Raw genomic sequence first — 53,485 nt, forward strand, 5'->3', positions numbered from 1 at the left:
GTTCAGATCCGCATCGCACTCATGAACCGCTTCACATCACTCGGAACGCCCGAGACCGTCCGCATGCGCTGAAGATAACCGGGAAAGGGGTATCTGCGCCCCCAAGCCGAATAGCGCAACAAAGCCTGGTGGATGGTAAAAGGATTGAGTTGAGAAGCATTCATGACGGAATGGTGAATGGGCGTCATTGGGGCGTCGCGCGAGAAATAAAAAATGGTTTCCACATAATAGCAGCTGACAACGTAAACTACGTCTTTGATCCGAACGAAAATGCGTTCGTTTCTGATCGAGGGTTTGTCTTTCAATAGTGGCCCCGCTCTCGTCGTTTCTTCTCGGAGTCGTGGCAATGCTTGCAGAGCGACTGAAGATTGTTCCAGTTCATCACCAGCGCCACGTTACCGTGGTGGCGCTGGATATGGTCCACAACCTCGGCACCAGCACCGCAGAAGGCACAAGTCGGGTGCTGGCGCAGGAACTCAGCCCGCAGGGCTTCCCATTGGCGCGTGTAACCGCGCTGGCGACTGTTCGGGCGGGTCGCATCATACCGGCGCTTGCGGGCGCGGATGGTGTCACGCTGGCAAGCGCATAGATCACCAGCCGGAACAATGGCACCACAAGAACAAAGGCGGGGTGGCGCTGGCACTACTTCCCGCCGATCTGCTTGAACAAGCCGCCTGCATCGGTGCTGGTCTTGCTGCCCTTCTGGTTGATACTCAGCGCCTCGTTAATCAGGGTGCCACTCGTCCAGACGCGGCCATAAGCAATAGGGATGATGCCGCCCTCGCGGGTGGTGTTTTGCGGGCCGGTCATGGTGAAGGACTTTTCAGTTTCCTCAGCTTTCAGTTCGGGGGCCAGCATAGTGGCCACGCCGGTAAGCATGAGGCTAGTTCCCATCGCACCAGCAATGGAACCCATGCTCATGCTGCCGCCCGCGAACAGCGGGGCAGCAAGGGCCGCGCCATCGAAGGCGGCAAGCCCGATCAGCGCAACGCCTGCAATGATCTTGCCAACGCCACCGCCCTTTGAACCTTTGATAACCGGGGTAACGAACAGCTCCTGATTGCCAAGTTTGAAGCCCGGCAACATGGCTTCATCCAATTCCATGCCGTTCTTTTGGGTCTTTCCGACGATCACCCGGAAGTGGCCGTTGCGGATATGGTTGAAGAACTTGGGGAAGTTCGCTTGCAGGGCCTGAATGGCCTCTTCCACGGTATCAACCGCCAGCCTGATTTTGTGGCCGAACTCAGCGCCCAAGCTGCCGTGAAGGTGAATCGTTCTCATTGGTGCCTCGCTTTCAATGCCTGAAGCGCGGCGCGATCAACGGCGGGGTCTATTCCATCGGCTTCAATCTCGCGCAGGCGCTCAGGCGTATATACCTCTGGCCCCTTGCCGTTGTCGGATGGGATGCCAGCAAGGCGCAGTTCGCGCTCTGCCTGCGCTTCCAGCGCCGTGACGATCTCGGCCACCGATGTGTTCCAGACCTCGGACGGGGGCCAGTGCAGCCAGCTTGTGGCGCGGCTGAACAGTTCGGTGAAAAACCGGGAAAGCGGCATGGGGTCGGATGAACTCGACAGCCCGCGCATCCTGAATATCAGCTTCGGTCGGCTGGCTGGCGCGTTCCTTGTCGTCGTGGTCAAGGGCATCTGTGTAATGATCCCACACCGCATGGTCACGGTCAGCAGGAACCAGCGCACGGCGGGCGCGAAGGTCGTCAAAGCCGCGCTGCCATCAGGCGTTCACGGGATAGAGGCGGCGCTTCGCTGCGGTCGGATCGGTCGTGCCAATAGTCTGCACCAGTTCGCGCTTGCCCAGGATCTCCACCAGATCAAGCGGAACCCGCATCCTTGCGGAATAGGCGGCACCGCGCCGGAACAGGTGACTTGGAAGGGCCAGAACTGCAGCATGTGGAACTGCCGTGTGTTACAGTCATATGCTACAGTGTGGTCAAGAATAGTCGCTAAAATACAGATACTTGTTTGAAATTAAGGTCTTGGAAAAAGCGTGATTTTGTTCTCTCCGCCCCGACCAGCACTTGGCAGATATGCTGGTGCAGATTTTACACCAGATTTTACAGTTTTGTTCCTGCTCTGCTCCGCAGCAGAGCGAGTTTATCGCCGATTCCGTCTGCCATTTGGGGCGATAGGGCGACGTAGTTTTCGATCACTTCAGCCGCATGTTTGATCGACCACCCCATAGCGACTGCGATCTCTTTGAGCTCAGCGCCGGCCGCAAGCAGCCGGGTGGCTGCGGTGCCTCTGGCATCGTAGAGGCGAAGTTCTTTCCGCATTCCCAATTTGTCACGCCATTCGCTGACCGCATCTCCGAGATAGTTTTCGTGGCTGTAAGGCGCGCCGGCCTTATTGATGATCAGGTGGGTTTGCCCCTGGGGCATGGCGTCGATCAAACCGCCCAGTCGCGGCGTCACCGGGATTGAGGCCAGTCTGCCGCGCTTCCGGGTGAACGTCTGCCAGCCATCATCCGACCATCCCGCGATTCCACCTATCCTCATCGCGGTTGCTTGCTGGTTGACGCCGCAAAAGGCAGTAATCGCCGGGTGTTTGTGGGCCATACCAGCCTTCGGGATCCTCATAGACTGGTTCGCCGCCAGCCCACACTCGGATCTCGGCAAGGCTTTGGGGCAGGCGGTCACCCACCATAAGCTCTTGGCACACGCCTCCATGCGTGCAGTTTTTCGCCCTGCATCACGCCGGAACGGTGGCGCAGGCGGGCCTCGGTGCCTTCCTCATATTCCCAGAGGTCATCATCGGAAGAGTGGATATTGGCCGAGATGCTGGTGATGTGGCCTGAGCGTCGGGCGAAGTCGATCAGGCCCTTGTAGCCCACAACGACCTGAAACTCTGTCACGCCCTTCTTACGGTTGTCGAAGGGGATCATATAGGCGTGGCCGAGGATGGTGTTCGGTTCCAGCCCAGGGCTTGCGCGTTGCATCGGTGCACCGAGGAACCTCATGGGCTCGCATTGCTGCATGTCAACGGCGGCGCAAAAGTCGACATGGGTCTTGCCGGTGTCGGACGGGTCGAGGGCAATGACATTCTCCGGACGTTCGATCCATTCGCACCGGGCCCGTTCATGCAGCTGCCCTTCGCGAGCTCTCTCTGACCGTTGGCGTTCACCCGCTCGATGTTGAGCTTCGGGATGGCCGCAAAGTCGAAGCTGTCCAGGCTTTTGACGGCCGGGAAGTTAGCCACCTTGATGCGGCGCTCAACCATCCGCCGTTCCCGGTCGATCCGTTCCGGTTCGACAAGCCGCGGCCCAGGTATCGGAGGCCCAGGTATCGGACATGGTCCAGCCCTTCCGTCGCGCCCCTTGCGCGGATGCGCAAAGAGTTTGGCGGCCTGCGCCGCCGGGGCGGAACAGCTTCAGCGCTTTCCCGGTCAGCGAGGTCTGCCGGACCGGCGAATGGATGCGCTGTTGTTTTGAGCTGTTCTCAACCTGCAGCCCGAGGCTTGCAAGGCGGGCGATTGGTGATGAGGCTGCAATGACGTCCCGAAAGGGAACGGGAAGATGCGGCAGCGGGATTCGGGCTTAGCGGATGACGATCTCGTTTGAGCGCATATAGCCCAGCACATCGCGGGCGCGTTCGTCGAGCAGATCCATATCCAGATAGTCATCCGACAGCCGATGCGTCAGGTTTTCCATCCGGGCCAGCTGCAGTGCCAGCCTGTCACGCTCAACCGTCAGGCCAGCAGCCTCGGCACGGATTTCGACCCGGCGAAACACGCCGTAATCGCCCTGCACCGCTGCAAAGGTGAAGTAAGCGCCCAGCGTGAACATCAGGGCGAAATAAATCAGCCCGCCCATATTGCTGCGCCGTTGTTGCCTGGTCATCTGCTGCCCGTCTCGCCTGTCGCCCTCTTTATGGGGGCGTTTGACAGAAATATGGCACAGCTCGAATCAAAAGGGAATCCCCCAAATGGCGGGATTCCCTTTGTTTTCAGGCCTGAGGCATATCAGCCGCGACGGGCCCGACCTGCGGCCGATCAGCCTGCCACCGATCAGCCCGCGACAGAGGCCGCATGGATCGAATCGACCGCCGCCTTCAGCGTCGCGTCAAACTCGGCCTCGGATTGCTGGGCCTTCAGCCCCTCGGACAGGGCCCGCGAGAAAGAGGCGATCATGCCGCGGTTTTTGGCCAGAAGCGCATTGGCCTCATCGCGCGAATAGCCGCCCGACAGCGCCACCAGTTTCAGCACCGCCGGATGATCGACGAGGGGCGCGTAGAAATTCGCCTCAGTCGGGATGGTCAGCTTCAGCATGACCTGCGTGCCCTGGGGCAGGGCGTCGAGATGGGCGAGGATCTCACGGCGCAGGATCGTCTCGGCGGCGGCCTTATCGGTGATCGAGATGGTCACCTCGGGCTCGACGATCGGCATCAGGCCATGGCTGATCACCTGTTTGGCGATGGCGAACTGCTGATCGACCACCGCCTTGATGCCATCCTCATTCGCCGCAGAGATGACCGAGCGTTCCTTGGTGCCATAGATCCCGGCCCGCACCGCCTTTTGCAAAAGCGCGTCGAGATCGGGCATCGGCTTCATGACCTGGCAGCCGTTCACCTCGGCATCGAGACCCTTGTCGATCTTCAGGAAGGGCACCACGCCGCGCTTTTCCCACAGATAGGTGGCGGTCGGGATGCCGTCGATTTCGCGGTCCATGGTTTGCTCGAAGAGGATCGCGCCGATGACTTTCTCGCCCGAGAACGCCGGGGATTTGATGATCCGGGCGCGCATCGCATGAACCAGGTCGAACATGCCGGCCTCATCAGACCAGGCATCGGCCTCGACGCCGTAAAGTTTCAGCGCCTTGGGCGTCGAGCCGCCCGACTGGTCAAGGGCTGCGATAAAGCCCTGGCCCTTGCCGATCTGCGCCGTCATCTTTTCAGTGGTCATGTCCAATCCTTCCCGGATCAAGATAGGGTTTGCACGCGCCATAGCCTTTCCGCCCCGGCGCGTGCAATCCTGTTAGCGCCAGCAGTCAGGGATCAGCTTTGCAGCGCGGCAACCCCTGGCAATTCCTTGCCTTCCATCCACTCAAGGAAGGCACCGCCCGCCGTCGAGATGAAGGTGAAATCGCCCGCAGCCCCCGCCTGGTTCAGCGCGGCCACGGTATCGCCGCCGCCCGCGACAGAGATCAGGCGTCCGGCCTCGGTCAGCCGTGCCGCCTCTTTCGCCGCAGCAACCGTCGCACCGTCAAAGGGCGGGATCTCGAAAGCGCCCAGCGGGCCGTTCCAGATCAGCGTGGCGCATTGGCCCATCACCGCTTTCAGCCGGGCAACCGTCTCGGGGCCCGCGTCGAGAATCATCGCATCCGCCGGGCAGCCTGATGCATTGGTGATCTGGCTGGCGGCCCCTGCTTTGAACTCGCGGGCGACCACCACATCGACCGGCAGATGGATCTGACAGCCTGCCTCTTCGGCCTTTTTCAGGATGGCGCGGGCGGTATCGGCCATATCACGCTCAGCCAGCGATTTGCCGACCTCGATCCCCTGCGCCACGAGGAAGGTATTGGCCATGCCGCCACCAATGGCCAGGTGATCCACCTTGCCGACCAGATTGCCCAGAAGATCGAGTTTGGTCGAAACCTTCGCGCCGCCCACGACTGCAATCACCGGGCGGGCGGGCTGGCCAAGGGCTGCGTCGAGCGCCTTCAGCTCTGCCTCCATCAGCCGGCCTGCGGCATGGGGCAGCGCGCGGGCCAGCGCTTCGGTAGAGGCATGTGCCCGGTGCGCGGCCGAAAACGCGTCATTCACATAGACATCGCCAAGCGCCGCAAATTCGGCCGCAAGTGCCGGATCATTCTTTTCCTCGCCCGCGTGAAAGCGGGTGTTTTCCAGCAAAACAACGTCATTTTGCCCGGCTGAGGCAATGGCGGCACGGGCCGCCTCACCGATGCTTTCGGGCGAGAAGATCACCTTGCGGCCAAGGCTGGCCTCAAGCGCTTTTGCGATACGGCCCAGGCTCATTTCCGGCACGACCTTGCCTTTGGGGCGGTCGAAATGCGCCAGCAGCACGACCTTGCCGCCACGGGCGATGATATCCTCGACGGTGGGGCGGATCTTGTCGATGCGGGTGGTGTCAGAGACGCGATCCCCCTCCATCGGCACGTTGATATCGACCCGCGTCAGCACGGTCTTTCCGGCGAGTGCGATATCGTCCAGCGTTTTCCAGCCCATGTGGTTCTCTCCGTTTCGGCAGCCGTCCCTATTGGTCAGCCGTCGGGTTTGCAGTTGGGTATAGGGTTCGGTTAGCGCTAACAGGGGCGGCGGCCCCAGCGTTTTCCCGGCGTTTCCCCCGTTTCTTTCGGCCCATTTTTCCGGCCCGTCAACCGATCACGCCCATTTGCCCTTCCCCCCAGGACGATCAGCGGTTAATTTCCCGCCCGACCAGAAGCCTGCAAGGGAAGCACAATGGCCGAGATCAAGGACCCCGAGAACACCATCATCCTGACGCTGAAAGACGGCGAAGTGGTGATCGAGCTTCTCCCGGATGTCGCACCGAAACATGTCGAGCGTATGAAGCAGCTCGCCCGCGACAAAGCCTATGACAATGTGGCTTTCCACCGCGTGATCGAGGGCTTTATGGCCCAGACCGGCGATGTCGAGCACGCCAATATGGAAAAAGACTACAATCCGCGCCGCTCGGGCACGGGTGGGTCGCAATATGACGATCTGCCGGCAGAATTTTCCAAACTGCCGCATGAGCGTGGCACCATCGGCGCTGCACGTTCGCAAAACCCGAACTCGGCCAATAGCCAGTTCTTCATCAATTTCACCAATAATTCCTTCCTGAACGGGCAATATACCGTTTATGGCCGGGTGATCTCGGGGATGGAATTCGTCGATAAAATCACCCGTGGTGAACCGCCGGTCACCCCGGATCGCATGATCACGGTAAGGGTTGCGGCTGATGTTGCGTAAGGTTCTTGCAGCCTCGCTGCTGATGGCGGCCCCTGCCTTCGCGCAGGATGTGCCGGATCTGCCGGGCCCGAATCTGGTGCTGGAAATCTCGGGCGAGGCCAATGGCCGCGTCGTGATCGACCTGCTCTCGGACAAAGCGCCAAAGCATGTCGAACAGATCGTCACGCTGGCCAAAGAGGGCGCCTATGACGGTGTCTCGTTCCACCGCGTGATCGAGGGCTTCATGGCCCAGACCGGCGATGTGGCCTTCGGGAACCCGGCCAAACGCGAGGCGGCGATTGCCGCTTTGCCCAAAGGCCAGACCCCGGGCAGCGTGATGCTGGATGGGATGGAGATCCCGGCGGAATATGTCGGCCCCGGCATCGGTGGCTCGCATCTGCCTGATCTGCCTGCGGAATTTTCCGATATCTCGTTTGATCGCGGGATCGTCGGCATGGCCCGCAGCCAGGATCCGAACTCGGCCAACAGCCAGTTCTTCATCATGCTGGCCCCGAATACCGGCCTCGACGGGCAATATACCGTCGTCGGCCGGGTGATTGAGGGCATGGATGTGGTCGATAAGATCAAGCGTGGCCCGAGCGAGCTGAATGGCGCGGTCGCTGAGCCCGCCGATCTGATCGTTCGGGCGAGCGTTGAGGCAGAAGCGGCCCCCGCGGCAGAGCCCGCAGGTGATGCGGGTGCGGTTGCGCCGAAAGCCGAAGAGCAACCCGCTGAGACTGCGCCTGCTGAGACCGCTCCGGCGGAATAAGGCCAGAGGCCAACAGATCAGAAGGGCGGGGTTCCAGAGGGGCCCCGCCCTTTTTCTTTGTGTTTGCCCCGGAAGGCACCCCGCTGCTTTACCTTGCGCAGCGCCCGCGCTATGCGCGGGGGAACTGGCTATTTTCACATGCGCGGAGGCGGGCGATGGCTCTGTTCCTTTCCACAAAGGCTGCAGATTTCGAGGCGGAGTTCACCGCGTTTCTGGGCATGAAGCGCGAGGACAGCCCCGAGGTCGATGATGCCGTCGCCGCGATCATCGCCGATGTGCGGGCAAGGGGCGATGCGGCGGTGACCGAGCTGACCGCCCGCTTTGACCGTCTGAGCCTGACGCCCGATCAGCTGGCTTTCTCCCCCGCAGAGATCGAGGCGGAATGCGCCAAAGTCTCGCCCGAGGATGCGGCGGCGCTGACGCTGGCGGCGGAACGCATCCGCGCCTATCACGTGCGCCAGATGCCCCAGGATCAGCTGTGGACCGACCCAGAGGGCGCGACTCTTGGCTGGCGCTGGACGGCTGTTTCGGCGGCGGGGCTTTATGTGCCGGGGGGGCTGGCCTCTTATCCGTCCTCGGTTCTGATGAATGCGATCCCGGCGCGGGTGGCGGGGGTGGGGCGGCTGGTGATCACCTGCCCGACGCCCGGCGGCGAGGTCAATCCGCTGGTGATCTATGCGGCAAAGCTGGCAGGGGTCGATACGATTTACCGGATCGGCGGTGCCCAGGCCGTGGCGGCCCTGGCCTATGGGACCGAAACCATCCGCCCGGTCGACAAGATCACCGGGCCCGGAAATGCCTTTGTGGCGGCGGCGAAGCGGCGGGTCTTTGGCAAGGTCGGCATCGATATGATCGCGGGGCCGTCAGAGATCCTGGTGATTGCTGACAGCAGCGCGGATCCGGATTTCGTGGCGCTGGATATGCTGAGCCAGGCCGAGCATGACGCCTCGGCCCAGGCGATTCTGGTCACGCCCGATGAGGATTTCGCCCGCGCCTGTGTGGCGGCGCTGGAGAAGCGGCTGGAGACACTGGAGCGGCGCGATATCGCATCGGCCAGCTGGCGCGACAATGGGGCGGTGATCCTGGTGCGTGATCTGGCCGAGGCGGCAGAGCTGTCGAACCGGGTGGCGCCTGAGCATCTGGAGATCTGCACCGAAGATCCCGAGGCGGTTTCCGCGCAGATCACCCATGCCGGGGCGATCTTCCTTGGTCAATGGACGCCCGAGGCGATTGGCGATTACATCGGCGGCCCGAACCATGTGCTGCCGACGGCACGTTCGGCGCGGTTTTCATCCGGGTTGTCGGTGCTGGAGTTTCTGAAGCGCACGACGATTGCGAAGATGACGCCCGGGGCGCTGGCGGCAATCGGGCCTGCGGCCGAGCGGCTGGCGAAGTCGGAAAGCCTTGAGGCGCATGGGCTGAGTGTGAGGGCCCGGCTGGACCGGCTGAACGGGGGCTGACTGTTCGGGCCGGGCATGGGGGGCTGTCTGCCCCCCAGCGGCCTGCGGCCTTCCCCCCGAGGATATTTTCAGACAGATGAAGGAAGGCTGCGGAGTGCTTGCGTGACGGCGCGGCCTCGGGCATCAAGGGGTGACGCATTGTTCGGAAATCGCCCTATGACCAACTGCATTTGCCATATCGAGATTGATGAGCAGGGCCTGATGCGCCCGACGCCTGAGATCGAGCAGGAACGCAAGGTCGCCATTTTCGATCTGCTGGAAGAGAACAGCTTTGGCCTGCCGGTGCGTGAGGGGCGCGAGGTGCCCGCAGGGCCATACCGGCTGGCGCTGGCGATCCGCGAGGGGCGGCTGGTATTCGGTGTTGCCTGCGAGGATGAGAGCCCGGTCGGTGAGTTTCACCTGAGCCTTGGGCCGTTTCGCCAGGTGGTGAAGGATTATTTCCAGATCTGCGAAAGCTATTTTGAGGCTGTTAAACGCCTGCCGCCAAGCCAGATCGAGGCGATCGATATGGCACGGCGCGGCATCCACAATGAGGGCGCGGCGATCCTGCAGGAGCGGCTGGAGGGCAAGGCCGAGGTCGATAAAGACACTGCGCGCCGTCTTTTCACCCTGATCTGCGTTTTGCACTGGGGGTAAATGGTGGTCGATTTCCCGCAGTCCGTTCTGTTCTGCTGCGACCATAACGCCGTGCGCTCGCCGATGGCCGAGGGCATGATGAAGAAGTTTTACGGCCAGCGGGCCTATGTGCAATCGGCCGGCGTGAAGAACGATATGGAGATCGACGGCTTCTCGGTCGCGGTCTGCCAGGAGATCGGCATCGAGCTGTCGCGGCATCGGGCGCGGTCCTTCGAGGAAATGCAGGAATGGGGCGATGATCTGGGGCAGTTTGACCTGATCGTGGCGCTTTCCCCCGCCAGCCAGCGCCAGGCGCTGGAGCTGACGCGCTGGCATCACCTGGAGGTTGAGTACTGGCCGATCCTGGACCCGACCGGGCTTGGCGAAAGCCGCGAGGCGAAGCTGTCCGCCTATCGTCAGGCCCGCGATCAGATCCGCGATCGCATCACCGCGCGTTTCGGGCCGCCAGAGCTGTGATTCCGGGGGCAGGCCTGCCTGAATACAGGTGATTATGCCCAGGATTGGCCGCAAAGCCCCGCCTTTTGCCGTGATTGTTGCCGAATAAGGCGGGGTGATCTGAAACGCCCGTGAATTTCCGGCATTGCGCCGAATGACTGACACATTGCGCCCCCAGGACTGAAGGCGGCGTAAACTGTTCAGGCAAAAGGCAGATTGCAGATGTCACGGATCCCGGGTTCTTCATATTCGCTGCTGGCTTTCTATCTTTTCCTTACAGCTTTGGGGTGCCTGCTGATTGGCGGCATCGTGCCGATGATGGTGATGCTGGCGGGGCTGGCAATGACGATCCGGCGCAGCGATTGGCGCTATATGCAGAATGCGGGCCGCTTTATCGCGTGGTTTTACGGGGTGGCGGCGGTGATTTGTCTGCTGGTGGCGGGTGGTCATCTCGCGGCGCTTTCCTCGGCGCGCTTCCTGTCTTTAAGCACGGTCGAGCATCAGTATTACCTGTGGTTCTTCGGCATGGCCTGCTTGCTGAACGCCTTTGGCTGGGCGCTGACCAAACATGCGCTGCTGCCTGCGTTTCAGCCCTGGCGCCGCAGCATTGCCGCGCATGGGTTCTGGGGCAATCTGAACCGTGAGGGGGGGGCGCGAAACCGGCTTGCCATCGAGCTGATGAAATGGAGCGATCTGCGTGAGGCGCCTGCGCATGGTGTGACGCGCATTATGTCTGCCGCGCCTTTGCCCGGTATCGCGGCCTGAACGACCGGGTCTGATCGGGGGAGGCCCCTTGCAGGATAGGCGCAAGGGCCTCTCAGTCTGCGCCGATTCTGTCCTTTTCTGTCTGGGGCAGGCCAGGTGTCGGATTCCCGTCAGGGCCCGCCTGAGGGGCCGCCTGAGGGCCCGCCTGTCGCCCGGTCTGAGGACCCGCCGCCAGGATCGTCGCCAGCTCTGCCTCGATCCAGCCCACAAGTTCGATCAGCCGCGCGGCGGCTGCCTCGCCCAGCGGCGTCAGCTGGTAATCGACATGCGGTGGCATCACCGGATGCGCGGTGCGCAGCACGAAACCATCGGCCTCAAGATCCTTCAGCACCTGCGACAGCATCCGCTCGCTGACGCCTTTCACCTGGCGCTTCAGGCCTGAAAAGCGCTGCGGCCCGGTTGCCAGCACCACCATCACCAAAGTGCCCCAGCGGCTGGTCAGATGCTGCAGGATCCGCCGCGAGGGGCAGGCCTCGGCCAGGACATCGCCCCGGCTCCAGGCCCCGATCAGCGCCTGTGCGCGGCTTTCAGATATGCTGTGCGTCATTCGCCTATACTTACAAAATCATCAGTACTTACGAATTGTAAGTATTCCTGTATCAGGTCAGGGTCAAATCCGAATCCAATCCCTGTTGCAGGAGTTCACGATGACCATTGCCATTACCGGGGCCACCGGCCAGCTGGGCCGCCTTGCCATTGCCGCCACCAAAGCCCGTGGCGCAGCCCCCATCGCTTTGGTGCGCAGCCCTGAAAAGGCCACCGATCTGGGCGTCGAGGCGCGTGCTTTCGACTATGACAAAGCGGATCCGGCCGCGCTGAAAGGGGTTGAGACCCTGGTGCTGATCTCGGCCAATGAGGTCGGCAAGCGCTTTCCGCAGCATAAGGCGGTGATTGAGGCGGCCAAAGCGGCGGGCGTGCAGCGTATCATCTATACCTCGCTGCTGAAGGGCGATGCCTCGACGATGAAGCTGGCGGCCGAACATATTGAGACCGAAGCCGCGCTGAAGGCCTCGGGGCTGGCCTATACGATCCTCAGAAATGGCTGGTATACCGAGAACCTGACCGGGACGCTGGCCCCCGCGATCGAACACGGCGCGATCATCGGCGCGGCAGGTGAGGGGCGCTATTCCGCCGCCGCCCGCCAGGACTACGCCGAGGCGATTGCCGTCACCGCGACCGGCGCGGGTCATGAGAACAAGGTCTATGAGCTGGCAGGCGACACCGCTTTCACCGGCGCGGATCTGGCGGCCGAGGTCGCAAAGCAGGCCGGAAAGCCCGTGGCCTATGTGAACCTGCCCGAGGCTGACTATGCAAAGGCGCTGGAAGGTTTCGGCCTGCATCCGGGCTTTGCCGCGATCCTGGCTGACAGCGACGCGCAGACCGCGAAGGGGGCGCTTTTTGACGACAGCAAGACCCTGTCCGGCCTGATTGGCCGCCCGACCACGCCGCTGGCCGTGACGGTCAAAGCCGCCCTGGCCTGAACGCCGCGCGCATCACTAACATGCCTGGCCCCGCGCTTTGGGGCCGGCATTTTGCGGGCGGTGCAATCCCCAGGCCGCCCGCAGAGCTGAACAGGACGTTTTCAGACTTTCCTCTGCTGTCGCAGCCGCTATCCTTGGAAAAAAATGAAAGGGAGAGCCATGTCTGCCTCTGACAGCCGCAAGTTGATCGAAACCTATTATCAGGCCTTTAACGCCCTGAACCCGGCCGGGATGACGGCGCTGGTCAGCGACGATATCGAGCACCGCGTCAATGAGGGCGGTATCCGCCGCGGGCGCGAGAAATTCGCGGAATTCGGCTCGCATATGGGCGTCTCATATCACGAGGAGCTGAAGGATATCGTGATTTTCGTCAATGAGGACGGCAGTCGCGCGGCAGCGGAATTTACCGTGCACGGCAAATATCTGCAGACCGATCCGGGCCTGCCAGAGGCCAAAGGCCAGACCTATATCCTGCCGGCGGGGTCTTTCTTTGACATCAAAGGCGGCCAGATCACCCGGGTGACCACCTTCTACAACCTGAATGACTGGATCGCGCAGGTCTCGAAATGAGCCTGAGCGTCCGTGCCCTGACCGGCGCGGAACTGGAGGCCGCGCTGGATGACATGGCGCGGCTTCGCATCACGGTGTTCCGCGACTGGCCCTATCTTTACGATGGCACGCTGGACTATGAGCGCGGCTATCTGCAGGCCTACCGCGACAGCCCCGGGGCGCTTTTGGTGGCGGCGCTGGATGGGGATCGGATCGTCGGCGCCTCGACCTCGGCCCCGATGGAGGATCACGCCAGCGAGTTCGCCGCGCCGGTGCGCCAAAGCGGGCTTGCGCTGGAAAACATCCTTTACGGCGCCGAGTCGGTTCTTTTGCCCGAATATCGGGGCAGGGGCATCGGGCACCGCTTTTTCGATCTGCGAGAGGTGCATGCCCGCGCCCTTGGCCGCAGCCATGTGGCCTTTTGCTCGGTGATACGGCCTGAGGATCATCCGCTGCGGCCAGAGGCCTATCGCGGCAATGACGCATTCTGGCAAAAGCGCGGCTATGCGCCCTTGCCCGGGGCGATTGCGCATTTCACCTGGCGCGATATCGACCAGCCCACGGACAGCGAAAAGCCACTGCAATTCTGGATGCGTGAGGTCTGAGCGGCCTCAGCCCAGGTCGCGGAACATCTGATCCAGGCGGGCGGTTTCCGCGTCAATCCCAAAGGGCGGGTTCACGATGAACATGCCCGTCCCGATCATCCGATGCCCTTCGCGGGCGGGGGGGAAGCGCAGCTCATGGCGCAGCGCCCCGGGATGCTGGCTTTCCAGCAAAGACAGCATCACCCGATGCGGCGCGTCGCGCAGGATCGGATACCACAGCATCAGCACGCCCACATTCCATTTGCGCGCCACCTGGGCGAAGAACTTCGGGATCAGGTCGTAATCGGATTTCACCTCATAGGGCGGATCGACCAGCATCAGCCCGCGCCGCGGCGTCGGCGGGGTCAGCGACTGGGCGAAATCAAAGCCATCCTCGCGGCGGATATGCGCCCCCCAGGAGCCAAGCGCCTCATTCAGCGCGGCATTCTCCTGCGGGTGCAGTTCGGCCAGATGCAGGCGGTCGCTTTCGCGCAGCCCAAGTGCGGCAATCATCGGCGAGCCGGGATAGGCATCCGCGCCGAACATGCCTTTTGTTTCCTCAAGCCGTTCGCGGTAGGGATGGGTCTCGGGGAAGGCATCCCAGAGACGGCTGATGCCCTGCTCGGCCTCGCCGGTTTTCAGCGCCTCGGCGCTTTGCAGGCGGTAGAGGCCGCGCCCGGCATGGGTCTCGATGTAAGAGACCGGCTTATCCTTTTGCACCATATAGGCCAGCGTCCAGGCCAGCAGCGCATGCTTTTGCACATCGGCCATATTCCCGGCATGAAAGGCATGTTGATAAGACAGCATCTGAGACCCCGCGACTTTGCGCCCGTATTCTGTGCGCCCGTATTCTGTGCGCCCTTATTTTGTGCGCCCGTATTCTGTGCGCGTGCATCGCCGCGCCTTACACCGCCCCGCCTTACACCGCGCGGTCGATCCGGGTCGAGAGATGGATCAGACTTTCCGAGCTTTTCACCCCGGTCATCGCGCCGATCTGGTCCAGAACCTGGTCCAGGATCTGCGTATTCGGGCAGGAGATCTGCAGCAAAAGGTCAAAGCGCCCCGAGGTGGTATAGACCTTCTCGACCTCATGAATGGATTTCAGCCGGGTCAGAATCGCCGCCTGGCCGCGCGGCTCGATGGTCAGAAGCACGCTGGCCCGCAGACGCCCCTCACGCGCGGCCTCGCCCAGTTTCAGCGTATAGCCTGCGATGATGCCAGAGGTCTCCAGCCGCTCCAGCCGGGCCTGGATGGTCGAACGCGCCACCTTCAGCCGCCTGGCCAGCGTTGCCACAGAGATGCGCGCATCGGCGCTGAGCAGGCCAATCAGACTGCGGTCGAGTTCATCCATGCACTTTGTCCCCTGATGCTGTCATAATAACGATGATTTCAGTCATTTCTATAGTTTTGTTCGGTGAGATTGTCACACATATGCAGCATCCTTCTTGCAGGAAAAGGGCGGCTCATACGCACCTGGCCTGGTTTCTTCAAACCACGCAGGTGCCCGACCCGAATGCATGGGAAGGGCGAAGCGTCTTCATTGGCCGAAAGGGAAACGCCGATGGGACTTTCACGGACGATCTTTAACAATCCGGCCGAATTCATCCGGCTGCATCAGCCTGAAAATCCGGTGCTTTTCTTTGCGCCCTCGGTGGCCCAGGCGGCTGCGCGCCGCTTTATCCAGGGCTTTCCGGGGCTGGTCACCTATGCGGTGAAATCGAACCCCGGCGAAGAGATGATCGAGAACCTGGCGGCTGCGGGCATCCGTGGTTTCGACTGTGCCTCGCCCTTTGAGATCGACCTGATCCGCGAGCTGGTTCCCGATGCGGCGATCCATTACCACAATCCGGTGCGCTCGCCTGCTGAGATCCGCCATGCGGTGGCGAAAAACGTCAAAAGCTACAGCGTCGATTCGCGCTCGGAACTGAAGAAGCTGACCGATCTGGTGCCGGTCGAGGGCGTTGAGATCTCGGTCCGGTTCAAGCTGCCGGTGGGGGGCGCTGCCTATAATTTCGGTGCGAAATTCGGCGCCACTGCTGAACTCGCGGTCGAGCTTTTGCAGATCGTCGCCGAGGCGGGCTATACCCCCTCGCTGACCTTCCACCCGGGCACCCAATGCACCGACCCCGAGGCCTGGGCCGCCTATATCCGCAAAGCCGCCGAGATCTGCGAAGAGGCGGGCGTGCGCATTGCGCGGCTGAATGTCGGTGGCGGTTTCCCGAACCACCGTCTGGCCGCCGTGCAGCCCGATTACGACGCGATCTTCGCCGCCATCGGCCGCACCGCTGATGAGGCCTTTGGCGAGGCCCGCCCGGCGCTGGTCTGCGAGCCTGGCCGCGCCCTTTGCGGTGATGCCTTCACCCTGGTTGCCCGGATCAAGGCGATCCGCGACGACGCGCATGTCTTTCTTAACGACGGCGTCTATGGCTCGCTGAATGAGATGCCGATGATCGGTATGATCGACCGGCTGCAGGTGATGTCGCCCGAGGGCGTGCTGCGCCATGGCGATCTGGTCCCGCGCATCGCCTTTGGTCCGACCTGCGATTCGGTTGACCGCCTGCCGGGTGAGCTGATGATGCCCGCCGACGCCGAAGAGGGCGATTACGTCATCCTGCACGGGATGGGGTCTTATTCGGTGGTGACCAACAGCCGTTTCAACGGCTTTGGCGAATTGCAGATGGCAACGGTTCTGACCCTGGCCATCTGAGGCGGCTTTCGCCTTATCGCCCCGCCGCATGGTTTGTCCTGCGGCGGGGCTTTTTCGTCAGCTCAGCCGCGCCAGCGCCCAGGTAAGCGCCGCCAGCAGCCCAATCAGCAGCGGCTGGTGGATCAGATAGATCGCCAGCGAATGCCGCCCGGGCCAGGCCAGCGCCCTGAGAAACCGGGTGCTGCGCGGCTCGATCCGCGCCCAGACCTGATGGCGTGCGAATAACTGCGCCAGCGACATCCCGGCCAGGAAGGGCGCGAACCAGGGGAAAAGCGGCTCATAATCCACCGTCACCGGAATGCGCCCCGACAGGCCCAGCCAGACCAGCGGCCCATCCAGCGCCGGATGCGACCAAAGCCAGGGCAGCGCAAAGATCCCGCCCGCCAGCACCAGCCGCAGGATGGGCGGCCAGCGCAAAAAGGCCAGCCCCAGAAGCGACGAGACCGCGATGGAATGCAGGATGCCATAGAACACCCAGGCCTCGGGCATGGCGATGCGGGTGCCAAGCGTCACCAGCGCCGCCGCCAGCGCGATCTTTGCCAGCCTGCGCCAGAAGCCGGGCCAGCGGATCCCCGCGCCATGCGCCATCCAAAGCCCCATGCCGGCAAGGAAGATGAAACTTCCCGCCGTTATCCGCGCGAAATACCAGAAAAAGCCGGAAAATGCGGTCTCGGGCGCGATCAGCCCAAACATCGCCAGATCCCAGGTGAAGTGAAACACCACCATCGCCACCAGGGCGAGGCTGCGCGCCAGATCCGGCAGCAAAAGCCTGTTTTCCGTCATCACCATTTCCCCATGCAACCGAATGGCTGTCTGCGCATGTTTTCACCCCGCCAGTCCTGACGCGTTTCACACGCCCCGGCAAGCGGTGGCGGGGGCTGATCCGGGGCAGGGCGGCTGCGGCGGGTTTTGAAAATTTCGTGATCCTGTTACCCGCTTCGGCTGGCGCAGCCGGGGCAGATGCGGTCTGATAGCGCCGTTCAAGCTGCGAGGTGCGCCATCATGACATCCGATTCCCGTCCCGCCCATCAGAGCGCGGTGCTGACAGCCGGATCGGGGCTTGCCGCAACGCTGCCGCCCTCTGAGGTTGCGTCGCTGATCCGCACCGCCCATCTGCTGGCCGATGCCGCGCGGGTGGCAACGCTGGAGTATTTCCGCCGCCCCGATCTTGCGGCCGACAACAAAGAGACCAATCGCTTTGATCCGGTGACCATGGGCGACCGCCTCTCGGAGCAGCGCATGCGCGAGATCCTCGCCCGCGAGCGCCCCCAGGACGCCATCCTCGGTGAGGAATACGGCAGCCAGCCCGGCAGCTCTGGCCTGACCTGGGTGCTTGACCCGATTGACGGCACCCGTGGCTTTCTGACCGGCAGCCCGACCTGGGGCGTGCTGATCTCGCTGCGCGATGACAGCGGCCCGGTCTATGGGCTGATCGACCAGCCCCATATCGGCGAGCGTTTTGAGGGCGGCTTTGGCCGCTCACGCGTGCAGGGGCCGCATGGAGAAAAGCCGCTGGCCACCCGCCGTGCCCGCCCGCTGAGCGAAAGCTTCCTTTATACCACCTTCCCCGAAATCGGCTCGGCTGAGGAATATACAGCCTTCCGCCAGGTGGCAGAGCAGGTCAGGCTGCTGCGCTATGGGATGGATTGCTACGCCTATGCGCTGCTGGCGGCGGGGCAGATTGATCTGGTGATCGAGGCAGGGCTGCAGGCCTATGACATCCAGGCACCAATGGCGGTGATCCGCGCGGCGGGCGGGGTGGTGACAGCCTGGGATGGCAGCGATTGCAGCAATGGCGGGCGCGTGCTGGCGGCTGCCAACCCGGAAATCCATGCCGCTGCCATGGCCCTGCTGAACGCCTGAAAAGCAGACGATCCGCTGGCCCGTCTGCCAATGCAGCGGGCGCCGCCGGGGTTCAGATGTCCAGTTCCCAGCCGTCGGGATAGAAATCAAAGCTGACCGCGATCTGTGTCGCGGCCTCTTCCCATTTCCAGATCTCTTCGGCGGTAATGGCGATGGGGCCGATGGCGGCGATCAGCATCTCATCCTCATCGGGGCGGCTGATGCGATACCCTTTGGCTTCCAGAGCGCGGGTGATCCCGGCCCAGTTGGCCTCCTGTTCCTCAGGGAAAAAGGCATATTCGACCACCGCCTTTGCAGGCAGCTTCACCCCCTTGGATTCGCGGAAGGTGTCAAAGGTCTCGCGGCGCTGAAAGGCATAATCATGGCTCATGACATGATGTTAGCCCGAGTTGGCCGCAGGCTCAATCACTCCCGCGCGTGGCCCTGGTATATTTGCAGAACCGGCGGGAAAATGGCCGGAACCGCAGCCCCGATCCTGTCCATAAATCGCCCTATCCCCGCCCGCAGATCGACATGCGCGGGAATTAAGCTTGACCGATAACGCGGTGGGATATCACAGTATTCACAACGCGGTGACCTCAGCGACAGCCGGAAATGGCTGCATCATCAATATCGGAGCCTCTCCTTGCGTGCGCTAGCCATTCTTGCCTCGATTTCAATGATCGTCAGCCTGTTTCTTTCCTGGACAGGGCCGGCACTGGCGGGGATTTCAATCTCTCCCTGGAATCTGTTCCGCTCATTGCAGCCCGATGTCGAGACGTTCCGCAGTTTTGTGACCGCCTCACCGATCGAGCTGGTGGTGTTCCTGGCCACATTCATCCTGGCAGCGCTGTTCCTGTTGCTGGTGCTGTTCAATATCCCGGCGCGCCTGATTGGCCTGATCGGGGGCGGGGCCGGGGTTGGCCTGATGGGCTGGATCCTGTGGAACCTGAACAAAGGTGATCAGCCGCTGCCGGTGCCGGTCAATATCGATCTTGGGAAGGCCGCAGATCTGAACCATGCGATCACCCAGCTGGCAGGCTATGGGGCCTGGGCCTGGGCCGGTGGTGCCGCGCTCCTGCTTCTGGCCTCGCTTGTGGGCTGGGACCGCCGCTAAGCCCATTATCTGAAAACAATAAGGTGGGGCCGCAAACGCGGGCCCCACCTTATTTCGTTTTGCAGTGCTGACGACCTGCCAGGCTTTGGATCAGAAATCCCAGTCGTCATCCTCGGTTGCGACCGCCTTGCCGATCACATAGCTCGACCCGGAACCTGAGAAGAAGTCATGGTTTTCACTGTCGGGCGAAAGCGCGGCCAGAATGGCGGGGTTGACCTCACAGACCGAAGGCGGGAACAAAGCCTCATAGCCAAGGTTTTGCAGCGCCTTATTGGCGTTATAATGCAGGAAGGCTTTGACATCCTCGGTCAACCCGATGCCGTCATAAAGCTCTTCGGTATAGCGCTGCTCGATCTCATAAAGATCAAACATCAGGGCAAAGGCGAAATCCTTCAGCTCCTGGCGTTTCGCCTCATCCAGCTTTTCCACACCGCGCTGGAATTTATAGCCGATGTAATAGCCATGCACCGCTTCGTCGCGGATGATCAGACGGATCAGATCGGCGGTATTGGTCAGCTTTGCGCGGCTTGACCAATACATCGGCAAATAGAAGCCGGAATAGAACAGGAAGCTTTCCAGGAAAACACTGGCGATCTTTCGCTTCAGCGGATCCTCACCGGCCTTGTATTTATCAAGGATAATCCGGGCCTTGGCCTGCAGATGCGGGTTTTCCTCTGACCAGCGGAAAGCATCGTCAATCTCTTTGGTCGAGCAAAGCGTCGAAAAGATCGAAGAATAGCTGCGCGCATGCACAGATTCCATAAACGCGATATTGGTCAGACAGGCCTCTTCATGCTGCGTGACCACATCGGGCATCAAAGAGATCGCGCCAACCGATGACTGCACCGTATCCAAAAGCGTCAATCCGGTGAAAACCCGGATCGTCAATTCCCGCTCTTCCGGGCGCAAAGTCGACCAGGACTGCACATCATTTGACAGCGGCACTTTTTCCGGCAGCCAGAAATTCACCGTCAGCCGGTTCCAGACCTCCAGGTCTTTCTCATCCTGCAAACGGTTCCAGTTGATCGCTTTCAAAATCGTCTTCGGCATCACATGATCCTTCATCCTGGAAGAACCTTTCATCTGTCTGAAAATATCCCGGGGGTCCGGGGGCAGAGCCCCCGGGCAACTCAACCAGACCTTACAGCGTACAGGAAACGCAGCCCTGCACTTCGGTCCCCTCCAGCGCGGTCTGGCGCAGCCGGATGTAATAGATTGTTTTGATGCCCTTTTTCCAGGCATAGATCTGCGCTTTGTTGATATCGCGCGTGGTGGCCTCAGCCGGGAAGAACAGCGTCAGCGACAGGCCCTGATCGACATGCTCGGTCGCCGCTGCATAGGTGTCGATGATCGCCTCGGGGCCAATCTCATAGGCGTCGCGGTAATATTCCAGGTTCTCATTCGACATAAAGGCCGCCGGATAATAAACCCGTCCGATCTTGCCTTCTTTACGGATCTCGATCTTGGCCACAATCGGGTGGATCGAGCTGGTCGAATTGTTGATATAGGAAATCGACCCCGTCGGCGGCACCGCCTGCAGATTGCGGTTGTAAAGACCGAATTCCATCACATCGGATTTCAGCGCTTCCCAATCGGCGCGGGTTGGCAGGTTTATACCCTCAAACAGCCCCGTGACTTTCTCGGAAACCGGCAGCCAGTCTTTTTCCGTGTATTTGTCAAAGAACGAGCCATCGGCATATTTCGATTTGTCGAAATCCTTGAAGCTCTGACCATGCTCGCGCGCCAAAAGATTCGAGGTGCGGATTGCGTGATAGGCCACAGCAGCGAAATAGACGCTGGTGAATTCCACACCCTCGGGCGAGCCGTAATGCACATGCTCACGCGCCAGATAGCCATGCAGGTTCATCTGGCCAAGGCCGATTGCATGGCTTTCGTCATTGCCGCGCCGGATCGAGGGCACCGCATCAATCGCCGACATTTCCGACACAGCCGTCAGCGCCCGCACAGCGGCCTCGACCGTTGCGCCAATATCCGGGCCATCCATCGTTGCTGCGATATTCAGCGAACCGAGGTTGCAGGAAATATCGGTGCCAAGGTGATCATAGCTCAGATCTTCATGGAAGGTCGAAGCCTCATTCACCTGCAGGATTTCCGAACACAGGTTCGACATGGTGATGCGCCCGTGGATCGGGTTGGCCTTATTCACCGTGTCTTCGAACATGATATAGGGATAGCCGGATTCAAACTGGATCTCGGCAATCGTCTGGAAAAACTCGCGGGCGTTGATTTTCTTTTTCTTGATGCGCTTGTCATCAACCATCTCGTCATATTTCTCGGTGACCGAGATTTCCGAGAAGGGCACGCCGTAGACCTTTTGAATGTCATGCGGCGAGAAGAGGTACATATCCTCGTTTTTCTTCGCCAGTTCAAAAGTCACATCCGGGATCACCACGCCCAGAGACAGCGTTTTGATGCGGATTTTTTCGTCAGCATTTTCGCGCTTGGTATCAAGGAAACGCAGAATATCGGGATGGTGGGCGTTCAGATAAACCGCACCAGCACCCTGACGCGCGCCCAGCTGGTTTGCGTAAGAGAAGGAATCCTCCAGCAGTTTCATCACCGGGATGACGCCCGAGGACTGGTTCTCGATCCCCTTGATCGGCGCACCGGCCTCACGCAGGTTGGTCAGCATCAGCGCCACACCACCACCGCGCTTTGACAGCTGCAGCGCCGAGTTAATGGAACGGCCAATCGATTCCATATTGTCTTCAAGCCGCAGCAGGAAGCATGAGATCAGCTCGCCGCGCGACATCTTGCCGGCATTCAGGAAGGTCGGCGTCGCGGGCTGGAAGCGGCCCGAGAGGATCTCTTCCATGAAGGACATTGCCAGCGCCTCATCGCCGCGCGCCAGCGCCAGCGCGACCATGACCACGCGGTCCTCATAGCGCTCAAGGAAGCGCTGACCGTCGCGGGTCTTCAGCGTGTAGCTGGTGTAATATTTGAACGCGCCAAGGAAGGTCGGGAAGCGGAATTTCTTTTCAAACGCCGCATCCCAGATCTGGCGCTGGAAGTTGCGCGAATACTGATCCAGGACGGCGGGCTCATAATAGCCCTCATCGACCAGATAGCGCAGCTTCTCATCCAGGTTGTGGAAGAAGACGGTGTTTTGATTGACGTGCTGCAGGAAATACTGCTTCGCCGCCATACGATCGGCGTCAAAGCGGATTTTGCCCTCGCCGTCGTAGAGGTTCAGCATCGCATTCAGCGCGTGGTAGTCCAGCGCTGGCTTCACGCCATTGTCGAGCATTCCGTCCCCCAGAATAAATCGAGCCCGCGCCGGACGCGGGCGATATCGGTTTCCGTCCCCGCCAGCTCAAACGAATAGAGCAGGGGGACATTGCATTTAGTGGCGATCACCTTGCCTGCAAGGGCGAAGGTGGCACCGAAATTACGATTGCCGCCCGCGATCACGCCCCTGATCCCGGCCCGCAGGCCAGGGTCATTGAGAAAGCGGATCACCTGTTTCGGCACGGCGCCCCGGCCCTCGCCATCAGCGAAGGTCGGACAGATCAGCACATACCCGCCCGCAGCCGTCAGGGCCGACGGATCCGGCCCTGGCTCTTTTGGCGAAATGGGTATGCGGTAAAGCCCACGCTCAGGGGCTGAGGCACTGGCAGCCTGGGGCCCAGGCCCTGGGCCCCCGAAAAGACGCGTCACAAAACGCAGCGTATTGCCCGATGCAGAAGAGAAAAAGACAAGCCCGGGCATGGCACGACCCTCAGCTTGCGAGACGGCCGATCATATCGGGGCGAAAGCCCGCCCAATGCGCGTCACCGGCGATCACGACCGGGGCCTGACGATAGCCAAGGGCCACGACGCGGCTCATCGCATCGGCGTCCTCGGTCAGATCAACAACGGAATAGGACAAGCCTTTGGCATCCAGCGCACGGGTGGTTGCGGTGCATTGAACGCATGCAGGTTTCGAGTAAACGGTGATGGTCATTGCCTGATCCTTCTACTGTCCCGGATGGCGACGGTTCAAAGAAGATCGGACCGCCAGAATCGCTTCCGCCGCTGCCTGCCCTCCATGCCTGTCGCACGGTTTTGTTGCCTTCATTATGCTCTGGCTTTTCGCCTGATCTGCGGGTGCTGCATGACAGACCGTGAAGGGCTTTTTCCCCCTGGTTTGTCATAGCCTGGCTTGCCGCTGACACTTATAAAAACGCCCGGCACAAGGCCGGATTTCACAACTGTCACCGGCCGCAAATCGGATCACCAGAACGACTTCATATTGATCCCGGACTGAGGGGGATGTCAACATATTGTGTCGCTGCTTTGATTGGCGGATGTGGTTCTGGTCAGGGTTGAAAAGGCAGGAAAATCACTGAAATCCCGGGGTTCCGGCCCGTTCTTGCGGGGAAATTACCTCTGAAATGGGATGAATGTGTGCCCCGAAAGCCATAGGGCGGCAGCGGGGTTTTTTCCCGCTTGCACAATATCTGGGGGCAGAGCTGTGGGTAAATCAAAGCCCTTAGCCCGGATCGGGGGACAGAATTGTGTATATCTCTGGAGATAAGTCGCAGAACCGGGCGCGGCCCGGCTTTTCGCGGAAAACCAGGGCGGGTCTGGGCAGGGGCCGGGTTGCGAATGATGCGAATCGGATTCGCCGGGGCCGCTGGCCCGCTCAGGATATGGCGGGTGGGGCGGCGGGCGGAATCGAATAGGTCATATTGGCCCTGGCCACCGGTTGGCTTTCGCCCTCAGAGAAGATCAGCGCATCGGCCACCGCCAGCACCCGCCCCAGCTTCAGGATCCGCACATCGCAGTAAAGGTCGCGCCCGGCGGCGGGCTTGCGCATGAAATCCATCGCGCAGCCGGTGGTCACGGCCAGCGCAACCGGGCCGATACGCGACAGGATCGCCAGATAGACCGCCACATCGGCCAGGGCGAACATGGTCGGGCCAGAGACGGTGCCGCCGGGGCGCAGATGCCGCTCTGCCACCTGCAGGCGCAGCCGGATGCCCTGATCGGTGACCTGATCGACGGTGAAATCAGCCGCAACCTGGCCGAATTCCTGCGTCACAAAGGCGTTCAGCGCCTTTGCATCCATTATAATGGCGGCGGTCATTGCGATGCTCTCCTCTCTTTGCGGACAAAGAGAGGGTAACAGGGGCTGGACCTGCGGCAAGTGCCCAGCGGTCTCAGCCCCCGATTTTCAGCCCCAGATTTTCGGCCTCTGAGTTTCATAAGGCCCGGACGTCAGACCTCGACCGTGATCTTGCCCATCGGGTTCGAGCAGCAGGCCAGGATCCAGCCCTCGGCGATCTCATCATCCGAAATGCCGCCATTATGGACCATATGCACATCGCCATCGGTCTTTTTGATCTTACAGGTGCCGCAAAGACCAAAGGTGCAGCCCGAGGGGATGTTCAGCCCGGCGCGTTTGGCCACCGCCAGCACCGTATCCGTCTCAGCGCAGGGCGCGGTAACACCCGAGGCCGCAAAGGTGATCTGGGCGCGGGCATCCTCATCGGGAATCACATCCTCGATCACCGGGGCCTCGGCTTCCGAGCTGACAGGGGCGCCAAAGCTTTCCTGGTGGTAATGCTCCATGTCAAAGCCCAGCGAGACCAGCATCTCGCGCACCGCCTGCATGAAGGGCTCTGGCCCGCAGCAAAAGACCTCGCGCTCCAGATAATCCGGGGCCATCAGACCCAGCATGATCTGCGAAAGCCGCCCCTCATAGCCCGACCAGGTCTGGAAGGGATCACATTCCTCAACGGTAAAGCGCAGCTTCAGCCCCGGCACCCGGTCGGCAAACCCCTCAAGCCGCTTTTTCAGCAGGATCTCGGATGGGCGTTTCGCGGCATGGACAAAGACGATGTCGGGCATCTGCCCCGAATCCCAGGCCCAGGTGGTCATCGACATCATCGGCGTGATGCCTGAACCCGCCGAGATAAAGAGATACTTCTTCGCCGGATGCCGATGCGAGCTGAAGATTCCCGCCGGGCCGTAAGCCTTGATCTTCATCCCCGGCTTCAGATGATCCAGCATCCAGCGCGTGCCGATGGATGTCGCCTGGGCCTTTACCGTGACCGAGATCGACAGCGGCCGCGAGGGCGAGGAAGAGATCGTATAGGTGCGCTGCACATTGCCCTTTGCGCCCTTTTTCGGATCGACCGGCAGATCCAGCGTCACGAACTGGCCCGGCTGATAGTCGAACCAGGCCCCCGAGGGCGCGCGAAAGGTAAAGGTGGCGGTGTCGGCGGTTTCTGGCACCACCATCGCGCATTCCAGCAGCTCGGAATCATCCCAGGGCTTTGCCGACCAGTTCAGCTGTTGCTTTGCCATGATTTACTCCGCCGCCAGCGCCGGGCCATTGCCGGAAAGCGGGCTAAGGCGGTCGGCCATCATCCCGGCATACCAGTCGACAAATTGCAAAACGCCCTCTTCCTGGATCGGCGAATAGGGGCCGGGCTCATAGGCGGGGGAAAGGATGCCCTTCTGGTTTTCCTCGACCACCTGACGATCCTCGTCATTGGTGTTCAGCCAGACGCGGGTCAGGGTTTCGATATCGTAATCGACGCCCTCGACGGCATCCTTATGCACCAGCCAGTTGGTGGTGACCTGGGTTTCAGTCGGGCTGATCGGCAGGATGCGGAAGACGATGGCATGATCGCCGAGGAAGTGGTTCCAGGTGTTCGGGTAATGGAAAAACAACAGGCTGCCCGCGTCATTGAAGGGCATAGTGCCCATCCGCTTCGCCACAGCCGCCTTGGTCGACATCGTATAGCTTTCGGCCCCGTTCAAAAGCGGGATCCGCGCCAGCCGCCATTGCATCTTCGGATGGTTGGTGAAGCGTGAGGGCAGGCCGGCCGCCTCGCAGCGCTTCCAGTGCTCGATGATATCGGGCGAGGCCGAATCGGGCCCCTCCATCGCCGTCATACGCGGGTTGTCGGAATAGGTGCGGCACAAAGACGGGTGCGAGCCGCCGCAGTGATAGCACTCACGGTTGTTCTCGATCACCAGTTTCCAGTTGCCGTTCTCAATGATGGTAGAGCTGAAAGCGACCTTCGCATCCGCCAGACCCGAGGGCGCAAGATAAGACATCAGCTTCGGCGCCAGGTCGGAAATGGGCGGCGGGATTTCAGCCAGACAGATGAAGACCATCCCGCCCAGATCGACGCAATGAACCTTCTTCAGGCCGAACTTCGCGGGATCAAATTCCTCACCCATATCGCGGGCGAAGATCAGCTTGCCCTCAAGGTCATAGGTCCATTGGTGATAGGGGCAGACAAGGTTGGTGGTCGAGCCATTTGTTTTCGCGCAAAGCCGCTGGCCACGGTGGCGGCAGATATTGTGGAAGGCGCGGATACGGCTGTCTTTGCCCTTGATGATAACGACCGGATAGGCCCCCACCTGCAGCGTGGCGAAAGCGCCGGGCTTTTCCAGCTCGCAGGCGGGAATGGCAAAGAGCCATTCCTTATACCAGATGTGTTGAAGATCGGCCTCTAACACGCCGGGATCGCAATATAAATCGCGCTCAAGCGCATAGCCGGGCTGGCGCGACAGAATGCGGTTCAGGGTTTCGGACTGGCTCAGCATTTGCTGTCCTTCGCAAGAGCCTGTTTCCCGCATTCCGGGTCTGAACAGGCAGGTTTGACTGACGATGGAGCGCAGACGACAACCGGCCCGCGCGGGGATGGACCCGCGAGCCTGTTGTCGCTGTGCCGCCCACCGCGGCTCGACATCTCGTGCGAAGGCTGGTTTCCGGGCTTGGCGAGCGGTCTTTCAACCCCGGCTGCGACACCTTCCCGGGCTCCTCCACCCAGTGGCCTTGTCGCAGCCTCTCTTCCTTACCGTTGCGGGGGCAGCGCCGGATTTAGACCCTTTCAGACCCGCACCGGCTTCCCAATTCTCCGCTGTTGTCAGCGGCACCTTGCAAGCCTGAATTGAGCAGAGATCCGGGGGTAAACTTGTCTGTTTGCGACATGTCGCAAAGCGGAAAAGACAGCCGCCACTTTGCGGCCTGTTTCCCCGCCAAAAGCGTGATTTTGCCGGTTGCCAAACGAATTTCGGCCGCTTAACGATTAGGCAACTTACTCGTTGGGGTGTCCCGGGCAACCGGGGCTGAGAGGCTGAAACGCCAACCCATCGAACCTGATCCGGTTCATACCGGCGGAGGGAACGGGTAGTCTGATCACGCCTCTGGCGCCCAATTCGGGCGGCCATGGCGTCAGCCCCCATATCCTTTGCCGGTCATTTGGGGGCGCTATGACAGCGATTGCTTTGACCATTGCAGGGTCCGATTCCGGCGGCGGGGCCGGGATCCAGGCCGATCTGAAAAGCTTCGCCGCTTTCGGCGTCTACGGCGCCAGTGTGCTGAGCGCGATCACCGCGCAAAACACCCGGGCGGTGACGGCGGTGATGATGCTGCCGCCCGCGCTGGTCGAGGCGCAGCTGGCGGCGGTATTCGATGATCTGCGGGTCGGGGCGGTGAAAATCGGCATGCTCGGCACGCCAGAGCTGGTCGAAACCGTGGCCCGCCACCTGCAGGGCCAGGACCTGCGGGCGCGGGGTATCGCGCTGGTGGTCGATCCGGTGATGGTGGCGAAATCGGGCGACAGGCTGCTGGCGGCTGAGGCCGTGGCGGCGCTGCGCGAGCATCTTCTGCCGCTGGCGGATCTTTTGACGCCGAACCTGCCAGAGGCCGCTGATCTGCTGGGGCTTGCCCAGGCTGACGGCCCCGTGGCCCAGGCTGAACAGGGCCAGCGCCTGCGGGGGCTGGGGCCAGCCTGGGTGCTGATGAAGGGCGGGCATGGCGAGGGCGTCGATTGCACCGACCTGCTGATCGGGCCGCAAACCCATGTTTTCACAGCCAAACGACAGCATACCCGCAATACCCATGGCACCGGATGCAGCTATGCGGCGGGGGTTGCGGCGGGGCTTGCGCAGGGGCTGGCGATGCCTGAGGCGGTGGCCCGGGCGCATCACTGGCTGCAGGGCGCGATTGCGGCGGCAGACCGGCTGCAGGTCGGCTCGGGTCACGGCCCGGTGCATCATTTCCACGCATTCGGGGGCTGAGATGGGGCAGATCCATATCCTCGGCGCGGGCGTCATGGGGCTGGTGATGGCGACCGAGCTGGCGGCGCGGGGCCATCAGATCAGCATCAGCGACCCGGCGGGCGGCCCGGGGCCGGGGGCCTGTTCCTGGTGGGCGGGCGGCATGCTTGCCCCTGAATGTGAGGCCGAATCCGCCGAAGAACCCGTGGCCCGGCTGGGGGCCGAGGCCGCTGCCTGGTGGCAAAAGCACAGCGGCTGCGTCTCTTACCAGGGCACGCTGGTGCTGGCCGATCCGCGCGACCGCGCCGATCTTTCGCGCTTTGCGCGGCTGACAAAGGGGCATCAAACGCTTGATGAGGCGGGGATTTCCGCGCTGGAACCCGATCTTGCAGGCCGCTTTCGCCAGGGGCTTTTCTTCGCGGATGAGGCGCATCTGGCACCAAGGGCCGCGCTGAAAGCACTGGTCGCAGGGCTTGCGGCGCGGGGCATCACCATCACCGCCGCGCCGCCCGCAAAGCCCGCGCTGACCACCGCGCTGACCCCCACGCTGACCATCGACTGCCGGGGGCTCGCCGCCCGTGATCAGCTGACCGATCTGCGCGGCGTGCGCGGCGAGATGCTGCTGATCCGCTGCGAGGGCGTGACCCTGTCGCGCCCGGTGCGCCTTTTGCATCCGCGCATCCCGCTTTACATCGTGCCGCGCGGCGATGGCGTTTTCATGCTGGGCGCGACGATGATCGAAAGCGATCTGCGCGGCGCCATCACCCTGCGCTCGATGATGGAGCTGATGGCGGCCGCCTGGGCGATCCATCCCGGTTTTGGCGAGGCCGCGCTGATCGCCACCGGGGCCGATGCCCGCCCCGCTTTCCCCGACAATCTGCCGCGCCTGATCCGCCGGGGCGATGTGCTTTTCGCCAATGGCCTTTACCGCCACGGTTTTTTGCTGTCGCCCGCCACGGCGCGGATGGCGGCCGAGCATATCGAGACCGGCGCGCAGCCTGAATTCTTGCATGAGGTAAGCCCATGAAAATATTCGTAAACGGCGAGGCGCGTCAGACGCAGGCGCAGACCCTGGCCGAGCTTTTGGCCGAGCAGGGCTTTGGCCCGGCGGTGGCGACCGCGCTGAATGAGGGTTTTGTCCCGAAAGACAGCCGCGCCGATACTGCCCTCTCTGAGGGCGACCGGGTCGAGGTTCTTGCCGCGATGCAGGGGGGCTGAGATGCCGGTTTTCTACGGAACCCATATAGAGAGCCCACTGATGCTGGGCACGGCGCAATACCCCTCGCCAAAGATCATGGCTGAGGCTTTTCGCACCTCAAAAGCCGGGATCGCCACGGTCTCGCTCAGGCGCGAGCAGCGCAGCGGCCAGGATTTCCGCGCCCTTATCGCGGCGCTTTCGGTGCATATCCTGCCCAATACCGCCGGGTGCCACAGTGTCAAAGAGGCTGTGACCACCGCGCATATGGCGCGAGAGCTGTTCCAGACCGACTGGATCAAGCTTGAGGTGATCGGCAACAGCGACACCCTGCAGCCCGATGTTTTCGCCCTGGTCGAGGCGGCGCAGATCCTTTGCGCCGAGGGCTTCAGGGTGTTCCCCTATACGACCGAGGATCTGGGCGTTTGCGAACGTCTGGTGCAGGCGGGATGCGAGGTTCTGATGCCCTGGGGGGCGCCGATAGGCTCTGGCCGGGGGCTGATGAACCCCTATGGGCTGCGCATGCTGCGGGCGCATTTCCCCGATCAGGTGCTGGTCGTCGATGCGGGGATCGGGCTGCCCTCACATGCGGCGGCCGCGATGGAGCTGGGCTATGACGCGGTGCTTCTGAACACGGCGGTGGCGAAGGCGGGTGATCCGGTTGCGATGGCGGGCGCGATGGCGCTGGCGGTGCAGGCGGGGCAGCTGGCGGCCCGCGCAATCCCGATGGAGCCGCGCGATATGGCCGCCCCCTCGACCCCGGTGCTGGGCCAGGGGCTGCTGGCATGAGCGCGGTCACCGATCAGACAGGGCAGGGGCCGCTGCCGCGCTTTTACCCGATTTTTGACCACCCCGACTGGCTGCAGCGGATGCTGCCTTTGGGCGTGCGTTTTGTGCAGCTGCGGCTGAAAGATCGCCCCGTGTCTGAGCTGCGGGCGATGATCCGCGCAGGCCAGGACCTGGCCCGGGCGCATGGGGCCACGCTGATCATCAACGATCACTGGCAGCTGGCGATTGAAGAGGGCTGCGACTGGGTTCATCTGGGACAGGAGGATCTGGACCAGGCCGATCCGGCGGCGATCCGCGCGGCGGGGCTGCGTCTTGGCGTCTCGACCCATGACCGGGCCGAGCTGGCGCGGGCGCTGACGCTTTCGCCGGATTACATCGCGCTTGGTCCGGTCTGGCCGACGATCCTGAAGCAGATGAAATGGCACGCCCAGGGCGTGGAAAAGCTGACACGGTGGAAGGCGCAGATCGGCGCGGTGCCGCTGGTGGCGATTGGCGGGCTGACGCCTCAACGCGCGGATCTGGCGCTGGCGGCGGGGGCCGATCTGGTCTCGGTGGTGACAGATATCACGCTGAACCCCGACCCCGAGGCGCGGGTCCGCGAATGGCTGGGGCATCTGGCATGAACCGCTATCAGCGTCAGATCCAGCTGCCAGAGATTGGCCTGGCGGGGCAGGCGGCTTTCAGCCGCGCCCGGGTTCTGGTTGTGGGGGCGGGCGGCCTGGGCGTTCCCGTGCTGCAATATCTGGCCGGGGCCGGGATTGGCGAGATCACCCTGATCGACCCTGATCTGGTGTCGGAAAGCAATCTGCACCGGCAGGTGATTTACGGCGAATCCATCGGCCAGCCCAAGGCTGAGGCTGCGGCCGGGGTGTTGCATGGCCTGAACCCCAGCATGCGCGTCACTGCGCATAAGGCCTGTCTTGATCCGCTGAATGCGCCGGATTTTGTGGCGGCGGCGGATTTGGTTCTTGACTGCGCGGACAGTTTCGCGGCCAGCTATATATTGTCAGATCAATGCCTTGTGCTGGGAAAGCCGCTGATCTCGGCCTCGGTCCTGGGGCTGTCGGGCTATGTCGGCGGGTTTTGCGGCGGTGCGCCCTCGCTCAGGGCGGTGTTTCCGCAGCTGCCCGAAAGCCTCGCTAGCTGTGAAAGCGCGGGCGTGCTGGGCCCGGTCGTGGGCATGTTCGGTACGATGATGGCGCAGATGGCGCTGGCGCAGCTGGCGGGGATCGGGGCCTCGCCTCTGGGGCAGCTGACCCGCTTTGACATGCAAAACTGGCGCTTTTCGGCGTTTCGTTTCACAGGGGCACCCGAGCCCGCGACCCATCACCCCTTTATCGCCGCCGCGACGACCGGCCCCGCTGATTGCGTGATCGAGCTGCGCCCCGAAACGGAGGCCCCGCGCCCGGTGACGCCGCAGGCGCATCGCATCCCGCCAAACCAGCTGACGGCGACGCTTTTGCGAAAGATCGCGCCTGATCCTGGGCAGCGGCTGGTGCTGGCCTGCCGCTCGGGCCTCAGGGCCTGGCGTGCGGCGGATCTGCTGCGACCGCTTATTCCAAACCAGATCGCGCTGATCGCCGATCCGCAAACCGGAGACCAATCATGACCCGCATCGCATTTGCGTTTTGCGCAGCCCTGGCCGCGCCCGCCCTCGCGCCCGCCCTCGTGCCCGGCCTTGCCCTGGCCGAAACTCCAGCGACTGAGCCTGACCTGCAGCCGCTGACCCTGATCCTGGACTGGTATGTAAACCCCGATCACGCGCCGATCATCCTGGCGCAGGAACTGGGCTATTTCCGCGACGCGGGCCTGCAGGTTGAGATCATTCCCCCCGCCGATCCCAGCGAGCCGCCAAAGCTGGTGGCGGCGGGCCAGGCGGATCTGGCGGTTTCATATCAGCCGCAGCTGCATCTGCAGGTGCATGAGGGGCTGCCGCTGATCCGGGTCGGCACGCTGGTTGCGACGCCGCTGAATTGCCTGATGGTGGATGCGGGCGGCCCGGTGCAAAGCCTTGGGGATCTGAAGGGCAAGAAGATCGGCTATTCGGTCTCGGGTGTCGAATCGGCGGTGATGGTGGCGATGCTGGGCTCGGTGGGGTTGGCGGCGGCTGATGTTGAAATGGTGAACGTCAACTGGTCGCTGACGCCCGCGCTGATGACGGGGCAGGTCGATGCGGTGATCGGGGCCTTTCGCAATTTTGAGCTGACGCAGATGCGGCTGGCGGGCGGAAATGGGCGCTGTTTCTACCCCGAAGAGGCCGGGCTTCCCGCCTATGACGAGCTGATCTATGTCGCGCGGCCTGATTTCGACCCTGGCCCGATCAACCGCTTTCTGGCCGCGACCGAACGGGCGACCAGCTATATGATCAACCATCCCGAAGAGGCCTATGCGCGTTTCGCGGCCACCGCGCCGGATCTGTCAGACCCGCTGAACGCCCAGGCTTTCCTTGATACGCTGCCGCGCTTTGCCCATTCCCCGGCTGCGCTGGATCATGGCCGCTATGCCCGGTTTGAGGCTTTCTTGCATGAGGCCGGGCTGATCGGCACCCCCCTTCCGGTGGCCGATCTGGCCCGCGATCCGGGTGCCGCACCATGAACGCAGGCCCCCCCGATTATGGCCAGGGATTCCAAGCCCTCAGATCCTCTTGCCCCGGTGAATGGCAGGCCTATACGCAGCATGAGTTTGTGCAGGGCCTCGCAGATGGCAGCCTGCCGCAAAGCGGGTTCCTGACCTATCTGCGCCAGGATTATATCTTCCTGATCCATTTTTCCCGCGCCTGGTCGCTGGCGGTGGTCAAGGCGGGCAACCTTGCTGAGATGCAGGCCGCCAGCGCCACCGTTCATGGGCTTTTGCATCACGAAATGGCGCTGCATCGGCGGATCTGTGCGGGTCATGGCATTGATGCCGCCAGTCTTGAGGCCACCGAAGAGGCGCCCGAGAACCTGGCCTATACGCGCTATGTGCTGGATGCGGGCCTCAGCGGCGATTTCCTTGATCTTCTGGCCGCGCTTTTGCCCTGCGTGCTTGGCTATGGTGAGATCGGGGCGCGGCTTTTGCCCGGGGCTTCGGGCTCGCGTTACGGTGACTGGATCACGACCTATGGCGGGGCCGGGTATCAGGCGATCTGCCATGAGGCGGGGGCGCTTTTCGACCGGGCGGTCAGGGCGCGACTGGGCGACAGCCCCCGCAGCCTGCCGCGCTGGCAGGGGCTTGAGCGACACTTTCGCATGGCCACCCGGCTTGAGGCTGCATTCTGGGGGATCGGGTTGGGATGAACGGCCCGCTGATCCTGGAGGGCGAGGCCTGTCTCGCTGGCGCGCGGCTGTTCCCGCCGCTGCGGCTGACGCTGCAGCCGGGGAAATGGCTGACGCTGCTGGGGCCCTCGGGGGTGGGGAAAACCACGCTTTTGCGGTTGATCGCAGGCCTTCCGGTGGCGGCAGAGTTTCGCGGCCAGATCACAGGTGCCCGGCCTGCGGCGCTGATGGCGCAGGATCCGGGGCTTTTGCCCTGGGCGACGGTTGCGCAAAACATCACCCTGGGGCCGAGGCTGCGCGGAACACGGCCTGATCAGGCGCGATTGCAGGCAATCCTGGACCAGACGGGCCTGGCAGATCACGCGCAAAAGCGGCCTGCCCAGCTTTCGGGCGGGCAGCGCCAGCGGGCCGCACTGGCCCGCGCCCTGATGGAGGATCGCCCGCTTTTCCTGCTGGATGAGCCATTCTCGGCGCTGGATATCGCGCTGCGCCACCGCATGCAGGATCTGACCGCCAGCCTTTTGCGCGACCATATGGTGCTGATGATCAGCCATGACCCGGCCGAGGCAGCCCGGCTTTCCGACCATATATATGTGCTGACCCGGGCCGGGCTGCAGCAGGTCAGCCCGCCCGCTGATGATGGCCGGCTGCGCCCGCGCCCATTGGACGGGCCGGATACCCGCCGCTGCGAGGCAGAGCTGATCGCGCTTTTGATGGCGGCCACATGAGGGGCGCGGGATTGAGGGGCGCGACATGATCCGGGCGGCACTGATCTTTTGCACGCTGATCGGGATATGGCAGGGTGTGATCTGGCTGACCGCCCTGCCGCCCTTTTTGCTGCCCGCCCCCCGCGCGGTGGCAGGGGCGCTTTGGTCCCATCGGGCCGAGCTTGGCGCGGCATCCCTGCGCACCGGGGCCGAGACGATCTTAGGTTTTGCCCTTGGCGCGGTGATCGGCATTGGCCTTGCGCTGCTGATGGCGGCCTCAGCTTTTGTGGCCCGCTGGATCCGGCCCGTGGTGGTGATCTCGCAAACGATCCCGATCTTTGCGCTGGCCCCGATCCTGACGCTCTGGCTGGGATATGGCATGGCGCCAAAGCTGGCGGTGGTGGCGCTGATCAGCTTTTTCCCAATCGCAGGCGCGCTTTATGACGGGCTGCAGCGGGTGCCTGCGGCGCGGCTGGATCTGGCCCAGGTGATGGGGGCTGGCGGGGGCGTGACGCTTTTCAGGATCCGGCTGCCCTCGGCGCTGCCGGATCTGGCCAGCGGGCTGCGGCTGGCGGCGGTGCTGGCGCCCGTGGGCGCGGTGATCGGCGAATGGGTCGGAGGCTCGCAGGGGCTGGGGGCGGTGATGCTGCATGCGAATGGCCGGATGCGCATTGATCTGGTCTTTGCCAGCCTTGCGCTGGTGGTGGCGCTGTCGCTTGCCTTCCAGGCGCTGGTCAGCAGGGGCCTCGCCGCCCGGCTGGAACGGTTCGCCGGATGAGAGCGGGGGCTGAAAGCGGGGGGCCTGGAAATCCGCCCCCCGCTTTATCAGGTCACTCGACCGTCACCGATTTCGCCAGATTGCGCGGCTGATCGACATCGGTGCCTTTGGCAATCGCGGTGTGATAGGCCAGCAGCTGCACGGGCACCGCATAAAGGATCGGGGCCCAGACCGGATCGACCTCGGGCAGGGTCAGCTGCGCCCAGGTGCCTTCGCCAGCCTCATGCACGCCCCTGGCGTCCGAGACCAACAGCACCTTGCCATGACGCGCCATCACCTCTTGCATATTCGACACCGTCTTGTCGAAAAGCGGGTCCGAGGGGGCCAGAACGATCACCGGCACCTTTTCATCGATCAGCGCGATGGGGCCGTGTTTCAACTCACCCGATGCATAACCTTCGGCGTGGATGTAGCTGATTTCTTTCAGTTTCAGCGCGCCCTCCAGCGCCATCGGGAACATCGGTCCGCGCCCGAGGAACAGGATGTCGGTGGCCTTCGCCAGCTCATTGGCGATATCGGCGATCTGCTCGGAATGGGACAGCGCCGCATTCATCAGCCCCGGCAGATTGCGCAGCCCGGCGATATGGGCGGCCAGATCTGCGGCGCTGATCCGGCCGCGATCCGCTGCCGCCTTCAGCGCCATCAGCGCCAACACCAGAAGCTGACAGCTGAAGGCCTTGGTCGAGGCGACGCCGATCTCGGCCCCGGCCAGAATGGGCAGCGCCAGATCGCTTTCGCGGGCAATCGAAGAGGTCGGCACATTGACCACCGAGACGACTTTCGCCACCCGCTCTTTCACATGGCGCAGCGCGGCCAGGGTGTCGGCCGTCTCGCCCGACTGGCTGACGAAAAGCGCCATCGAGCGATCAGAAAGCACCGGCTCACGATAGCGGAACTCGGATGCGACATCGATTTCAGCCGGGATTCCCGCGATCTGCTCGAACCAGTATTTCGCCACATGGGTCGCATAGCTTGCGGTGCCACAGGCCACCATGACCACCCGGTCAATCTGTGAGAAATCAAGACCTTCGGGCAGGTTCAGGGCCGGATTTGCGCCCGATCCGGTGTAATGGCGCAGCGCATCGGCCAGAACGACAGGCTGTTCGGCGATTTCCTTGGCCATGAAATGCTTATAGCCGCCCTTTTCCACCCGGGTCGCACCGACCTGGATCACCGTCTCGGCGCGGTTGGCGCGGCGGTCTTCGGCGTCAAAAATCTCTGCGCCCTTGCGGGTGATCACCGCCCAGTCACCCTCTTCGAGATAGGTGATGCGGTCGGTCATCGGCGCCAGCGCAATCGCGTCAGAGCCGACGAACATCTCACCGTCACCACGGCCAATCGCCAGCGGGCTGCCCTTGCGGGCGCAGATCATCAGATCATCCTCACCCTCAAAGAGGATGCAAAGCGCGAAGGCCCCATCAAGACGCTTCAGCGTGGCGCGGGTGGCCTCAACCGGGGCAGAGCCGCCGTCCATCGCGCGTTTCAGCAAAAGCGCGACGGTCTCGGTGTCGGTCTCGGATTCCTGGATATAGCCATCTGCGGCCAGCTCTTCGCGCAGGGCGCGGAAGTTCTCGATAATGCCGTTATGGACCACCGCCACGCTGCCTGCGCGATGGGGATGGGCGTTAAGCACGGTCGCCGCGCCATGGGTGGCCCAGCGGGTATGGCCGATGCCCGATTTCCCGGCCAGCGGCTCATGCACCAGCAGGTCGGAAAGGTTGACCAGCTTGCCCACCGCCCGCCTGCGATCCAGCACGCCATTGTTGATGGTGGCGATCCCGGCGGAATCGTAACCGCGATACTCCAGCCGCTTCAGCCCCTCGACCAAAAGCGGCGCCACCTCATGATTGCCAAGCACACCTACAATACCGCACATGAGATTATCCTTTGCTTTTCGCAGCTTTGATGGCGCGCAGCTTTTCGAACAGCTTCACCGCCAGCCCGGGCTTTACCACCTGTTTCGCACGGCCAAGCGCCACCGCGCCCGCAGGGACATCCTCGGTGATCACCGAGCCAGAGCCGGTCAGCGCATCATCGCCCACCGCCACAGGTGCCACCAGCATGGTATCCGAGCCGATAAAGGCGCGTTTGCCGATCGTGGTGCGATGCTTCATCACCCCGTCATAATTGCAGGTGACGGTGCCCGCGCCGATATTGGTGAACTCGCCCACATCGGCATCGCCGATATAGGTCAGATGGCCGACCTTCACGCCCTCATCGAGAATCGCATTCTTGATCTCGACGAAATTGCCGACATGGACATCCTCGGCCAGCTCGGCCCCGGGGCGCAGCCGCGCGAAAGGCCCGACATCGGCCCCACGCGAGACATGGCAGCCCTCCAGATGGCAAAAGCCCTTGATCTCGGCCCCGGATTCGATGGTGACGCCCGGCCCGAACAGCACATTCGGGCCGATGATCGCGTCGCGCCCGATCACCGTATCCAGCGCCAGGAATACCGTTTCCGGCGCGGTCAGGGTGACGCCATCCGAAAGCAGCTCTGCCCGGGCGCGGGTCTGGAAGGCGGCCTCGGCCCCGGCCAGCTCGGCGCGGGTATTGACGCCCAGCGTCTCTTCCTCGGCGCAGCGCACCACGGTTGCGGAAAGGCCTGCGGCACGGGCAAGGCCCACGACATCGGTCAGGTAGTATTCTCCGGCGGCATTTTCATTGCCAACGGCGGCGATCAGCGAAAACAGTTCTTTCGCAGAGGCGCAGATAACACCGGAATTGCAAAGCGTTACGGCGCGTTCTTCATCTGATGCGTCGCGATATTCGACGATCCGTTCCAGCCGGTCGCCATCGGTGATCAGCCGGCCATAGCGGCCCGGATCGCGGGCCTCAAAGCCCAGCACCACCACCGCATGCGACCTGCGCGCCTCAAGCATCGCCTCAAGCGTTTCGGGGCGGATAAAGGGGGTGTCGCCATAAAGCACGATCACATCGCCTGGCTGATCGGCCAGCAGGGCGCGGGCCTGATCGACGGCATGGGCGGTGCCGCTTTGCGTCTCCTGGCGCACGATTTCCGCCTCGGGGTCATAGCTTTGCGCCGAGGCCGCGACCAGGTCGCCGCCATGGCCGACGACGACCACGGTTTTCGCGGGCGAAAGCGCCGCGCCCGCCCGCATCGCATGATGCAAAAGCGGCGCAGCTGCGACTTTGTGAAGGACCTTCGGAAGGTCTGAATTCATACGCGAGCCCTGGCCTGCAGCCAGGATGATGAGCGAGACCTGCATTCTGCCCCTTCCTTTTGTGTTGCCGCCGTTCTACCGAAGCCTTGCGGGGCCGCCAAGGGGGGCGGCGGTCACAGAGGATTTCGCCATGTTGCAAAATGATGCGCCCGGCAATTCAGCGCCCAATGCACAGCAAGATGCCACGGTTCCCGGCATGGCCCGCCCCGGCGATTGCGTGGTTTTTGACCTGGATGGCACGCTGGCCGATACCAGCGCCGATCTGCTGGCGGCGGCCAATGCCTGTTTCATAGAAATGGGCGAAGAACCGCCGCTGGATGCGGGCGACAGCCTGACCGCATTCCATGGCGGCAGGGCGATGCTGCGGCTGGGGTTCTCGCGCCTTGGGCGTGAGGTTCCCGAAGGCGCAGACCTCGAACGCTGGTATCCCGAGCTGTTGCGCCATTACCGCGCCGCGATTGCGGTGCACAGCCGTCTTTATCCCGGCGCGGTCGATGCGATCCTTGCGCTGAAATCGCGCGGCTACCGCGTGGCCGTTTGCACCAATAAGCCCGCCGCTCTGGCCGAGGATCTGCTGCGCGAACTGGGGGTGCGAGGGCTCTTTGACGCGATGGTCGGCGCTGATACGCTGCCCGTGCGCAAGCCCGACCCCGCGCCTTATCTGCTGGCGGTGCGTCAGGCGGGGGGGGATGCGGCACGCTCGCTGCTGATCGGCGATACCGAGACCGATCTTCTGACGTCGCGGGCGGTGGGTGTGGCCTCGGTTCTGGTGACCTTCGGCCCTGAGGGTGAGGGGATCGCCCGCCTGCAGCCCGATGCGCTGCTGCACAGCTATCCGGTGCTGCCCGATCTGGTGGCGCAGCTGCTGGCCTGAGCGAGCCTTCCACCGCTGTGCCGGCTTGCAAGGCGCGGGGGCTGCGGGCAAAAGAGGGCTATGGATATGTTTGAAGACAGCAACCCGGCCCCCGGCCCCGGCAACAATCCCGAATTCACCGTCTCGGAACTTTCGGGCGCGGTCAAACGGGTGATCGAGGGCGAGTTCGGCCTTGTCCGGGTGCGCGGCGAGATCGGTCGCGTCTCGCGCCCGGCCTCAGGGCATCTTTACTATGATCTGAAGGATGACCGTTCGGTCATCGCGGCGATCACCTGGAAGGGCCAGGCGGGTCGCCTGTCCGTGCGCCCCGAAGAGGGGATGGAGGTCGTGGCCACCGGGCGGATGACCACCTTCCCGGGCCAGTCGAAATATCAGCTGGTCATCGACGATCTGGCACCTGCAGGGGCGGGTGCGCTGATGGCGATGCTGGAGAAACGCCGCGCCATGCTGCAGGCCGAGGGGCTGTTTGACCCCGCCCGCAAAAAGCCGATCCCCTGGCTGCCAAAGGTGATCGGGGTGGTGACCTCGCCCTCGGGCGCGGTGATCCGTGACATTTTGCACCGTCTGCGCGACCGCTTTCCGCGCCATGTGCTGATCTGGCCGGTGGCGGTGCAGGGCGAGAAATGCGCCCCCGAGGTTGCGGCGGCGATCCGGGGCTTCAACGCCATTCAGCCGGGCGGCCCGATTCCGCGCCCGGATCTGCTGATCGTGGCGCGGGGCGGTGGCTCGCTGGAGGATCTCTGGGGCTTCAACGAAGAGATCGTGGTGCGGGCGGCGGCGGAAAGCCGGATCCCGCTGATCTCGGCGGTGGGGCATGAAACCGATACCACGCTGATCGACTTCGCGGCCGATCTGCGTGCGCCGACGCCGACCGCGGCGGCCGAGCTGGCGGTTCCGGTGCGCCTTGAGCTGCTGGCGGCGCTGGATGCGCTTTCGGGGCGGCTTTTGCATGGGGTGGCGCAGGTCGCCAGCCGCAGGCGGCAGCGCTTTGCCGATCTGTCCAGGGCATTGCCACGCCCCGAGGCGCTGACCGGGCTGGCAAGCCAGCGGCTGGATCACGCGGTTGCGCGTTTGCAGGCGGCGCTTGGGCTGGGGCTGATGCGCAGGCGCGGCGATTTTGCGCGTGCGGCGGGGCGGATGCAGCCCGCGCTGCTGGCGGGGCTGTTGCGTGAACGCCAGGGCCAGATCACCGCCCGGGGCGAGGCGCTGGCCGCAAGGCTGCAGCGCCGCCTTGACCGCGCCGAGGCGCAATATGAGCGCTGGTCCTCGCGGCTGGAGCCCGCTTTGGCGCGGCTGACCGGGGATGCGTCGCGGCGTATCGCGGCCGATCACGAACGTCTGCAACAGCTGTCAGCGCGGCTGGATCTGCTGCCCGTGCAAAGGCTTTCGCGCCTGAATGAATCGCTGTCGCGGCTGGACCGGATGCGCGAAAGCCTTGGCTATGCGCAGACGCTGCAACGCGGCTTTGCAGTGGTGCGCGGCGATGGCCATGTGCTGACCGATACCGCCGCTGCGGCAAAGGCCCATAGTCTTGAGATCGAATTTGCCGATGGCCGCCTGACGGTCGGCGGCAAAGCGGCCCCGGCCCGCAAGGCAGGCACTGGCCCGGCCTCTGATGGGCCGCCCCCGCAGGGCGGAAGTCAGGGCAGTCTGTTCTGATCGCCCAGTCTGATCGCCCTGTCTGGCCGCCAGTCTGAGCGCCCTGGTTGCAGCGCAGATTTCACCGCTTAAATCTGGCCCTGCAGAGAACGAACCCGGCGTAATCCGGGCAGCGCTTAGCTGCCCAGATAGGTCTCGCAGGTGACAAGGCCTTTGGCGGGGTAAAGCAGGATCGGCGTGAACTGCTCCATCCCTTCGTAAAAGCCCAGGATCCAGTCTTTGCGGTCGTAATAGGTCCAGCAATCGGGCGCGTCGGGCTGATCTTCATAGTGAAAGCAGATCTGCTCGCCGACCTGTTCCCAGGTGCCATGCATGCATTTATTCGCGTCGCGCCAGATCACCCGACGGCCTGACAGGAAGGTCTCAATCCCGTAAAGGCCTGTCGTTCCGTGATAGGTGTCAAAGGTCTTGCCACGGGTCAGCGCGTCCAGCTCTTCGGCGGTCAGAGGCGATTCCGCCGGATCACGGCTGAGATCGGTGGCCGAGGGCATGCCGCCGGGCGGATAATCGCCAGCCTCTGGCTGCACATAGGTATTGTCCGTTTCGGGGGTATTGTCGGTTTCGGGGATATTACCCGTTTCGGCGAAAGCCGGGCCCGCATGGATCAGCCCCAGGCCGATCAGCCCAAATCCCAGCGTCACTGCGGCAGCCCTAAGGCGGTCAGTCATGGCTTCAGGCATATCAGGCTCCGACGTCCGGGGCGGGGCAGTCCAGCCCTTCGGCTGTCTCATCGATTGCGACGATATCCTGGCCGGGGAAGGCGAATTCGGCAAGGGCGGTCAGCCCCCCGTCTTTCATCGTAAAGACCCAGCAATGTTCGCCCGGAGAGTATTCATAGGCAAAGCAGATATAAGAGCCGCGCTGATACCAGCGGCCATACTGGCATTCCTCGGGGGCGGTTTTCCAGCGCACCCGGCGATCTTCCATATATTCCTCGATGCCGTAGACCTGGCCATATTGCGACCAGGTCAGGGTTTTGCCGGTGACATAGGCGTCAAACTCGGCCAGCGACATAGCCGATGTATCAGACTGGGGTGCATCAGACTGGAGTGTCCCGGATCGCGGCGCGTCTGACTGCGGGGCACTGGGGGGCGGCAAATCAGGCTCTGCCTGCGCGGTCTGCGCCAGGGCTGTGAAGGGCAGCGCCTGGATCAGCATCGCCGCAGACAGCGCGGCGCAGAGGGAAAATCGCATCGTAACTCCGGTAAGCGGTTCGGGGCGCGGTGGCGCTGGCAAGAGGGGTCTTGCCGCAAACCTGGCAGAGTGCCCCCGGGATTTCCAGTCTGGCATTCGCTACTCAGGGATTGCGCTTTTCGACGTCGTGCCAGCGTTTGAGGTGGGGGCGGATGGCGCGGCGCCAGGTTCGCGGCAGGAAGGCCAGGCTGCAGGCAAGCGGCAGCGGCCAGGGCAGGCGCGGGGCCTCATCAGGCAGGCGCAGCGCGGGGTAGGGGCGCGACGGGTGCATATGGTGGTCGGAATGGCGCGGCGCATTCAGCATCATCGCCGATGAAAACCAATGCGCGGTGTTCCAGCTGTGGCGGGCGCTGACCGGCTCTGGTCGGCCATCTGGGCGCAGGCGGCGGCGCAGCCCGTAATGCTGCACATAATCAGAAACCAGCACCTGCATCTGCGCATGCAGCGCCAGCAGCACCCAGGTCGCCGCGCCAAAGGGGCCTGCCACCGCCATGCCCATAGAAAGCGAAATCACCGCGCCGATCGCATAGATCAGATAGGGGTGCAGGCCCTGGTGTTTCCTCTGGCCCTGACGCTTCGCCTTACCCGGACCATTCGCGCCAGCCTCGCGCAAAGCATTCTGCCGCGCACGCTCGCGCAATTCATCCTCGGCCTGCCAGCCCTGCAGAAATGAGCCGATCCAGGCGCGGGGGGCGAAATGGTAAAAGCTTTCGCCCTCGCGGGCCGAGTTCGGATCCTGGTCGGTGGCAACAAAGCGGTGATGCACCAGCCGATGCGCCGAGGCATGCTGGCCAAAGAGGATCGCGCCATAAAAGGCCCGTCCCAGCCGGAACAGCACCCGGTTGCTGCGGTGGATCAGCTCATGCGCGGCCGGATGCCCGACCTGGCCCAGCCAGAAGCCCGCACCGAAAAACAGCAGCACCCGCTGGCCGGTGGACAGGCCTGACGCCCCTGCAATCGCCCAGACCGCGACAGGCAGCAGCACCAGGGCCGAGACGCCGATGGCCGCCAGCAAAATATCCGCCCCGGGAAATTCCTGACCGTCCTCGCCATGGCCAGCCACATGCGGGATCAGCTGATCCAGGATCAGTGACAATACCGCCATGTAAAGAAAGCCCGCCCAGATCCAGGTGCCACCAAAAATCGCCCCCAGCAGCAAAAGCGGCACCGGGGTCATGGCGGCCAGCGCGAATGCGACCATAGGGATCGGCCCCGGATGCGCCTGCGGATCTGCCGCGGCATCGGCTTTGGTCGGGGGCGGGCTGCCCGTGCCTGGCCGGTCTTCGGCTGGCCCTTCGTCGGGATCGGCTGGGTATTCGGGGAAGAGATCTGACATGATCGCCGAGGAAAGCACCAAATCATGGCAGGGAAAAGACCCCGCGATGTCGCAACCCACCCCGGAGCCTTTGGCGACAGCCTGTTCGGGGGGCAGGTTCAGGGGCAGGTTCAAGGGCCTGGCTGCGGCTGTGCCCTTTACTTCGCGGGTCAAAATGACCAGGTAAAATGAGCAAAGAAAAAAGGTCGCGCCATGTCGTTGTTTCGCAAACTCAAGGATCGGCTGTTCCGCTCTTCCGACAAGATCGGTGAGGGGCTGGATGCGCTGGTCCAGGAGGGATCAGAGCATGAGCTGGCAGATGATCTGGCTGTTGATCAGTCGGGTGATCAGTCGGGCGCTGGCCAGGCAGCTGCATCTGAGATTGCGGGCGATAAGCGCGAAGACCTGAGCCCCGCGCCACAACCAACCGGCAGCCGCGCAAGCACGCAGGCGGCCGTCGCCCCCGGCGCTACAGAGCCGGCCCCGGTTCCCGCGCCGAAAGTTGCGGCACCCGCTGTGGCTGCAGATACCTCTGCAGATGCAGGGGCGACAAATGCGGGGGCGGCAAAGCCTGGCCTGCTGGGGCGGCTTTTCGGGCGTTCGGATACGGCAGAGCCGCGCCGGGTGTTGGACGATCAGATGCTCGAAAGCCTCGAGGAATTGCTGATCCAGGCCGATCTCGGCGTCGATACCGCCGTGCGCGTCACTGCCAATATCGCCGAGGGGCGCTTTGGTCGCAAAGTCTCGACCCGCGAGCTGAAAGAGGCGCTGGCCAAAGAGGTTGCGCGGATCATGACCCCGGTGGCAAAGCCGCTGCCGCTTTATGCGAAACTGCCGCAGGTTGTGCTGGTGGTGGGCGTGAATGGCTCTGGCAAGACGACCACCATCGGCAAGCTGGCCAGCCAGTTCCGCGCGGCGGGCAAGAAGGTGGTGATTGCGGCAGGCGATACTTTCCGCGCTGCAGCCGTCGATCAGCTGAAGGTCTGGGGCGAGCGGGCGGGCGTGCCGGTTCTGACCGCGCCCGAGGGCTCTGACCCGGCAAGCCTTGCCTATGACGCGCTGACGAAAGCCCAGGCCGAGGGCGCGGATCTTCTGATGATCGACACCGCCGGGCGGCTGCAAAACCGCCAGGATCTGATGGAAGAGCTGGCCAAGATCGTCCGCGTCCTGAAGAAGAAAGATGAGACCGCGCCGCATAACACGCTTTTGGTGCTGGATGCGACGACCGGGCAGAATGCGGTGACCCAGGTCGATATTTTCCGCAAGATTGCCGATGTCTCGGGGCTGGTGATGACCAAGCTGGATGGCACCGCCAAGGGCGGCGTGCTGGTGGCGCTGGCCGATAAATTCGGCCTGCCGATCCATGCGATCGGGGTGGGCGAGCAGATCGACGATCTTGCGCCCTTCGACCCCGATGATTTCGCCCGCGCCCTGGTCGGACTGGAAGAATGAGCGCGGCCCTTATGTAAACCCGGCCCTTTGTGGCCCCGCAGCGGTAGTGATGTGATGTTTTTCAGAGTGCCCCGTTTCTGTCTGACGATGGCCGCAGCAGCGATGATCCTGCCTGCGGGCAATGCCATGGCGCAGGAGGTCTCGGCTCAGCGTTGCGAAAAAGCGCTGCGGGATCTGAGCGCCGAGCTGAAACGCAACGGCGCCACGCTGCGCGCGGTTTACGACGGGCAAAGCGGCGCCAGCTGCAGCTATCGTGATATCAGGATCGACGGCGGCTATCCGAAGGATCCAACTTTTGAAGCGGCGCGGATCACCGTCGCGGGCAGCATTCTGGCCTGGAATGGCGAGGGCACTTTGCCCGGCAGCGACCTGATGCTAAGCGCCGAGGGCCTGCGGCTGATCCCCCGCGACAATGACGCCCGCGCAGCGGCTTTGCAGCAGGCGCAGTCGCGGCTGGGCCCGCTGCGCCTGGATCTCAGCACCAGCTGGAACGCGGCGGCAAAGACGCTGCAGATTGCTCGGCTTGATCTGGCCTCGTCTGAGATGTCGATCCTGCGGCTGGCGGCGGGGGTGAAGAATGTCGATCTCTCGACGCCCGGGGCCGCGCAGATGTCGCAGGTGGGCTTTGCGATCACCGATATGGATCTTGAGCTGAAGACCTTCGCCCTGGCTGAGACCGGCCTTTTGCCCATGATCTTTGGCGTGATGCCCGAGGCGCAGGGCGGTTCTGATCCGAACGCCGCGACCAAAAACATCACTGACAAAAAGCTGGCCTTGCGTGGCGAGATCAACAACCTGCCGGACGCGGCTTTCCCGCCCGCATCCGGTGCGGCGCTGGCGGCGTTTTTGTCTGACCTGCCCAATGCGCGTGGCAAGCTTTTGGTGAATTTCCGCTCGGGCAGCGGCTTTGGCCCGGTCAGGCTGGCGCGGTTTGCCCTGACTGGCCCGCCCGCAAATGTCAAAGAAGCCGCGCCGATCTTCGACGATACCCGTTTTGTGATCGAGTGGCGGCGCGGGGATCGCAGCTAAGCCGCGTCCTGGCCTGCCTCAGGTCTTGCCTATAGGTCTTGCCACCGCGGCCCGGGCGCGGCATGCCTTTGGCAGAAGAATGAACGGAAGAGATGATGACTGCAAAAACGATCAATCCCGTGCTGAAACAGGCGCTGGAGCTGGGCCCGGCAATCCTGTTCTTTGCGATTTACATGCTGATCAAGGATCGCAATTTTGTGGTCTTTGGCACGGATTATTCCGGCTTCATCATTGCAACGATTGTCTTTTTGCCGATCCTGCTGGCCTCTATCGCCACCCTCTGGGTGCTGACGGGCGAGCTGTCACGCATGCAGATCTTCACCGGGGTTGTCGCGGTGTTTTTCGGCGGCCTGACCGCATGGTTCAATGATGCCAGCTTCTTCAAGATGAAAACGACGCTGGTCTATGGCAGTTTCGCGCTTTTGCTGGGGATCGGGCTGTTGCGCGGCCAAAGCTGGCTGCAATGGGTGCTGGGCGCGGCGCTGCCGATGCAGCAAGAGGGCTGGATGATCCTGACGCGCCGCCTTTTGGTGGTCTTCGTGCTGCTGGCCATCGCCAATGAGCTGATCTGGCGCAATATGTCGGATGCGACCTGGGTAACGCTGGAGACCTTCGTCTTCCCGGCGGTGCTGTTTGCCTTCCTGATGGTGCAGATCAGCATGCTGGGCCGCTTTATGATCGAGCCCGAGGCCAGGGATGATGAGGCCCAGAATCACGCCCAGGACAAGGCCAAAGACAGCCAGGGCTGAAACCTGCTGAAAGACCGGGGGCGGTGGCTGTTCAGAGACAGCTATCGCCCCCGGTCATCCTGCAGGGCTGATTACCTTTTGTAGAGGTTTTCGATAGCGGTCTTGTCCAGCTTTGCCTGGCGGGCCTCGGCGGCAAGGGCCACGCCTTTGATAAAGGCCGGGCGGGCGGACAGCCGATCCAGCCAGGCCGAGAAATGCGGCTTGTCGGAAATATCCTGCTGTTGCTTTTTCCAGGCCCGCGCCCAGGCCCAGATCGCAATATCGGCAATGCTGAGTGCCTCGCCCGCCACGAAAGGCCGATCTGCCAGCCTGCGGTCAAGCACCCCGTAAAGCCGCCCCACCTCGCGGCGATAGCGGTCCTGGGCATAGGGCAGGATCTGCGGCGGATCCATCTCGGGCGCATAGCGCAGGAAGTGGTTCGCCTGGCCCGCCATCGGGCCAACCCCGCCCATCTGCCACATCAGCCATTGCTCGACCTCGATCTGCCCGCGCGCGCCCTCGCCGTAAAGCCGCCCGGTCTTGCGGGCCAGATACTGCAGGATCGCCCCGGATTCGAAGAGTGAGACGGGCTGACCATCGGGGCCGTCGCGGTCGGTCAGCGCGGGGATGCGGTTGTTGGGGGCAATCTGCAGGAAGGCGGGCTCGAACTGCGCGCCGCGACCGATATCGACCAGCGAAACCTCATAGGGCAGGTCCAGCTCTTCCAGCGCGACAGAGATCTTATGGCCGTTCGGGGTGGGCCAGTAATAAAGGGTGATCGGGGCGGTCATTTCGGCTCCTGTCGTGGTTCATCGCGGCCATTTCCTGACCGCCTGTCATCGGCCCTGATCATGACGGCCCAATCATGACGTCATGGCGCTGCGGCGGCAAGGTGCTGGCGCTGCATTGCAGCAATGCAGGGTTGTATGGGATGGACGCGAGACAGCCGCTTGCCCTCTCTTGCACAAGTGTGAAATTTCGGCTTCCATCATCCGTTAACGACATATCCTGTCGCGCAATGAGCAAAGGTCGAGCAGATGCCCAGCCCCGCAAGCAAGGTGCAAACACCCGCTGGAGACACCCTTCGCCTGGCCGGTCAAAGCCCTGTTCGTGCACTCGCAGGCAGGGCAGGAACGGGCAGGGCGGGCACGGGTGGGGCAGGCACGGGTGGGGCAGGTTCTGCCGCCCCTGGCCCTGGCACCTCTGGCTCTGGCCAGAAAGCGGCAGCTGCAAGCAGCAGCACCGGCGGCGCTCAGGCCGGGCGCAGCGGCGGCAGGCGGCGCTTTGTCTTTTTGCTGCTGGAACGCTTCACGCTTCTGGCTTTTGCCTCGGCGATCGAGCCATTGCGGATCGCCAATCGGGTCGCCGGTCGCAAGATCTACGATTGGGTGCTGGCGGGCGAGGGCGGGGTCTCGGCCACCTGCTCGAATGACACGGCCTTCAAGCTGGATATCGGGCTGGAAGAGATCGGCCGCGATGATGTGATTCTGGTCTGCGGCGGCATTGACGTGCAGCGCTCGACCACGAAAGCCGTGCTGTCCTGGCTCCGGCGTGAGGCGCGGCGCGGTGTGACCATTGGCGGGCTTTGCACGGGGTCATGGGCGCTGGCCAAAGCGGGGCTGCTGGACGGCAAAAAGGCGACCATCCACTGGGAGAACCAGGATGGATTCGTCGAGGAATTTGAAGAGGTGCGGCTGACCAAATCGGTCTTTGTGATGGATGGCAACCGCTGGACCACGGCCGGGGGCACATCCTCGCTGGATCTGATGCTGAAGGTGATCGCGGCCGATCATGGCGAAACGCTTGCCAATACCGTGGCCGATCAGCTGATCTATTCCACCATCCGCACCGATCAGGATACGCAGCGCCTGTCGATCCCGACCCGGATCGGGGTGCGCCATCCGAAACTGAGCCTTGTCATCCAGATGATGGAGGGCAGCATCGAAGACCCGCTTTCCCCCGCCGATCTGGCCGAGCGGGTGGGGATGTCGACCCGCCAGCTGGAGCGGCTTTTCCGCCGCTATCTGAACCGCAGCCCCAAGCGCTATTATATGGAGCTGCGGCTGTCCAAGGCGCGTAACCTCTTGATGCAGACCGATATGTCGGTGATCAATGTGGCGCTGGCCTGCGGTTTTGCCAGCCCCTCGCATTTCTCGAAATGCTACCGGGCGCATTACAACACCACCCCCTACCGCGAGCGCGGCACCCAAAGCGGCGGCCCGGCGGCGATGCCGGTCTCTCTGCCAGGCTGAGGCTTTCGCTGGCCCCGCGATGGGGGCGACCCGCTCAGGGCGCGGGGGCGATTGCAATCTCCTGGCGCAGGCTGCCATCTTTATTGAAGATCAGGATGCGGTCGCTGTCGGTCACCACGCCGATCCAGTCGCGGCCGGGAATGACGCTGGCCGGGGTCTCGCCTGCGGGCAGGCTCAGGCTCTGGGGCAGCGCTGCGGCGGGCCCAGGTGCTGCCTCATCGCCCGGGGGTATGCGCAAACGGGTGACAAGCATCAGGCTCACCGCTATGACACCCGCGATCATGCAAAGCATCAGAATGATCACCAACGCCTTCAGAAAGCGCAGCGAGGGCGGCAGCGCAACCTCTTCGCCGTTTTCAACCGGAGCCTCAGCCATGACCTCTTCCTATTCTGACGATGATGACATCCAGGCCGATGACATTCTGGCCGATGACCGGAATGGCGCGGTGCTGGAGGTCACTCTGGGCGATGATGCCGCATCGCGCCTTGATAAGGCGCTGAGCGCGGCAGTGCCAGAGGAAGCGGCGCTTTCACGCTCGCGGCTGGCGAAACTGATCGAGGCGGGGGCGGTCTCGCGCGGTGGTGTGGTGGTCACCGACCAAAAGGCAAAGACCGCACCGGGCGAGGTCTGGCAGATCGCGCTTGGCCCGGCGGTGGCGGTTGAGACGCTGCCCGAGGATATCCCCCTGACCATCGTCTGGGAGGATGATGATCTGATCGTGATCGACAAGCCTGCGGGCATGGTGGTGCATCCGGCACCCGGCACGCCCTCGGGCACGCTGGTCAACGCGCTTTTGCATTATTGCGGCGATAGGATTTCCGGCATCGGCGGCGAGCGGCGTCCGGGCATCGTGCACCGGATCGACAAGGAAACCTCAGGCCTGATCGTGGCGGCGAAATCGGATCGTGCCCACCACGGCCTTGCCGCACAGTTTGAGGCCCATAGCGTCACCCGCCACTATCTGGCGATCTGCAACGGTGTGCCCGAGGGATCGGATCCGCGCCTGCGCGGCACCCGCGGCATCAGCTTTGAGGCAGGCGGCGTGATCCGCGTCGCCACCAACTTGGCCCGCCACCGCACCGACCGTCAGAAGCAGGCGGTGACCTGGCCGCCCGAGGGCCGCCACGCCGTCACCCGCGCCCATGTGGTTGAAGGCTTCCACGGTCAGGCCGCGCTGATCGACTGCTGGCTGGAAACCGGGCGCACCCATCAGATCCGGGTGCATATGGCCTGGGCGGGGCATGGGCTGATCGGCGATCCGACCTATGGCGGGCGGCGCAAGCTGTCAGAGAAGATCCTGGGCGAGGCGGCCCAGGCGGCAGCCGATTTCCCGCGTCAGGCGCTGCATGCCGCAAGCCTGGGCTTTACCCATCCGGTGACGGGCGAGCGGCTAGAGTTCACCTCAGAGCTGCCCGCAGATATGGCAGCGCTGCTGGAGGCGATGCGCCGGGGCAGTGGGGCGGCAGGCGGGGCGGGCTGAGGTCTGGTCGCAGGCCCCATGCGGCCCCCATGCGGGCCACAGCCGCCGGGCCTCAGTTGCAGGCCCCCTCCGTCGCAGGTTTTCCGTCGCAGGCCCTTTCCGTCGCAGGCGTCAGTCGCAGACCACGCGCAGGCGGAGACGGATGGTTCCGGACGGAAGGTTACAGCCGGATGGTTACAGCCGGGGGGGCTACAGGCGGCGGGCTAGAGGTGGCGGGTCACGAACGGCGGGCGTGACAGAAATCAGCCTCTGCATATGAAAACGGCGCCCCTTGGGGCGCCGTTCTTTTATCAGTCGTTGCGGCTCATGCGCTTGCGCTCATGGGGGTCGAGATAGCGCTTGCGGATGCGGATGATCTTCGGCGTCACCTCTACCAGCTCATCGTCCTGGATATAGGCGATGCTCTCTTCCAGGCTCATGCGGACCGGAGTGGTCAGGCGCACGGCCTCGTCGGTGCCCGAGGCGCGGACGTTGGTCAGCTGTTTGCCCTTCAGCGGGTTGATCTCAAGATCATTGTCGCGGTTGTGCTCGCCCAGGATCATGCCCTGGTAGACGGCTTCCTGCGCGCCGATGAAGAAGTGGCCGCGGTCTTCCAGTTTCCACAGCGCGTAAGCCACCGAGACGCCGTTCTCCATCGAGATCAGCACGCCCTGGCGACGGCCCTGGATCGGGCCCTTATGCGGCACCCAGCCGTGGAAGATGCGGTTCAGCACGCCCGAGCCACGGGTGTCGGTCAGGAACTGGCCCTGATAGCCGATCAGCCCGCGCGAAGGCACATGCGCGATGATCCGGGTCTTGCCGACGCCTGCCGGTTTCATCTCGACCAGATCGCCCTTGCGCTCGCCGGTCAGCTTCTCAATCACGACGCCGGAATATTCATCATCCACATCGACGATGACTTCCTCGACCGGCTCCATACGGACGCCGTTCTCTTCTTTGAAGATCACGCGCGGGCGCGAGATCGACAGCTCGAACCCTTCGCGGCGCATGTTCTCGATCAGAACGCCCATCTGAAGTTCGCCACGGCCCGAGACCTCAAAGGCGTCGCCGCCGGGGGTGTCGGCGATTTTGATGGCGACGTTTTGCTCGGCCTCTTTCATCAGGCGGTCACGGATGACGCGGCTTTGCACCTTGGTGCCGTCTTTGCCGGCCAGCGGCGAATCATTGATGCCGAAGGTGACGGTGATGGTCGGCGGGTCGATCGGCTGCGCGGGGATCGCGGTGTCGATCGACAGGTCGCAAAGCGTGTCGGCCACGGTGGCCTTGGTCATGCCCGCCAGCGTCACGATATCGCCTGCGACGGCCTCATCAATCGGGGTCTGGGCGATGCCGCGGAACGCGAGGATCTTGGTGACGCGGAACTGCTCGATCCGCTCGCCGTCGCGGGTCAGGGCCTTCAGCGAGGCGCCGGCCTGGATGGTGCCCGATTCGACACGGCCCGTCAGCAGACGGCCAAGGAAGGGGTCGGCGGAAAGGGTGGTCGCCAGCATCGAGAAGGGCTCGGCGGCCTTTGCCATTTGTTTGGGCGCGGGCACATGCTTCACGACCAGCTCGAACAAAGCGCTCAGATCCTTGCGCGGACCATCCAGCGAGGTATCGGCCCAGCCAGCGCGGCCCGAGGCATAAAGATGCGGGAAATCAAGCTGTTCGTCGCTTGCACCCAGATTGGCGAAAAGGTCGAAAACCTCGTTCAGCGCGCGCTCGGGTTCGGCATCGGCCTTGTCGACCTTGTTCAGCACCACGATGGGACGCAGGCCAAGCGCCAGCGCTTTCGAGGTCACGAATTTGGTCTGCGGCATCGGGCCTTCGGCGGCGTCCACCAGCAGGACCACACCGTCCACCATGCTGAGGATCCGCTCAACCTCGCCGCCGAAATCGGCGTGGCCGGGGGTGTCGACGATATTGATGCGCAGGCCGTTCCACTCGACCGAGGTGGCCTTGGCGAGAATGGTGATGCCGCGCTCGCGCTCGATGTCATTGCTGTCCATCACGCGTTCGGTCGTGGCCTGGCCTTCGCGGTACGTGCCCGACTGTTTCAAAAGTTCGTCGACGAGGGTTGTCTTGCCGTGGTCAACGTGGGCGATGATCGCGATGTTGCGAAGGTCCATATGGGTGTCCTGTTTGCTGCGGTGCCGCGCATACACCCGTTTTGCGCAAATGGCTAGGTCAGGTCACCACATACCAGTCACGACGGTGATTAAAGGTGATCACCGCATTCAGAATGGCCGCCCCCAGCAAAGACCAGGCAACCAGCGCAAAAGGCAAAAGCGTCAGCGCGGCGGCGAAAAGCAGCAGATCATGGATCAGCTGCGTCCATCCGGCGCGAAATCCGGTTCTGTCCTGGATGATCAGCGCCAGAATCGACACCCCGCCAAGGCTGCCCGAATGGCGAAACAGCCCCAGCAGGCCAACCCCGGCCGAGATGCCGAACAGCACCGCCGCTGCGCCGGGATGGATGGAACCGATCTGCAAAATCGGCTTCAGCGCCTCGGTCATAACCGAGACAAGTGTGACCGTGGCCACGCTTTTTGCGCAAAAGACCGGGCCACGGGTGATCCAGGCGATGGCGAAAAAGGGCAGGTTCATCAAAAAGAACGTGGCCGAGAAATTCCAGTGAAACACATAAGACAGGATCAGTGCCGTGCCTGCGGTGCCGCCCGTGACAAGGCCCGCCGCCCGCAAGAGATGTATCCCCAGGGCGGCCTGCGCCGAGGCGATCAGGATGCCCTGGACATCCTCGAACCTGGTATAGTGGCGCTCTGGTGATAGGTCAGCTTGCATGACCTTATATTGCGCCCTGATCGGGCGCGGGTCCATTGCGCTTTGCGCAGGGCGGATTTGCGCGGGGGGAATGGCTCAGATGGCGATATAGCGGTCGCGGCGGTGATTGATCGCCAGCACCAGGTTCAGGATCACCACGCCGGGCAGGGACCAGAGAACCCGGTCGGGCGCAATCCAGATCAGCGCGACTGTGAACAGCACGAGGTCAAAGATCATCTGCGTCCAGCCCGCCCGAAAGCCGCTGCGATCCTGGATCATCAGCGCGACAATCCCGATGCCCCCAAGGCTTGATCCATGGCGGAACAGCGCAAGCAACCCCGCCCCGGTGACAAAGCCGAAAAGGATGCCCGCCAGCAGCGGGTGCAGGGTCTGGAAGCTCAGGTAATGCGGCAGGATTTGCGCGAAGGCGGACAGCAGCGCCACCGAGATCAGGCTTTTGATGGTAAACCGCAGCCCGAGACGGCGATAGCCGAACCAGTAAAACGGCAGGTTCACCACGAAAAACACCGCGCCAAAGCCCCAGCCCG

Annotated in this window: 61 protein-coding genes, 1 pseudogene and 2 riboswitches (1 of these 64 cut by a window edge); of the genes and pseudogenes, 30 read left to right on the plus strand and 32 right to left on the minus strand. The window is 63.1% G+C overall.

The features are described 5' to 3' along the window. On the plus strand, positions 1 to 308 hold a 308-nt coding region (locus HOY34_RS21875), incomplete at its 5' end, for a hypothetical protein (protein WP_216654814.1). On the opposite strand, the gene HOY34_RS22475 is transcribed toward HOY34_RS21875, so the two are convergent. The 10 genes and pseudogenes from HOY34_RS22475 to HOY34_RS16850 form a co-directional block, all read right to left on the minus strand. Then, positions 302 to 643: an HNH endonuclease gene (locus tag HOY34_RS22475; RefSeq protein WP_172364964.1), complete on the minus strand. Its 342-nt coding sequence runs from the start codon at positions 641 to 643 to the stop codon at positions 302 to 304. The two genes, HOY34_RS21875 and HOY34_RS22475, sit on opposite strands and share 7 nt — an antisense overlap. Then, the gene (locus HOY34_RS16815) at positions 643 to 1,281 is read right to left on the minus strand and encodes a tail assembly protein (RefSeq protein WP_172364966.1); all 639 of its coding nucleotides are present in this window, start codon (positions 1,279 to 1,281) and stop codon (positions 643 to 645) included. Before HOY34_RS16815 ends, HOY34_RS22475 begins: the two co-directional genes overlap by 1 nt. Continuing rightward, positions 1,278 to 1,715: a hypothetical protein gene (locus HOY34_RS16820; RefSeq protein WP_172364968.1), complete on the minus strand. Its 438-nt coding sequence runs from the start codon at positions 1,713 to 1,715 to the stop codon at positions 1,278 to 1,280. The genes HOY34_RS16815 and HOY34_RS16820 overlap by 4 nt, the downstream gene beginning before the upstream one ends. Before the next feature lie 13 nt (positions 1,716 to 1,728). Beyond that, positions 1,729 to 1,893: a DUF6538 domain-containing protein gene (locus HOY34_RS22480; RefSeq protein WP_366926978.1), complete on the minus strand. Its 165-nt coding sequence runs from the start codon at positions 1,891 to 1,893 to the stop codon at positions 1,729 to 1,731. A gap of 175 nt (positions 1,894 to 2,068) precedes the next feature. Next, the gene (locus HOY34_RS16825; protein ID WP_172364970.1) at positions 2,069 to 2,569 is read right to left on the minus strand and encodes a site-specific integrase; all 501 of its coding nucleotides are present in this window, start codon (positions 2,567 to 2,569) and stop codon (positions 2,069 to 2,071) included. Positions 2,570 to 2,646: 77 nt separating this feature from the next. Next, a complete protein-coding gene (locus tag HOY34_RS16830; protein ID WP_253944524.1) occupies positions 2,647 to 2,949 on the minus strand; it encodes a recombinase RecT in 303 nt (100 codons plus the stop codon). Between the two features lie 60 nt (positions 2,950 to 3,009). After that, positions 3,010 to 3,322, minus strand: a pseudogene (locus HOY34_RS16835) (ATP-binding protein); the annotation flags it as partial. Between the two features lie 224 nt (positions 3,323 to 3,546). Then, a complete protein-coding gene (locus HOY34_RS16840) occupies positions 3,547 to 3,849 on the minus strand; it encodes an FtsB family cell division protein (RefSeq protein WP_172364972.1) in 303 nt (100 codons plus the stop codon). A gap of 167 nt (positions 3,850 to 4,016) precedes the next feature. Continuing rightward, positions 4,017 to 4,910 carry a fructose bisphosphate aldolase gene (locus HOY34_RS16845; protein WP_172364974.1) on the minus strand — a complete coding sequence of 298 codons (894 nt, stop codon included), beginning with the start codon at positions 4,908 to 4,910 and terminating at the stop codon, positions 4,017 to 4,019. A 92-nt stretch (positions 4,911 to 5,002) separates the two neighbouring features. Then, positions 5,003 to 6,193: a phosphoglycerate kinase gene (locus HOY34_RS16850; RefSeq protein ID WP_172364976.1), complete on the minus strand. Its 1,191-nt coding sequence runs from the start codon at positions 6,191 to 6,193 to the stop codon at positions 5,003 to 5,005. Positions 6,194 to 6,427: 234 nt separating this feature from the next. On the opposite strand from HOY34_RS16850, the gene HOY34_RS16855 reads away from it, so the two are divergent. The 6 genes from HOY34_RS16855 (at position 6,428) to HOY34_RS16880 (ending at position 10,981) form a co-directional block, all read left to right on the plus strand. After that, positions 6,428 to 6,937, plus strand: a complete 510-nt coding sequence (locus tag HOY34_RS16855; RefSeq protein WP_172364978.1) for a peptidylprolyl isomerase — start codon at positions 6,428 to 6,430, stop codon at positions 6,935 to 6,937. Beyond that, positions 6,927 to 7,685, plus strand: a complete 759-nt coding sequence (locus HOY34_RS16860) for a peptidylprolyl isomerase (RefSeq protein ID WP_172364979.1) — start codon at positions 6,927 to 6,929, stop codon at positions 7,683 to 7,685. The genes HOY34_RS16855 and HOY34_RS16860 overlap by 11 nt, the downstream gene beginning before the upstream one ends. Positions 7,686 to 7,840: 155 nt before the next feature. Then, entirely contained in the window at positions 7,841 to 9,145 is a 1,305-nt protein-coding gene (hisD, locus tag HOY34_RS16865) for a histidinol dehydrogenase (RefSeq protein WP_172364981.1), read from the plus strand. 156 nt (positions 9,146 to 9,301) lie between these two features. Further along, positions 9,302 to 9,781 (plus strand): UPF0262 family protein, encoded by a 480-nt coding sequence (locus tag HOY34_RS16870; RefSeq protein ID WP_172364983.1) that lies wholly within the window; start codon positions 9,302 to 9,304, stop codon positions 9,779 to 9,781. After that, complete coding sequence (locus tag HOY34_RS16875; RefSeq protein ID WP_172364985.1) at positions 9,782 to 10,237, plus strand: arsenate-mycothiol transferase ArsC; 456 nt, start codon at positions 9,782 to 9,784, stop codon at positions 10,235 to 10,237. A gap of 201 nt (positions 10,238 to 10,438) precedes the next feature. Continuing rightward, a complete protein-coding gene (locus HOY34_RS16880) occupies positions 10,439 to 10,981 on the plus strand; it encodes a hypothetical protein (protein WP_172364987.1) in 543 nt (180 codons plus the stop codon). 52 nt (positions 10,982 to 11,033) lie between these two features. Here HOY34_RS16880 and HOY34_RS16885 read toward each other — a convergent pair whose 3' ends face one another. Next, complete coding sequence (locus HOY34_RS16885; RefSeq protein ID WP_172364989.1) at positions 11,034 to 11,528, minus strand: winged helix-turn-helix transcriptional regulator; 495 nt, start codon at positions 11,526 to 11,528, stop codon at positions 11,034 to 11,036. 100 nt (positions 11,529 to 11,628) lie between these two features. On the opposite strand from HOY34_RS16885, the gene HOY34_RS16890 reads away from it, so the two are divergent. The 3 genes from HOY34_RS16890 to HOY34_RS16900 all read left to right on the plus strand — a co-directional run bounded on the left by HOY34_RS16890 (position 11,629) and on the right by HOY34_RS16900 (position 13,616). Beyond that, on the plus strand, positions 11,629 to 12,462 hold the full coding sequence (locus HOY34_RS16890; RefSeq protein WP_172364991.1) for an SDR family oxidoreductase: 834 nt from the start codon (positions 11,629 to 11,631) through the stop codon (positions 12,460 to 12,462). Positions 12,463 to 12,621: 159 nt separating this feature from the next. Further along, a complete protein-coding gene (locus HOY34_RS16895) occupies positions 12,622 to 13,032 on the plus strand; it encodes a ketosteroid isomerase-related protein (RefSeq protein ID WP_172364993.1) in 411 nt (136 codons plus the stop codon). Next, positions 13,029 to 13,616 carry a GNAT family N-acetyltransferase gene (locus tag HOY34_RS16900; protein WP_172364995.1) on the plus strand — a complete coding sequence of 196 codons (588 nt, stop codon included), beginning with the start codon at positions 13,029 to 13,031 and terminating at the stop codon, positions 13,614 to 13,616. The genes HOY34_RS16895 and HOY34_RS16900 overlap by 4 nt, the downstream gene beginning before the upstream one ends. 6 nt (positions 13,617 to 13,622) lie before the next feature. On the opposite strand, the gene HOY34_RS16905 is transcribed toward HOY34_RS16900, so the two are convergent. Both HOY34_RS16905 and HOY34_RS16910 read right to left on the minus strand, forming a co-directional pair. Beyond that, positions 13,623 to 14,402, minus strand: coding sequence for a 23S rRNA (adenine(2030)-N(6))-methyltransferase RlmJ (locus tag HOY34_RS16905; protein WP_172364997.1), 780 nt, complete (start codon positions 14,400 to 14,402; stop codon positions 13,623 to 13,625). A gap of 112 nt (positions 14,403 to 14,514) precedes the next feature. Beyond that, the gene (locus HOY34_RS16910; protein WP_172364998.1) at positions 14,515 to 14,946 is read right to left on the minus strand and encodes an Lrp/AsnC family transcriptional regulator; all 432 of its coding nucleotides are present in this window, start codon (positions 14,944 to 14,946) and stop codon (positions 14,515 to 14,517) included. Positions 14,947 to 15,156: 210 nt separating this feature from the next. On the opposite strand from HOY34_RS16910, the gene HOY34_RS16915 reads away from it, so the two are divergent. Then, positions 15,157 to 16,302, plus strand: a complete 1,146-nt coding sequence (locus HOY34_RS16915; RefSeq protein ID WP_172365000.1) for a type III PLP-dependent enzyme — start codon at positions 15,157 to 15,159, stop codon at positions 16,300 to 16,302. A 57-nt stretch (positions 16,303 to 16,359) separates the two neighbouring features. Here the strand turns inward: HOY34_RS16915 and HOY34_RS16920 are convergent, their stop codons facing one another. Beyond that, a complete protein-coding gene (locus HOY34_RS16920) occupies positions 16,360 to 17,085 on the minus strand; it encodes a heparan-alpha-glucosaminide N-acetyltransferase (protein WP_172365002.1) in 726 nt (241 codons plus the stop codon). Positions 17,086 to 17,304: 219 nt separating this feature from the next. Between HOY34_RS16920 and HOY34_RS16925 the strand changes: the two genes are divergently transcribed. Further along, positions 17,305 to 18,165 (plus strand): inositol monophosphatase family protein, encoded by an 861-nt coding sequence (locus HOY34_RS16925; protein ID WP_172365004.1) that lies wholly within the window; start codon positions 17,305 to 17,307, stop codon positions 18,163 to 18,165. A gap of 52 nt (positions 18,166 to 18,217) precedes the next feature. Here the strand turns inward: HOY34_RS16925 and HOY34_RS16930 are convergent, their stop codons facing one another. Beyond that, positions 18,218 to 18,535, minus strand: coding sequence for a ribonuclease E inhibitor RraB (locus tag HOY34_RS16930; protein WP_172365006.1), 318 nt, complete (start codon positions 18,533 to 18,535; stop codon positions 18,218 to 18,220). Positions 18,536 to 18,790: 255 nt separating this feature from the next. Here HOY34_RS16930 and HOY34_RS16935 point away from each other — a divergent pair, with 255 nt between their 5' ends. Then, the gene (locus HOY34_RS16935) at positions 18,791 to 19,261 is read left to right on the plus strand and encodes a hypothetical protein (protein WP_172365008.1); all 471 of its coding nucleotides are present in this window, start codon (positions 18,791 to 18,793) and stop codon (positions 19,259 to 19,261) included. Between the two features lie 90 nt (positions 19,262 to 19,351). On the opposite strand, the gene nrdF is transcribed toward HOY34_RS16935, so the two are convergent. The 7 genes from nrdF to HOY34_RS16970 all read right to left on the minus strand — a co-directional run bounded on the left by nrdF (position 19,352) and on the right by HOY34_RS16970 (position 26,827). Next, positions 19,352 to 20,326, minus strand: coding sequence for a class 1b ribonucleoside-diphosphate reductase subunit beta (gene nrdF / locus HOY34_RS16940; protein WP_172365123.1), 975 nt, complete (start codon positions 20,324 to 20,326; stop codon positions 19,352 to 19,354). Between the two features lie 76 nt (positions 20,327 to 20,402). After that, positions 20,403 to 22,529: a class 1b ribonucleoside-diphosphate reductase subunit alpha gene (nrdE, locus tag HOY34_RS16945; protein ID WP_172365010.1), complete on the minus strand. Its 2,127-nt coding sequence runs from the start codon at positions 22,527 to 22,529 to the stop codon at positions 20,403 to 20,405. After that, positions 22,511 to 22,990, minus strand: coding sequence for a class Ib ribonucleoside-diphosphate reductase assembly flavoprotein NrdI (gene nrdI / locus HOY34_RS16950; RefSeq protein WP_172365012.1), 480 nt, complete (start codon positions 22,988 to 22,990; stop codon positions 22,511 to 22,513). Before nrdI ends, nrdE begins: the two co-directional genes overlap by 19 nt. A 10-nt stretch (positions 22,991 to 23,000) precedes the next feature. After that, positions 23,001 to 23,225 carry a glutaredoxin-like protein NrdH gene (gene nrdH / locus HOY34_RS16955; protein ID WP_172365014.1) on the minus strand — a complete coding sequence of 75 codons (225 nt, stop codon included), beginning with the start codon at positions 23,223 to 23,225 and terminating at the stop codon, positions 23,001 to 23,003. 681 nt (positions 23,226 to 23,906) lie between these two features. Continuing rightward, the gene (locus HOY34_RS16960; RefSeq protein WP_172365016.1) at positions 23,907 to 24,350 is read right to left on the minus strand and encodes a PaaI family thioesterase; all 444 of its coding nucleotides are present in this window, start codon (positions 24,348 to 24,350) and stop codon (positions 23,907 to 23,909) included. 131 nt (positions 24,351 to 24,481) lie between these two features. Beyond that, on the minus strand, positions 24,482 to 25,573 hold the full coding sequence (locus HOY34_RS16965; protein WP_216654815.1) for an FAD-binding oxidoreductase: 1,092 nt from the start codon (positions 25,571 to 25,573) through the stop codon (positions 24,482 to 24,484). A gap of 3 nt (positions 25,574 to 25,576) precedes the next feature. Then, entirely contained in the window at positions 25,577 to 26,827 is a 1,251-nt protein-coding gene (locus HOY34_RS16970; protein ID WP_172365018.1) for an aromatic ring-hydroxylating oxygenase subunit alpha, read from the minus strand. 139 nt (positions 26,828 to 26,966) lie between these two features. Continuing rightward, a riboswitch (cobalamin riboswitch) is annotated at positions 26,967 to 27,176 on the minus strand. A gap of 143 nt (positions 27,177 to 27,319) precedes the next feature. Beyond that, positions 27,320 to 27,426: riboswitch (TPP riboswitch) on the plus strand. Positions 27,427 to 27,496: 70 nt separating this feature from the next. Between HOY34_RS16970 and thiD the strand changes: the two genes are divergently transcribed. Genes thiD through HOY34_RS17020 form a run of 10 tightly spaced genes read left to right on the plus strand, consistent with a single transcriptional unit; the run spans position 27,497 to position 35,008 of the window. After that, a complete protein-coding gene (gene thiD, locus HOY34_RS16975) occupies positions 27,497 to 28,306 on the plus strand; it encodes a bifunctional hydroxymethylpyrimidine kinase/phosphomethylpyrimidine kinase (RefSeq protein ID WP_172365020.1) in 810 nt (269 codons plus the stop codon). 1 nt (position 28,307) lies between these two features. Beyond that, positions 28,308 to 29,312 (plus strand): FAD-dependent oxidoreductase, encoded by a 1,005-nt coding sequence (locus HOY34_RS16980; protein ID WP_172365021.1) that lies wholly within the window; start codon positions 28,308 to 28,310, stop codon positions 29,310 to 29,312. Further along, positions 29,309 to 29,503, plus strand: a complete 195-nt coding sequence (gene thiS, locus HOY34_RS16985) for a sulfur carrier protein ThiS (RefSeq protein WP_172365023.1) — start codon at positions 29,309 to 29,311, stop codon at positions 29,501 to 29,503. The genes HOY34_RS16980 and thiS overlap by 4 nt, the downstream gene beginning before the upstream one ends. A gap of 1 nt (position 29,504) precedes the next feature. Further along, on the plus strand, positions 29,505 to 30,269 hold the full coding sequence (locus HOY34_RS16990) for a thiazole synthase (RefSeq protein ID WP_172365025.1): 765 nt from the start codon (positions 29,505 to 29,507) through the stop codon (positions 30,267 to 30,269). Beyond that, entirely contained in the window at positions 30,266 to 30,892 is a 627-nt protein-coding gene (locus HOY34_RS16995; RefSeq protein WP_172365027.1) for a thiamine phosphate synthase, read from the plus strand. The genes HOY34_RS16990 and HOY34_RS16995 overlap by 4 nt, the downstream gene beginning before the upstream one ends. Next, positions 30,871 to 31,878, plus strand: a complete 1,008-nt coding sequence (locus HOY34_RS17000) for a HesA/MoeB/ThiF family protein (RefSeq protein ID WP_253944519.1) — start codon at positions 30,871 to 30,873, stop codon at positions 31,876 to 31,878. The genes HOY34_RS16995 and HOY34_RS17000 overlap by 22 nt, the downstream gene beginning before the upstream one ends. Then, positions 31,875 to 32,864, plus strand: coding sequence for an ABC transporter substrate-binding protein (locus HOY34_RS17005; protein ID WP_172365029.1), 990 nt, complete (start codon positions 31,875 to 31,877; stop codon positions 32,862 to 32,864). The genes HOY34_RS17000 and HOY34_RS17005 overlap by 4 nt, the downstream gene beginning before the upstream one ends. Then, complete coding sequence (locus HOY34_RS17010; protein WP_172365030.1) at positions 32,861 to 33,544, plus strand: TenA family protein; 684 nt, start codon at positions 32,861 to 32,863, stop codon at positions 33,542 to 33,544. The genes HOY34_RS17005 and HOY34_RS17010 overlap by 4 nt, the downstream gene beginning before the upstream one ends. Continuing rightward, entirely contained in the window at positions 33,541 to 34,251 is a 711-nt protein-coding gene (locus HOY34_RS17015) for an ABC transporter ATP-binding protein (protein WP_172365032.1), read from the plus strand. Before HOY34_RS17010 ends, HOY34_RS17015 begins: the two co-directional genes overlap by 4 nt. A gap of 25 nt (positions 34,252 to 34,276) precedes the next feature. Then, entirely contained in the window at positions 34,277 to 35,008 is a 732-nt protein-coding gene (locus tag HOY34_RS17020; protein WP_172365034.1) for an ABC transporter permease, read from the plus strand. A gap of 52 nt (positions 35,009 to 35,060) precedes the next feature. Here HOY34_RS17020 and glmS read toward each other — a convergent pair whose 3' ends face one another. Together glmS and glmU are read right to left on the minus strand one after the other, a co-directional pair. Continuing rightward, on the minus strand, positions 35,061 to 36,884 hold the full coding sequence (gene glmS / locus HOY34_RS17025) for a glutamine--fructose-6-phosphate transaminase (isomerizing) (protein ID WP_172365036.1): 1,824 nt from the start codon (positions 36,882 to 36,884) through the stop codon (positions 35,061 to 35,063). Positions 36,885 to 36,888: 4 nt separating this feature from the next. Then, positions 36,889 to 38,238, minus strand: a complete 1,350-nt coding sequence (gene glmU, locus HOY34_RS17030; protein ID WP_172365038.1) for a bifunctional UDP-N-acetylglucosamine diphosphorylase/glucosamine-1-phosphate N-acetyltransferase GlmU — start codon at positions 38,236 to 38,238, stop codon at positions 36,889 to 36,891. 151 nt (positions 38,239 to 38,389) lie between these two features. Between glmU and HOY34_RS17035 the strand changes: the two genes are divergently transcribed. Together HOY34_RS17035 and xseA are read left to right on the plus strand one after the other, a co-directional pair. Beyond that, positions 38,390 to 39,067, plus strand: a complete 678-nt coding sequence (locus HOY34_RS17035) for an HAD-IA family hydrolase (protein WP_172365130.1) — start codon at positions 38,390 to 38,392, stop codon at positions 39,065 to 39,067. A gap of 60 nt (positions 39,068 to 39,127) precedes the next feature. Then, entirely contained in the window at positions 39,128 to 40,726 is a 1,599-nt protein-coding gene (gene xseA / locus HOY34_RS17040) for an exodeoxyribonuclease VII large subunit (RefSeq protein WP_172365040.1), read from the plus strand. A 116-nt stretch (positions 40,727 to 40,842) separates the two neighbouring features. On the opposite strand, the gene HOY34_RS17045 is transcribed toward xseA, so the two are convergent. The 3 genes from HOY34_RS17045 to HOY34_RS17055 form a co-directional block, all read right to left on the minus strand. Further along, a complete protein-coding gene (locus HOY34_RS17045) occupies positions 40,843 to 41,406 on the minus strand; it encodes a hypothetical protein (RefSeq protein ID WP_172365042.1) in 564 nt (187 codons plus the stop codon). Position 41,407: 1 nt separating this feature from the next. Beyond that, positions 41,408 to 41,920: a hypothetical protein gene (locus tag HOY34_RS17050; protein WP_172365044.1), complete on the minus strand. Its 513-nt coding sequence runs from the start codon at positions 41,918 to 41,920 to the stop codon at positions 41,408 to 41,410. A 103-nt stretch (positions 41,921 to 42,023) separates the two neighbouring features. After that, positions 42,024 to 43,370, minus strand: a complete 1,347-nt coding sequence (locus HOY34_RS17055; protein ID WP_253944520.1) for an alkane 1-monooxygenase — start codon at positions 43,368 to 43,370, stop codon at positions 42,024 to 42,026. Positions 43,371 to 43,448: 78 nt separating this feature from the next. Between HOY34_RS17055 and ftsY the strand changes: the two genes are divergently transcribed. The 3 genes from ftsY (at position 43,449) to HOY34_RS17070 (ending at position 46,465) form a co-directional block, all read left to right on the plus strand. Next, the gene (gene ftsY / locus HOY34_RS17060) at positions 43,449 to 44,687 is read left to right on the plus strand and encodes a signal recognition particle-docking protein FtsY (protein ID WP_172365046.1); all 1,239 of its coding nucleotides are present in this window, start codon (positions 43,449 to 43,451) and stop codon (positions 44,685 to 44,687) included. 66 nt (positions 44,688 to 44,753) lie between these two features. Next, positions 44,754 to 45,716, plus strand: a complete 963-nt coding sequence (locus tag HOY34_RS17065; protein ID WP_172365048.1) for a hypothetical protein — start codon at positions 44,754 to 44,756, stop codon at positions 45,714 to 45,716. A gap of 95 nt (positions 45,717 to 45,811) precedes the next feature. Beyond that, positions 45,812 to 46,465, plus strand: coding sequence for an inner membrane-spanning protein YciB (locus HOY34_RS17070; protein ID WP_172365134.1), 654 nt, complete (start codon positions 45,812 to 45,814; stop codon positions 46,463 to 46,465). A 71-nt stretch (positions 46,466 to 46,536) separates the two neighbouring features. On the opposite strand, the gene HOY34_RS17075 is transcribed toward HOY34_RS17070, so the two are convergent. Beyond that, a complete protein-coding gene (locus HOY34_RS17075) occupies positions 46,537 to 47,235 on the minus strand; it encodes a glutathione S-transferase N-terminal domain-containing protein (RefSeq protein WP_172365050.1) in 699 nt (232 codons plus the stop codon). A 246-nt stretch (positions 47,236 to 47,481) separates the two neighbouring features. Between HOY34_RS17075 and HOY34_RS17080 the strand changes: the two genes are divergently transcribed. Next, the gene (locus tag HOY34_RS17080; protein WP_253944521.1) at positions 47,482 to 48,696 is read left to right on the plus strand and encodes a GlxA family transcriptional regulator; all 1,215 of its coding nucleotides are present in this window, start codon (positions 47,482 to 47,484) and stop codon (positions 48,694 to 48,696) included. A gap of 34 nt (positions 48,697 to 48,730) precedes the next feature. On the opposite strand, the gene HOY34_RS17085 is transcribed toward HOY34_RS17080, so the two are convergent. Then, positions 48,731 to 49,072, minus strand: coding sequence for a DUF6476 family protein (locus HOY34_RS17085; RefSeq protein ID WP_172365051.1), 342 nt, complete (start codon positions 49,070 to 49,072; stop codon positions 48,731 to 48,733). On the opposite strand from HOY34_RS17085, the gene HOY34_RS17090 reads away from it, so the two are divergent. Beyond that, positions 49,071 to 50,177 (plus strand): RluA family pseudouridine synthase, encoded by a 1,107-nt coding sequence (locus HOY34_RS17090; RefSeq protein WP_172365053.1) that lies wholly within the window; start codon positions 49,071 to 49,073, stop codon positions 50,175 to 50,177. The two genes, HOY34_RS17085 and HOY34_RS17090, sit on opposite strands and share 2 nt — an antisense overlap. A 290-nt stretch (positions 50,178 to 50,467) precedes the next feature. Here the strand turns inward: HOY34_RS17090 and typA are convergent, their stop codons facing one another. The 3 genes from typA to HOY34_RS17105 form a co-directional block, all read right to left on the minus strand. Next, positions 50,468 to 52,285, minus strand: coding sequence for a translational GTPase TypA (typA, locus tag HOY34_RS17095; RefSeq protein WP_172365055.1), 1,818 nt, complete (start codon positions 52,283 to 52,285; stop codon positions 50,468 to 50,470). 58 nt (positions 52,286 to 52,343) lie between these two features. Beyond that, positions 52,344 to 52,958 (minus strand): YitT family protein, encoded by a 615-nt coding sequence (locus tag HOY34_RS17100; RefSeq protein WP_172365057.1) that lies wholly within the window; start codon positions 52,956 to 52,958, stop codon positions 52,344 to 52,346. A gap of 75 nt (positions 52,959 to 53,033) precedes the next feature. Further along, positions 53,034 to 53,485, minus strand: the 3' portion of a protein-coding gene (locus HOY34_RS17105; protein ID WP_172365059.1) for a YitT family protein. The gene runs 151 nt beyond the window's last position; only the last 452 of its 603 coding nucleotides appear in the window; its start codon lies off the right edge, out of view; it ends in the stop codon at positions 53,034 to 53,036.

The sequence above is a fragment of the Pseudogemmobacter hezensis genome, from assembly GCF_013155295.1.
GTDB classification, from domain to species: Bacteria; Pseudomonadota; Alphaproteobacteria; order Rhodobacterales; family Rhodobacteraceae; genus Pseudogemmobacter; species Pseudogemmobacter hezensis.

What these genes read in the sequence shown, in the direction of transcription:
- HOY34_RS16815 (WP_172364966.1), bottom strand. Translation starts at nt 1,281, where the DNA reads ATGAGAACGATTCACCTTCACGGCAGCTTGGGCGCTGAGTTCGGCCAC.
- HOY34_RS16825 (WP_172364970.1), bottom strand. Translation starts at nt 2,569, where the DNA reads ATGGCCCACAAACACCCGGCGATTACTGCCTTTTGCGGCGTCAACCAG.
- HOY34_RS16830 (WP_253944524.1), bottom strand. Translation starts at nt 2,949, where the DNA reads ATGCAACGCGCAAGCCCTGGGCTGGAACCGAACACCATCCTCGGCCAC.
- HOY34_RS16840 (WP_172364972.1), bottom strand. Translation starts at nt 3,849, where the DNA reads ATGACCAGGCAACAACGGCGCAGCAATATGGGCGGGCTGATTTATTTC.
- HOY34_RS16845 (WP_172364974.1), bottom strand. Translation starts at nt 4,910, where the DNA reads ATGACCACTGAAAAGATGACGGCGCAGATCGGCAAGGGCCAGGGCTTT.
- HOY34_RS16850 (WP_172364976.1), bottom strand. Translation starts at nt 6,193, where the DNA reads ATGGGCTGGAAAACGCTGGACGATATCGCACTCGCCGGAAAGACCGTG.
- HOY34_RS16855 (WP_172364978.1), top strand. Translation starts at nt 6,428, where the DNA reads ATGGCCGAGATCAAGGACCCCGAGAACACCATCATCCTGACGCTGAAA.
- HOY34_RS16860 (WP_172364979.1), top strand. Translation starts at nt 6,927, where the DNA reads ATGTTGCGTAAGGTTCTTGCAGCCTCGCTGCTGATGGCGGCCCCTGCC.
- hisD (WP_172364981.1), top strand. Translation starts at nt 7,841, where the DNA reads ATGGCTCTGTTCCTTTCCACAAAGGCTGCAGATTTCGAGGCGGAGTTC.
- HOY34_RS16870 (WP_172364983.1), top strand. Translation starts at nt 9,302, where the DNA reads ATGACCAACTGCATTTGCCATATCGAGATTGATGAGCAGGGCCTGATG.
- HOY34_RS16875 (WP_172364985.1), top strand. Translation starts at nt 9,782, where the DNA reads ATGGTGGTCGATTTCCCGCAGTCCGTTCTGTTCTGCTGCGACCATAAC.
- HOY34_RS16880 (WP_172364987.1), top strand. Translation starts at nt 10,439, where the DNA reads ATGTCACGGATCCCGGGTTCTTCATATTCGCTGCTGGCTTTCTATCTT.
- HOY34_RS16885 (WP_172364989.1), bottom strand. Translation starts at nt 11,528, where the DNA reads ATGACGCACAGCATATCTGAAAGCCGCGCACAGGCGCTGATCGGGGCC.
- HOY34_RS16890 (WP_172364991.1), top strand. Translation starts at nt 11,629, where the DNA reads ATGACCATTGCCATTACCGGGGCCACCGGCCAGCTGGGCCGCCTTGCC.
- HOY34_RS16895 (WP_172364993.1), top strand. Translation starts at nt 12,622, where the DNA reads ATGTCTGCCTCTGACAGCCGCAAGTTGATCGAAACCTATTATCAGGCC.
- HOY34_RS16900 (WP_172364995.1), top strand. Translation starts at nt 13,029, where the DNA reads ATGAGCCTGAGCGTCCGTGCCCTGACCGGCGCGGAACTGGAGGCCGCG.
- HOY34_RS16905 (WP_172364997.1), bottom strand. Translation starts at nt 14,402, where the DNA reads ATGCTGTCTTATCAACATGCCTTTCATGCCGGGAATATGGCCGATGTG.
- HOY34_RS16910 (WP_172364998.1), bottom strand. Translation starts at nt 14,946, where the DNA reads ATGGATGAACTCGACCGCAGTCTGATTGGCCTGCTCAGCGCCGATGCG.
- HOY34_RS16915 (WP_172365000.1), top strand. Translation starts at nt 15,157, where the DNA reads ATGGGACTTTCACGGACGATCTTTAACAATCCGGCCGAATTCATCCGG.
- HOY34_RS16920 (WP_172365002.1), bottom strand. Translation starts at nt 17,085, where the DNA reads ATGACGGAAAACAGGCTTTTGCTGCCGGATCTGGCGCGCAGCCTCGCC.
- HOY34_RS16925 (WP_172365004.1), top strand. Translation starts at nt 17,305, where the DNA reads ATGACATCCGATTCCCGTCCCGCCCATCAGAGCGCGGTGCTGACAGCC.
- HOY34_RS16930 (WP_172365006.1), bottom strand. Translation starts at nt 18,535, where the DNA reads ATGAGCCATGATTATGCCTTTCAGCGCCGCGAGACCTTTGACACCTTC.
- nrdF (WP_172365123.1), bottom strand. Translation starts at nt 20,326, where the DNA reads ATGAAGGATCATGTGATGCCGAAGACGATTTTGAAAGCGATCAACTGG.
- nrdE (WP_172365010.1), bottom strand. Translation starts at nt 22,529, where the DNA reads ATGCTCGACAATGGCGTGAAGCCAGCGCTGGACTACCACGCGCTGAAT.
- nrdI (WP_172365012.1), bottom strand. Translation starts at nt 22,990, where the DNA reads ATGCCCGGGCTTGTCTTTTTCTCTTCTGCATCGGGCAATACGCTGCGT.
- nrdH (WP_172365014.1), bottom strand. Translation starts at nt 23,225, where the DNA reads ATGACCATCACCGTTTACTCGAAACCTGCATGCGTTCAATGCACCGCA.
- HOY34_RS16960 (WP_172365016.1), bottom strand. Translation starts at nt 24,350, where the DNA reads ATGACCGCCGCCATTATAATGGATGCAAAGGCGCTGAACGCCTTTGTG.
- HOY34_RS16965 (WP_216654815.1), bottom strand. Translation starts at nt 25,573, where the DNA reads ATGGCAAAGCAACAGCTGAACTGGTCGGCAAAGCCCTGGGATGATTCC.
- HOY34_RS16970 (WP_172365018.1), bottom strand. Translation starts at nt 26,827, where the DNA reads ATGCTGAGCCAGTCCGAAACCCTGAACCGCATTCTGTCGCGCCAGCCC.
- thiD (WP_172365020.1), top strand. Translation starts at nt 27,497, where the DNA reads ATGACAGCGATTGCTTTGACCATTGCAGGGTCCGATTCCGGCGGCGGG.
- HOY34_RS16980 (WP_172365021.1), top strand. Translation starts at nt 28,308, where the DNA reads ATGGGGCAGATCCATATCCTCGGCGCGGGCGTCATGGGGCTGGTGATG.
- thiS (WP_172365023.1), top strand. Translation starts at nt 29,309, where the DNA reads ATGAAAATATTCGTAAACGGCGAGGCGCGTCAGACGCAGGCGCAGACC.
- HOY34_RS16990 (WP_172365025.1), top strand. Translation starts at nt 29,505, where the DNA reads ATGCCGGTTTTCTACGGAACCCATATAGAGAGCCCACTGATGCTGGGC.
- HOY34_RS16995 (WP_172365027.1), top strand. Translation starts at nt 30,266, where the DNA reads ATGAGCGCGGTCACCGATCAGACAGGGCAGGGGCCGCTGCCGCGCTTT.
- HOY34_RS17000 (WP_253944519.1), top strand. Translation starts at nt 30,871, where the DNA reads ATGGCTGGGGCATCTGGCATGAACCGCTATCAGCGTCAGATCCAGCTG.
- HOY34_RS17005 (WP_172365029.1), top strand. Translation starts at nt 31,875, where the DNA reads ATGACCCGCATCGCATTTGCGTTTTGCGCAGCCCTGGCCGCGCCCGCC.
- HOY34_RS17010 (WP_172365030.1), top strand. Translation starts at nt 32,861, where the DNA reads ATGAACGCAGGCCCCCCCGATTATGGCCAGGGATTCCAAGCCCTCAGA.
- HOY34_RS17015 (WP_172365032.1), top strand. Translation starts at nt 33,541, where the DNA reads ATGAACGGCCCGCTGATCCTGGAGGGCGAGGCCTGTCTCGCTGGCGCG.
- HOY34_RS17020 (WP_172365034.1), top strand. Translation starts at nt 34,277, where the DNA reads ATGATCCGGGCGGCACTGATCTTTTGCACGCTGATCGGGATATGGCAG.
- glmS (WP_172365036.1), bottom strand. Translation starts at nt 36,884, where the DNA reads ATGTGCGGTATTGTAGGTGTGCTTGGCAATCATGAGGTGGCGCCGCTT.
- glmU (WP_172365038.1), bottom strand. Translation starts at nt 38,238, where the DNA reads ATGCAGGTCTCGCTCATCATCCTGGCTGCAGGCCAGGGCTCGCGTATG.
- HOY34_RS17035 (WP_172365130.1), top strand. Translation starts at nt 38,390, where the DNA reads ATGGCCCGCCCCGGCGATTGCGTGGTTTTTGACCTGGATGGCACGCTG.
- xseA (WP_172365040.1), top strand. Translation starts at nt 39,128, where the DNA reads ATGGATATGTTTGAAGACAGCAACCCGGCCCCCGGCCCCGGCAACAAT.
- HOY34_RS17045 (WP_172365042.1), bottom strand. Translation starts at nt 41,406, where the DNA reads ATGCCTGAAGCCATGACTGACCGCCTTAGGGCTGCCGCAGTGACGCTG.
- HOY34_RS17050 (WP_172365044.1), bottom strand. Translation starts at nt 41,920, where the DNA reads ATGCGATTTTCCCTCTGCGCCGCGCTGTCTGCGGCGATGCTGATCCAG.
- ftsY (WP_172365046.1), top strand. Translation starts at nt 43,449, where the DNA reads ATGTCGTTGTTTCGCAAACTCAAGGATCGGCTGTTCCGCTCTTCCGAC.
- HOY34_RS17070 (WP_172365134.1), top strand. Translation starts at nt 45,812, where the DNA reads ATGACTGCAAAAACGATCAATCCCGTGCTGAAACAGGCGCTGGAGCTG.
- HOY34_RS17075 (WP_172365050.1), bottom strand. Translation starts at nt 47,235, where the DNA reads ATGACCGCCCCGATCACCCTTTATTACTGGCCCACCCCGAACGGCCAT.
- HOY34_RS17080 (WP_253944521.1), top strand. Translation starts at nt 47,482, where the DNA reads ATGCCCAGCCCCGCAAGCAAGGTGCAAACACCCGCTGGAGACACCCTT.
- HOY34_RS17090 (WP_172365053.1), top strand. Translation starts at nt 49,071, where the DNA reads ATGACCTCTTCCTATTCTGACGATGATGACATCCAGGCCGATGACATT.
- HOY34_RS17085 (WP_172365051.1), bottom strand. Translation starts at nt 49,072, where the DNA reads ATGGCTGAGGCTCCGGTTGAAAACGGCGAAGAGGTTGCGCTGCCGCCC.
- typA (WP_172365055.1), bottom strand. Translation starts at nt 52,285, where the DNA reads ATGGACCTTCGCAACATCGCGATCATCGCCCACGTTGACCACGGCAAG.
- HOY34_RS17100 (WP_172365057.1), bottom strand. Translation starts at nt 52,958, where the DNA reads ATGCAAGCTGACCTATCACCAGAGCGCCACTATACCAGGTTCGAGGAT.